This window comes from Paenibacillus sp. EC2-1, from assembly GCF_049311625.1.
Taxonomy (GTDB): domain Bacteria; phylum Bacillota; class Bacilli; order Paenibacillales; family Paenibacillaceae; genus Paenibacillus_AQ.
The window spans coordinates 1,425,001-1,482,671 of record NZ_CP186006.1; the positions used below are offsets into that span (position 1 = coordinate 1,425,001).

Genomic DNA, 57,671 nt, shown 5'->3' on the forward strand with positions numbered 1-57,671 from the left:
TTGTAGAATGAACCGGCGAGTTACGTTCCCATGCAAGGTTAAGGCGAGAAGCTGTAGCCGTAGCGAAAGCGAGTCTGAATAGGGCGAATTAGTATGTGGACGTAGACCCGAAACCGTGTGATCTACCCCTGTCCAGGATGAAGGTGCGGTAACACGCACTGGAGGTCCGAACCCACGTATGTTGAAAAATGCGGGGATGAGGTGGGGGTAGCGGAGAAATTCCAATCGAACTCGGAGATAGCTGGTTCTCCCCGAAATAGCTTTAGGGCTAGCCTCGGAATTAGAGTCGTGGAGGTAGAGCACTGATTGGGTGCGGGGCCCGCAAGGGTTACCAAGCTCAGTCAAACTCCGAATGCCATAGACTTATATCCGGGAGTCAGACAGTGAGTGCTAAGATCCATTGTCAAAAGGGAAACAGCCCAGACCATCAGCTAAGGTCCCCAAGTGTGTGTTAAGTGGGAAAGGATGTGGAGTTGCACAGACAACCAGGATGTTGGCTTAGAAGCAGCCACCATTTAAAGAGTGCGTAATAGCTCACTGGTCGAGTGACTCTGCGCCGAAAATGTAACGGGGCTAAACACACCACCGAAGCTATGGCTTGATACATTAGTATCAGGGGTAGGGGAGCGTTGTATGTAGGTTGAAGGTGTACCGTAAGGAGCGCTGGACAGCATACAAGTGAGAATGCCGGTATGAGTAACGAAAAGATCAGTGAGAATCTGATCCGCCGAAAGCCCAAGGTTTCCTGAGGAAGGTTCGTCCGCTCAGGGTAAGTCGGGACCTAAGGTGAGGCCGAAAGGCGTAATCGAAGGACAACAGGTTGAAATTCCTGTACCACCGTAAACCGTTATGAACGATGGGGTGACGCAGGAGGGTAGTGACGCGGACTGATGGATGTCCGTCCAAGCAGTGAGGCTGATGTGTAGGCAAATCCGCACATCGTTAAGGCTGGGCTGTGATGGGGAGTGAAAATTATAGTAGCGAAGGTCATGATCTCACACTGCCAAGAAAAGCCTCTAGTCAGGTGAAGGTGCCCGTACCGCAAACCGACACAGGTAGGCGAGAAGAGAATTCTAAGGCGCGCGGAAGAACTCTCGTTAAGGAACTCGGCAAAATGACCCCGTAACTTCGGGAGAAGGGGTGCCCCGGTAGTGTGAATAGCACGAGGGGGCCGCAGTGAAAAGGCCCAAGCGACTGTTTAACAAAAACACAGGTCTGTGCGAAGCCGTAAGGCGAAGTATACGGGCTGACGCCTGCCCGGTGCTGGAAGGTTAAGGGGAGTGGTTAGGAGCAATCCGAAGCTATGAACCGAAGCCCCAGTAAACGGCGGCCGTAACTATAACGGTCCTAAGGTAGCGAAATTCCTTGTCAGGTAAATTCTGACCCGCACGAATGGCGTAACGATTTGGGCGCTGTCTCAACGAGAGATCCGGTGAAATTTTAATACCTGTGAAGATGCAGGTTACCCGCGACAAGACGGAAAGACCCCATGGAGCTTTACTGCAGCTTGATATTGGATTTGGGTACGATCTGTACAGGATAGGTGGGAGCCTAAGAAACAGGAGCGCAAGCTTCTGTGGAGGCGCCGTTGGGATACCACCCTGATCGTATCTAGGTTCTAACCTAGTACCGTGAACCGGTGCGGGGACAGTGTCTGGTGGGCAGTTTGACTGGGGCGGTCGCCTCCTAAAGAGTAACGGAGGCGCCCCAAGGTTCCCTCAGAATGGTTGGAAATCATTCGAAGAGTGCAAAGGCATAAGGGAGCTTGACTGCGAGACCTACAAGTCGAGCAGGGACGAAAGTCGGGCTTAGTGATCCGGTGGTACCGCATGGAAGGGCCATCGCTCAACGGATAAAAGCTACCCTGGGGATAACAGGCTTATCTCCCCCAAGAGTCCACATCGACGGGGAGGTTTGGCACCTCGATGTCGGCTCATCGCATCCTGGGGCTGAAGTAGGTCCCAAGGGTTGGGCTGTTCGCCCATTAAAGCGGTACGCGAGCTGGGTTCAGAACGTCGTGAGACAGTTCGGTCCCTATCTGTCGTGGGCGTAGGAAATTTGAGAGGAGCTGTCCTTAGTACGAGAGGACCGGGATGGACATACCGCTGGTGCACCAGTTGTTCCGCCAGGAGCATGGCTGGGTAGCTACGTATGGACGGGATAAGCGCTGAAAGCATCTAAGCGTGAAGCCCCCCTCAAGATGAGATTTCCCAATTAGTAAGACCCCTTGAAGACGACGAGGTAGATAGGTTGGAGGTGGAAGTGCAGCAATGCATGGAGCTGACCAATACTAATCGGTCGAGGGCTTATCCTACAAGCTTTACGAATGTAATTCGTAAGCTATGATAATTCGCAAATTCAAGTTTCGTATCTAGTTTTCAAGTGATCAAACACTTGAACCGTTTGGTGGCGATAGCGGAAGGGTTCCACACGTACCCATCCCGAACACGACCGTTAAGCCTTCCAGCGCCGATGGTACTTGGACCGAAGGGTCCCGGGAGAGTAGGACGTCGCCAAGCGGTACATATTCCCTGATAGCTCAGTTGGTAGAGCACTCGACTGTTAATCGAGTTGTCACAGGTTCGAGTCCTGTTCGGGGAGCCATTATGGAGAGGTGTCCGAGCTGGCCGAAGGAGCACGATTGGAAATCGTGTAGGCGCCACAAGCGTCTCGAGGGTTCGAATCCCTCTCTCTCCGCCAGCTAGGATTTATATATAAGGCCCGTTGGTCAAGGGGTTAAGACACCTCCCTTTCACGGAGGTAACAGGGGTTCGAATCCCCTACGGGTCACCATTTATTTTATTGCTTCAAGGGGATGAGAATCCCACGGTTCGTCGAAGCATAGACATCGATAGGAATACTTCGCAGTCTCGAGCAGAGTGAGAGTATCCCCTACGGGTCACCATTATTTATTAATAACAAGATTTATGGAGGCTTAGCTCAGCTGGGAGAGCATCTGCCTTACAAGCAGAGGGTCGGGGGTTCGAACCCCTCAGCCTCCACCATAAACACCTTTTAATGACGCGGGGTGGAGCAGTTCGGTAGCTCGTCGGGCTCATAACCCGAAGGTCACAGGTTCAAATCCTGTCCCCGCAACCAATTATTATCTACATAGGTATGGAACTGTGGTGTAGAGGCCTAACATGCCTGCCTGTCACGCAGGAGATCGCGGGTTCGAATCCCGTCAGTTCCGCCATTATTTCTCTAATCTTTGATTGAGAGCCATTAGCTCAGTTGGTAGAGCACCTGACTTTTAATCAGGGTGTCGAAGGTTCGAGTCCTTCATGGCTCACCATCTTTGTTAAGTATGAATAACTGAATATATGTTTTGCGGACGTGGCTCAGCGGTAGAGCATCGCCTTGCCAAGGCGAGGGTCGCGGGTTCGATTCCCGTCGTCCGCTCCATATTTGCGCCCTTAGCTCAGCTGGATAGAGCGTTTGACTACGAATCAAAAGGCCGGGAGTTCGAATCTCTCAGGGCGCGCCATTTTATTTTTATAAGTGGATTTATCCTCTGTTAAAGAGGTTGTTTTTATTTTAAGCCGGTGTGGCGGAATTGGCAGACGCGCGCGACTCAAAATCGTGAGGGAAACCGTGGGGGTTCGAGTCCCTTCACCGGCATCGTATGAATACTGGAAAGCCTCTTAGGATATCGATCCTGAGGGCTTTTTTAGTGATATAGCATTGGTTTACATAGAATGGAGTAATCTTTCTTAGCTGTTAAAAAACTCTTTTAAATCTATTGAATTTATGCTATTATCTTATTACTGTTTTCTTTTTTCGGGACGTAGCTCAGCTTGGTAGAGCACCTGGTTTGGGACCAGGGGGTCGCATGTTCAAATCGTGTCGTCCCGATTGATAAAGAATCCATGAATCAGAGTATTTCTGGTTTATGGATTCTTTTTGTGTTTTTCACTTTTTTATAAAAAGTAATAGTAAATCACGGGTTGATATTTTGAATAAATAAATAGTGTATCGGTCAAACTATGAAAAACATGAGACAGAAGGGGATATACTTGAGTATTTTCCGAATGAAAAAACAATTAAGGAAAAGATGGAAACGGTGGAAACGGGCCATTTGGACCTTTACTCTCTTTTTGATCATTGGTTGTTTAGCCTGGGCAGGACAGACGTTGCCTGATCAAATGAAAAAACTGTTAACACAGATGACGGATGAATCACCTATTGCCATAGAAACGCTGAATTATTTACAAAACAGTGGAGATCTAGAGTCCGATGAGCAGCGTGTATTTATGCAGCACCTTAATAACGCTCAAGGAAAAATGAAGGTTCATCTCGTGACCTCGTTTGTGTGTGGTGAAGAGGAACAGGTTATCGGGGATCTTGATACCGATACTATCTATTCGCTTATGAACAATAACCCATCTTGGAAAGGAAAGATGGACGACAACGGTGAAGTATGGCTCGAAGAAACAGTGACAGATGACCTATCTCCCACTTGTAAGGAACAAGCTTACATGAGCATAGATGCAAACGGGAACCTTACATTGTTCGAGGGGCCACCACAAGAAGAAAAGGTACTGAGAACCTTTTTTCAGTTAGACATTGGATCGATGGAGTCATCTTTGCCAAAGGATGTACTGAAGCAACTTCAAGATGGCATACGTATTCAGGATATTGAAGAGTACAATAGTGTTCTGTCGACGTTTAGTGATTATGCAAGGGATTTGGCCGAAAATGTAATGAAAGCTCACTAAATGAAGCTAGAGCAGCTACTTACTAAGGATTGAATATGTCGAAAATATGACTTTAGCGAAGGAGGCACCTTGGGTGTCTCCTTTTTGGCATGGTCTAAAGTTTGGGAAATGAATGGTTTAAAGTTTTTCCTCAACTGATGCTAATCTTTTGTTATAATGAGTAGAACGATACATATGTTCGCTTTAAGAGGAGAGATTAGGTTTGCGGATTATGGGAATAGACCCCGGAATCGCTATTGTCGGTTTTGGGTTTGTCGATAAAGTGGGAAGTAAAGTAACACCAGTTCAATATGGAAGTATTCAGACAGAAGCTCACACGCCGGATGAGGAAAGACTGAAACATGTTTATGATGGTATGGTACAGTTAATCGATAAATATAAGCCGGAGGCTGTTGCCTTTGAGAAGTTGTTTTTCAATCGAAATGTGACAACAGCGATGTCCGTCTCACAAGCACGTGGAGTACTTATCCTGGCTGCTGTACAGCAAGGGTTACCCATTGCCGAATATACACCCATGCAAGTCAAACAGGCAATTGTAGGGTACGGTAAAGCAGAGAAGAAACAAGTACAGGAAATGGTTAGAATGTTCTTGAAGCTGCAAAGTGTTCCTAAGCCTGACGATGTGGCGGATGCACTGGCTGTTGCCATTTGTCATGCCCATTCGTATACTCTTAATTCTAAGTTAAATGAGGTACTTCGAAAATGATAGATTTTTTACGAGGACAGCTTGTCCATATGGAGAATGAATATATAGTTCTTGATGTGCAGGGGGTAGGATACCGGGTTTTTTGCCCGAATCCGTATGCTTTTGCAAAGGTTGAAGGACCAGTTACGATATTTACACATCATCATGTGCGTGAGGATGCCATGTTACTGTTTGGTTTTCAGACAAGAGAGGAACAGATGCTATTCCGAAAGCTTATCGAGGTTTCGGGTATTGGCCCTCGTGTCGCGCTTGGCATTTTGGGCGGTGGCTCACCGGATCATGTCGTTACAGCGATTTATCAAGAGAACATTTCGTTCCTTGTTAAACTTCCGGGAATTGGTAAAAAGACAGCGCAGCGCATGATTCTTGATCTGAAGGACAAACTCGAAGGTTTCAGCAGTGCTGCCTACGCTACTGGATTATTTGCGGTTAATGATATGGAGCAAGATGACAGCGCAGGATGGGCTGAAGCACGTGAGGGATTGAAGGCACTCGGTTATACAGATAGTGAGCTGGATAAGGTATGGCTCAAGATTAAGGATAAAACTGCAGGGGAATCCGTGGATGTTATTATGAAACGGGCACTACAGTTGCTATTTGCCGGCTAAGATTTGGTTATTGAAAGGAGTTATGGAATATGGATGACCGTATCATAACGGCTAACTTGATGATGGAGGATCAGGCAGCAGAGCTTAGTCTGCGTCCTCGTTATCTAGCAGAATATATAGGACAGAATCAGGTTAAAGAAAACCTTAAAATATATATTGAAGCTGCAAAAATGCGTAAAGAAGCACTAGACCATGTGCTCCTATATGGACCGCCAGGGCTTGGTAAAACGACCCTTGCAAACATTATAGCAAATGAGATGGGTGTGAACCTGCGAACGACCTCAGGGCCAGCTATAGAGCGTCCTGGTGACTTGGCAGCTCTTTTGACTAATCTTCAGGAGGGTGATGTGCTCTTCATTGACGAAATCCACCGTCTCCATCGTACAGTAGAGGAAGTATTGTACCCTGCAATGGAGGATTTTGCGCTGGATATTATGATTGGTAAGGGACCAAGTGCACGCTCCGTAAGGCTAGACCTGCCACCGTTTACGTTAATAGGTGCAACGACTAGGGCTGGGCTTCTATCTGCACCTTTACGGGATCGTTTTGGTGTAGTAAGTCGATTAGAATTTTATACGGTGGATGAACTTAGTTATATCGTATCCCGCGGAGCTGATATTTTTGGTATTCAGATATTAGGTGAGGCAGCAAATGAAATTGCACTACGATCAAGAGGGACACCGAGAATCGCCAACCGTCTTTTGAAACGGGTGCGTGACTATGCGCAGGTGCGTGGTGACGGAATGATTACCCCGGATATTGCTGCGGAATCTCTGAAAATGTTGCAGGTGGATCCGATGGGGCTAGATTTAGTGGATCATAAGATGCTTCATGCTATGATTCAGAGTTTCCGAGGTGGTCCTGTAGGCCTTGATACGATTGCTGCTACAATAGGAGAAGAAAGTCAGACAATTGAAGATGTGTACGAACCATATTTGCTTCAGATCGGTTTTCTTCAGCGGACACCAAGGGGCCGTATCGTAACTCCTGCCGCTTACAACCATCTAGGATTACCGTTTCCTGAAGATAGACGATAGTTTCATAGTTCATCATTGGTTGTGTAACAGGCTACATGAATTTTTCATCATTCTTACAACGCAGGAGGACATATCCGATGACAAAAGAATGGAAGCGAAGTATTGGCTCATGGTGTGCCAAAGGTCTGTTGGCGGTTGTTGTGGCTGGAAGTGTATGGCAAGCACCGGCTGCTAACGCGGCTGCCCCTTCATTAGATACCATAAGGGTTGCAATGTTTCTAGATTTGGGGAGCAGATATAGGTCTACCACGCCGGCTGTAACGCTTAAATCGGTAGATGTGCTAAACGGTTCACTAATTACTTCTGAGGGTTCACAAGGCGTTTTTACAACTCCTGCAGCTGAGCAGGTTCGCTTAAGTATAGATTCTTTTCGTGTAAAAGTACTCGAAACGAAGGACTGGAAAACTGCGTCTGAGGCAGCGAAGAAACTTCAAGCGACATCAGACAAGCCGCTACTCTTCTTATCTACTTCAAGTGAGGGTAGTGTGTACCAGTTATACTCAGGTATGTATGCTACCGAGAAAGCTGCCAAGGAAGCTGCAGTCAGAACAGCCAAGACGGTTGCTGCTCATCTGAACGGTCAGACTCCGATTGCAAAAGGTTCTATGTACCTGTCAGCAGGACAATTTGAATCTCAAGCTGCCGCTGAGAAAGTGCGGCAAACTTTTGCGAATGTGGGTGTAGATGCTGTTAATGTTCTTGTGCCTACTGTGGCAGGCTCTAAGTATGCTGTATGGGTCGGCGAAGCTGCAAATGCTGCGGACTTGGCTGCAGTGAAAGCGGCTGCTCAAGCTGTTGGTGGAGTCTCTTTAAATGAAGTAGGTAAAGACACCGCAGGACTGATCATTAAGCAGGATGTTGGACTTGATCTGACTCAGGCGCAGCCGACTACTCACTACATGCTAGCAGGTTCTACGTCCAAGCTATGGTTGGAAGGTTCCAGCGCAGGGATACAAGTGAAAGAGCGCTCAGATCGTACATATAGAGGGGCTATTGAGATCGGTTCAAAGAATGGCCAGCTTTATCTAGTCAATGAACTTCCATTTGAGCAGTATTTGTATTCGGTTGTAGGTGCGGAGGTACCCTCTTCATGGGGGACTGAGGCATTGAAGGCCCAGGCTGTTGCTGCACGGAGCTATGCTTTATTTCAAGGAAACAAATTCGAAGTGGCTCATGTGGTAGATACCGTATTAAGTCAGGCTTATAGCGGAACAGGTTCAGAGAAGGGGAGTATTACTCAAGCTGTGGATGCTACCAAAGGCGAAGTGCTAATGAGTAATAATAAGCTGGTCGAAGCGGTGTTCTCTTCCAATAGTGGAGGGATGACGGCCGATCCTTCTGAGGTGTGGAACAGTGCTAATGATTTATTCGCAGCCGTAGAGAGTCCTGGAGATCAATCATCGCAAGCTTCTCTTAAACAATGGTACTATGTGCTTCTACCTAATGGGGTGACGGGTTATGCCCGTGAAGATAATGTAAAAGATACCGGAAATACCACCGTAGCCGGCCTGCCAATGATGACGGTGACTGCGAAGGACACGAATATCAGACCGCTTCCGCTCATTCAGTCTGCTGTAAAGCCGGTAGCTCAGATGAACCCTGGGGATACAGCTGTGATCTTGGATAAGGTGAACGAGTCTAACAGCTATGAATGGGTACGGGGGCCTTTTACTTCTGCTCAGTTGCTCCAATCTTTGAAGGGAAAAACAAGCTCTAGTCTTCCGTCTTCCATTAATACACTGGAAGTTACGCAGAGGGGTCCATCAGGTAGAGCTATTCAAGTGAAGGCCAATGGACAAAGTTTGGATGTAAAATACCCTGATATGTTCCGTTCGGCCTTTAATGGATTACCGAGCACGATGTTTGATATTGAACCAACCGGAAGTTATACTGTATTGAGCGCTAACGGTGAAGTATCCACCCTTTCGGGTAGTCAAAATGTCTCTGTTATATCTGCAAGCGGAACACAGACCGCTTCAGGTGCAGGATCAGTTGTGATGAGTGCATCTGGTAAGGCTAAAGTGATCGACAAGACGGCCGGATTTAAATTTACCGGTAAGGGTAACGGTCATGGACTTGGTCTTTCGCAGTGGGGAGCCAAAGGAATGGCTGATGAAGGGTATGATTATAAAGCTATTTTGCAACACTATTATCGCAACTCAACTATATTTAAGGACTGACCACAATGAATGTAGACTTGTATGATTTTGAGCTTCCTGAACAATTGATTGCCCAAACACCTTTGCTTGACCGCAGTTCATCGCGACTGCTCACTGTCAATAAAGAGAATGGTGATATATCTCATCAAGTGTTTGGTGATATTGTAGACCATCTACGTCCCGGCGATACGCTGGTACTGAATGATACCAAAGTAATCCCAGCCCGTCTGTTTGGTGCTAAAGAAGACACGGGGGCCAAGGCGGAAGTACTTCTACTCAAGAATCTTGAGGGGGACCGTTGGGAAGCCCTCGTTAAACCGGGAAAAAGACTAAAAAAGGGCAGTGTTATAACATTTGGTGAAGGCAAGCTCCGTGCTGTCATTGAAGAAGAAGGGGAGTTGGGAGCACGAACCTTGAGATTGTCCTATGAAGGAATCTTTCAGGAGATTCTGGACTCCTTGGGACAGATGCCATTACCTCCTTATATTAAGGAGAAACTGGATGACCGCGACCGGTACCAGACCGTGTATGCGAAGCATGAAGGATCAGCCGCTGCACCGACTGCAGGATTGCATTTTACAGAAGAGCTACTTGATCAGATTCGTGAGCGTGGTGTGGATATCGCTTTTATAACACTTCATGTGGGGCTTGGGACGTTTCGTCCAATGTCCGTTGATCGGGTAGAGGATCATGTTATGCACGAAGAATACTATATGTTGTCTCAAGAAACGGCGGATCTGTTGAATGAGACGAAAAGTAGGGGTGGACGGGTTGTCGCGGTCGGTACCACCTCCTGTAGAACTTTAGAAACTGTAGGTAGTCAGTGTGAAGGCGGACTATTGAAAGAAAGTAGCGGTTGGACGAGTATTTTTATGTATCCGGGATATGAGTTCAAAGTGGTGGATGCGTTGATAACGAACTTCCATTTACCTAAATCAACCCTTGTTATGCTCGTAAGCGCCTTGGCAGGAAGAGATCACATACTTGCAGCTTATAAAGAAGCGGTGAAGCAGGAATATCGATTCTTTAGCTTCGGCGATGCAATGTTTATCTATTAATTCGGAGGTTAAATCAAAATGGCAGCAGCTATCACCTATGAACATATCAAAACATGTAAGCAATCGGGTGCAAGACTCGGTCGCGTGCATACACCACACGGTATTATCGAGACACCAACTTTTATGCCCGTTGGAACGTTGGCAACCGTCAAGACGATGAGTCCTGAGGAACTAAAGGCAATGGATGCACAAATTATTTTGAGCAACACCTACCATTTATTCCTTCGTCCTGGTCATGACATTATTAAAGAAGCAGGCGGACTTCATAAGTTTATGAACTGGGATCGTCCGATTTTGACAGATAGTGGCGGATTTCAGGTATTTAGTCTGGCAGAAATGAGAAAAATAACGGAAGAGGGCGTTAACTTCCGTTCCCATTTGAACGGAGATAAATTGTTTATCTCGCCAGAAGTTGCCATGGAAATTCAAAATGCGCTCGGTTCAGATATTATGATGGCATTTGATGAATGTCCACCATACCCAGCCGAGTATGATTATGTTAAAAAGTCTACTGAAAGAACTTCACGCTGGGCGGAACGCTGCTTAAAAAGCCATGCTCGTCCACATGATCAAGGCTTGTTTGCTATCGTTCAGGGAGGAATGTATGAAGATCTGCGCCGCCAGAGCGCGCGTGATTTGACTTCCATGGATTTCCCGGGTTATGCTATTGGTGGACTTAGTGTGGGAGAATCCAAGCAGCTTATGTACGAAGTGCTGGATTACACGGTACCCTTGCTTCCGGACAATAAACCGCGTTACCTGATGGGGGTCGGCTCGCCTGATGCACTCTTGGAGGGCTCTATCCGGGGTGTGGACATGTTCGATTGTGTGCTTCCGACGCGGATTGCTCGCAACGGAACGACAATGACCAGTCAAGGTCGTCTTGTCGTTCGCAATGCTCAGTACGCCAGGGATTTTGGACCGCTGGATCCAGAGTGTGATTGCTACACATGCCGTCACTACTCACGCGCTTACTTGCGTCATCTGATTAAGAGTGATGAAACGTTTGGTCTACGACTTACAACGAATCATAACTTGCATTTCCTTCTTAATCTCATGCGCAACGTGCGGAAGAGCATCATGGAAGATCGTCTGCTTGATTTCCGCGATGAGTTTTTTGAAAAATACGGCCTGCATGATAATGAAAAGGGTTTTTAATTGTAAAACCATCATGGGAAGTCCATGAAGGGGGGGAAAGATATGTTTGAAATTGCAGCAGCACAGCCAGCAGGTGGCGGTGGAATTCTAGGTTTAGTTCTGCCGTTCGTATTGATGTTTGTCATCTTCTATTTTCTGCTTATCCGTCCACAGCAGAAGAAGCAGAAGACTCGTAATGCTATGCTTAGCGCTTTGAAAAAAGGTGATAAGGTAGTAACGATTGGCGGTCTTCACGGTACGATTGTAGAGATCACTGATGACGTGGTAGTATTGAAAGTGAATGATGTCACGAAACTGACATTCGATCGCAGTTCAATTAGCCACAGCACCACGAATTAAGGTGTCTAAATAACTCTTGCTTGTATAAGAGTTGTAGTAGAGAGTAATGAAAAAGGAGCTATCCTACAAGTAGATTTTTTACTTGGGACAGCTCTTTTTTATATAGTAAGGTGTTTTTTGTGTCGATGTATATAGGTATGAGCATATGGCAAAAAGAAAGGGCATCCCATAAGATCTTAGATCTTGTGAGATGCCCTACTTGTCTTAATTAGTAAGCTTATTATAAAGAGATGTAGTTCTTGCCTTTTGATGGGTGAGTCTTCCTAGATAAATGCCCAGCGTTGAGGCAAATATGCCAAGAAGGGAGCCTGCGATCATATCAGACAACCAGTGAATCCCAAGGTAAAAGATGCTGAAAACAATAAGAGCAGCACTTACACCTGTAATGATTGCCCAACGTTTATTGCCGGATCGAAATGCAAGAATGGCCATCGTAACGGACAAGGAGGTATGAAGGCTTGGGAAACAGTTATTAAGTCCGGATAGAGGGCGATACACACTTTCAAAGTCAGGAAAAACCTCAAGCATATAGAAAGTTACTCCTGCTGGCTGATAGGACCATGCTTCATTTACTGGGAATAGTAAGAAGAAAGGAATAGCCATGGCGTAGTTGATAAGAATTGCATAACAAGTGGCATACACATGTGCTTTGTTATGCTGAATTAAATATACGCCTATTGATCCGATTATCAAAGCCTGAAACACGAGTAAGTAGAAATAAGCGAGAATCGGAGTAATCCACGGGCTGTAGAACAGCTCCTGCAGATGTTTTACAAAAGAGCCTTCCCACCCGAATATCATGGGTGTGAAATCCTTATGATAATTAAAGTACTCTTGCTCAAATTGCAATTCGTACTTGTTAAGCATAAGAATACCTGCCATCGCAGCAAATAGAATGAAGAAGCGCGGTGTGGTGACAAGCTCTTTGACAAGGGCGAATAGTGCCTTGAATGGGTTATGGAGTGTACCAACCCACAAGAGTACGATCACATTAAGTGTCGTAAATAGCGCAATGGTATTCATGGATTGATATAACAATGAAACAAAGGCCTCCTCTTCCTAATCATAAACAATGTTATCAGTGTAACACAGTTTAAGTGAAGAGAATTAACAATTTATTTACGTAAATTTACACCAAAAATCCCACCGATGGATCCAGCAACTAAAACGGCAGCAATTAGGGTAAGATCACTAAATGATAATGAGCTGTCTAAAGCAAGAAAACCGATGAGGATGAGCATGATGCCATATAAAAGACCTGTCATACACCCATAATACCATCCTTTGTTACCTGCCCGCTTACCGCTTACAATACCTCCAAATGCTGCAGACACTCCATGCACAAGGAATGTGTACATCGATAAATCATCCTCGGATAGACTGCTTGCCCACAGAAGTAAAGACAGCCCGAGAGCTCCGAGAAACATCCACATAAATGCATACAATAAACCTGAGAGAATAGGACTTGTGATTTTTAAGGAGAAAGCGCGCCTGATCGGTTCCAATATATCAAACCCCCTTTATTAAACTACAATTAATAACCATTGTATGGCCAAGCCCCTAAAATGATTACCATTAATTAATTATGAACTACCGAATGGAAAGACGAGTCAGGGGTCAGAATACCAGTACCTTGAATATGTCCAATCCACTAGGAGGGAAATTAATTGACAACGCATATTACACTCCTTATTCTCCGGACAATTTTAATGTACGGGATTACCTTTATAACTTTACGGATTATGGGGAAGAGAGAGATCGGAAAACTATCTATTTTTGACTTGGTAATCTCTATTATGATTGCAGAAATAGCTGTTTTTGTTCTCGAAGATACAAGTAAGCCTCTGTATGATGGGCTGATTCCAATAGCCGTGCTTGTTACGATTCAGGTAGGTCTTGCTTACTGGGGATTAAAGAACCGCAAAGTACGTCTACTCGCCGATGGCAGGCCCAGTATTCTCATCTCTAAGGGTAAGTTACATCGTAAAGAAATGAGTAAGCTGCGATATAATTTAGATGATCTGATGCAGCAGCTTAGGGGTAAAGATATTGCAAGCTTGGCAGATGTTGAATTTGCGATTCTTGAAACATCAGGTCAACTGACCGTCATTCCTAAAGATGCTTCAGATGCTACCAGTGATGAAAATCCTTCAAACAGTAGTTCACCTCCTTCGAAAAAGTCGTCTGGCAAACGCCCGAATGATAAATCAGGATCCGGACAGGATAGCAATCGGATTGAGATTCCGTACAGCAAAATTACCTATGAAGGTCTGCCAATTCCTTTGATTTTGGATGGAAAGGTGCAGGATGAGAACCTGGAGCTTATCAATAAAACGAGATTTTGGTTGAAAAATGAAATTCAAAATAAGGGTGCAAAAGATTTTAAAGAAGTATTCTTATGCTCCATAGATCATAAGGGAAGGTTGTATGTCGATCGCAACGACTCCTTGTAAGGGGCGTTTACTTTCTTAACGATTAAACCATTTCCCGATTATAGGTACCCTAATCAAGTCCCGAAGAGTAACAAGTTTTGCCATAAAAACAACAATGACATATAAAATTACGCCCGCACCAGCTGCTGAAAGAAACTGAAGCCAAGGGATTGTCATGAACGGAAAATGTTGATATCCAAATAACACCCCTGCCCCCATAATCAGCATTACTGCTGCAGTCTTGATAAAGTCCATCATTTTGAAACGGAATCCGATTAAACGGGAGACACTGTATCCGTGAAGAAGCGTTACTGCAATGCTATTTACAATGATTGCAATGACCGCACCTTTAATACCGAAAGCAGGATTCGAGGATAAATATAAGATAAGGCTCATTTTTATTAAGGCACCGATTAATGTATTAATGAGTGCTCTTCCAGGCCGATCTAATGCTTGAAGAGCAGCTTGTAGCGGTGCCTGTACATAAAGAAATAATGCAAAGGGAGCCATGATCTTAAGCATGCTGCCAATTTCGGTATTGTTATAAAGGAGAAGACATAGCGGTTCCGCTAAGATGTACATGATAACGGCAAAAGGTGCTCCAGTTACAAAAGCAAGACGTAGTGCTTGATTCATACGTTTATGGATCATAACAAGATCTTTTCTGGCAGCAGCTTCGGAGAGGGATGGGACTAGCGCTACAGCCAATGACATTGTAATCGCTCCTGGAAGGAGTAGTAGCGGGATAACCATGCCTTGCAAGGCTCCGTATTGTGCTGTTGCAACCGAAGTAGCAATCCCGGCGATAGCCAGGCTTCGGGCTGTAATTATAGATTCCATTAAGTATGAAATCGAACCGACCATTTTGCCTCCCGTAACGGGAACGGCAATACCCATCAGGCGCTTAAGAATACTTCTATGCATTGAAGGATTTGTTTCTTCAGGCCTAATCGTAAGCTGTTGGTTACTTGTTTCAGGTGTTTTCATTGTGCCTGGTTTGCTACGTTCGTTCCGTGAATACTGCCAGAGCAATACAAACATTCCGATTAACTCTCCTACTGCGGTTCCAAGCATCGCTCCAGCCGCTCCATATGCAAGGCCCTTGGGCATCAGAAGGTGTGCAAACCAGAGCATACACACAATGCGAACGATCGTTTCTATGATCGATGATGCTGCAGAAGGAACCATATTCTGTTTACCTTGAAAATAACCACGATAAACAGCAGACACAGCTATGATGATCATCATTGGTGTCATGCTGACAAAGGTCTGATAGACCCTCTGATCAGGAAGAATTACACTGGTAACCCATGGAGCAAGAAGGAGACTCAAAAGCATAAATATACTGCCGAGGGTTACCGTTAGGGTTAGGCTGGTACGTAATATGCGTTTGGCATAATCGCTATTGCCGGCACCTTCTGCTTCTGCAACCATTTTGGCAATGGCTAGAGGGATGCCCCCTGTAATGATGGTGACAAGAACAATAAAGAACGGATAGCCAAGCTGATAAATACCGACACCCTCCGGCCCAATAATCCGTGGTAACGCAATCCGTGGTATGAATCCGAGTAACCGGTTGATGATACCGGCGGCTAATAGAATAATGGTCCCTTTAATAAATGACTGCTTGTTCAATACTCATCCCACTCCCTGGTCAAAAGAATCCGTAACATGTGCAGGTTGATTGTTGTCCTACTTTATGGATATGCCCTACATGTCCCATATGATGCTTTACTTTTTTCTAGGGCCGTGGTACGAAAAGAAGGGAATGGTGTGTTTGTAGTCGAATGTATGCTTTTAAGGTAACAGGAGGAGGAGAGCGAACATGGAATTGGAATCGATGAGTGATGAAGATTTGATCGTCACAATTGAGATGATCTGCTCCAGTAAAGCTGAAGAATTTCGTATGGTAGGTTACGAATATGTGACAAGTGATGATGTATGGAGATGCGTAAGCAGTAAGTATGAGAAGCAGGGAATCCCTTCCCTTCATCAGTTAGTGAATGACGTATTATCGTTGAAAGCTACCAGTTTGATGAATTATATGACAATATCAGCATATAAGGGGTCTCCTTTCGATTGACGAAGGTTGATCCCTTTTCTTTCGGGAAATTGAGTTATTTTGATCAGAACGACAATTAATGATAAATTGACTGGATTTTGAGGCATGGCTATAATAGGAATATTGAGAAATAGAAGGGGGAACTAGGGACGGCATGAAGAGAATCATCAGTTTCATCGTTACCGTACTCGTGGTCACCGGAATCATGGTTGTGACGAGCCCGGGATTAGTAAAAGACGTTCGTTTAGGTTTGGATCTTAAGGGCGGCTTTGAAATCCTTTATGAGGCCGAGCCATTGGTAGAAGGCCAGCAGGTGACAAAAGAAGCCCTGCAGGAGACCGCAAAAAGTTTACAAAAACGTGCAGACGCAATGGGAACGACCGAACCGGAGGTAACACCGGAGGGGACGAACCGTATTCGTCTGAAGGTCGCCGGTGTAACCGACGAGGCTGAGGTCCGCAAGACGATGAAAGAACCAGCGAACCTTACGTTCCGAAGCAATGACGGCTGTAAAGAGGGAGAAGAGTTTTGTAAGATTGAACTTCGGGGAGACGATTTCGTAGAGAATGGAGCTTCTGTTGCTTATGATAGCTTGAATCAGCCAATGATTGATATCAAAGTAAGAGATAAAGCTCGTTTCGCTGAAATTACAGAGCGTCTTCTTGGACAAGAACTTGCGATCTTTATGGATGACGAACTATTATCTGCTCCGACGGTACGAGCTGTTCTGACGGATGGTAGTGCGCAGATTACTGGTAATTATTCGATTGACGAAGCGAAGCAAATTCGTGATACGATTAATCTAGGGGCACTACCACTGAAGCTGACAGAGAAATACTCTCAAAGCGTAGGCGCAACCTTAGGGATGGCATCTTTGACTAAGACGCTCCAGGCAGGATTAATTGCTTCTGTAGCCATTCTAATCTTTATGATCGGTATGTATCGTATTCCTGGCTTGCTTGCGAGCTTCGCACTTATCGTGCATACATGGTTGCTTATATTGATATTTGTATTGGCCGATTTCACACTGACATTGCCAGGTATTGCGGCATTTATCTTGGGGATCGGGATGGCGGTTGACGCCAACATTATTACTTATGAACGTATCAGGGAAGAGATGCGAAGTGGAAAGAGTATTGCGTCCTCCGTTAAAGCGGGTGGTAAAAACTCATTCCGCACAATCATGGATTCTAACGTAACAACGATTATCGTTGCCGCTGTTATGTTTGCGTTCGGTACAGGTGCTGTTAAAGGATTTGCACTTGTCCTTATCTTGGAGATTATCGTGAGTATTGCCACGAACGTGTACTTCTCCCGTTTCTTGCTCAATTTGCTTGTTAAGATGGGTTGGGCTAGCAAACCGAAGCATTTCGGGGTAAAGGAGAGTGACATTCGTGCGCTTTAAAAACTTTGATTATGTAGGTGCCAGCCGGTACTTTTATACGTTCTCGATTATTCTGACCATCGTCGGCGCAATATGTCTTGCTGCTCTCGGATTGAACTATGGTGTTGATTTCCGTTCAGGTTCCAACGTGGATATTACAACATCGAAGCAACTTACAGTAGAACAGCTTGAGCCGATTCTGAAGGAAGCAGGTATTGCAGAAGAGGCTAGTATTACGCCGGGTAATGATCGAGTGAATATTCGCTTTAGCCAGGTGCTAACGGAGCCTCAAGATCAAGCTTTAAAAGCAGGCATTCAGAAATTGGACAAGGACGCTTCCTTTGAAGTGAATACGGTCGATCCTGAAATGGCTAAAGAGCTTGGACAAAATGCGATTTATGCGGTATTACTGTCATGTGTCGGAATTATTATTTATGTCAGCATTCGATTCGAGTGGCGTTTTGCGATAGCGGCTATTATCGCACTATTGCATGATGCATTTGTGGTCATTAGTATTTTCTCTATCTTCCGTTTGGAAGTGAACTTGACGTTTATTATCGCTATTTTAACGATTATCGGTTATTCCATTAACGATACCATCGTTATCTTTGACCGTATCCGTGAAAATCTGCGGTTCTCAAAAATCAAAAAGTATTCTGATCTAGTGGAACTAGTTAATAAGAGTTTGTCTCAAACCATTGCTCGTTCATTGTATACCGCATTATCGGTATTCATTGCAGCATTCTTTATGTTAATTATGGGTGGAGAATCAATACGAATGTTCTCACTAGCTATCGTAATTGGTTTGCTGTTCGGGGCTTACTCTTCAATCTTTATTGCCAGCCCGCTGTGGCTATTGCTGAAAGGTAAAAATATTGCAAAGCCTAAAGCACCGAAGCCGTCTAAATCAGACATTTAGAATGAGCGTAAGGTAGTCTTTTAACTATTCATGTAGAAAGCCGCGTCGTAGGCGACGCGGCTTTCTAAGTTACCGGCGTATGTGTTATAGAGCATAGCTGAGGGGGGCCACATGTGAATAACGAACGATTGTCTCATACGGATACAGCCGTTTGGTCTGGTATCATAAGCGATTCTACTGTGGCTGTAGGCAAAGGAGTAGTGGGGTATTTTTTCGGAAGTATGGCTCTTATGAGCGATGCGCTACATTCCGCCTCGAATGCAGCTACATTGCTTGCAGACCGTCTGCCCTGGTTAGGGAGACCGAAGTTATCTGATCGTAAGCAAAAACTATCTGAAGAACATGCTGCGCCTTTTATGTCTATCTTATTTGCTGTAGTTATATTGGTGTGCGGACTACAAATCGCCGTCTCAGCTGTAAAGCATCTTTCAACAAGAACACCAGAAGCTCCTGGTTTGGAGGCAATTATAGCTGTACTGATTTCACTAGGCGTGAACGAAATTGTCTTCCAATATCAATATCGTGAGTCTAAGAAGAAAAGTGATCAGCGCTTAAAGGCACATTCTGAAAATCACCGTTTCGGACTGTACTCTTCATTGACTGTTCTGAGTGGTCTTTTCCTATCCAGAGTGGGTTCATATTATGAGATCCACACTCTGTTATATATGGATTCGATTGCAGCTCTTATAGTATCCTTGCTTGTGCTCCGAAAAGGTTATATTCTAGTCACAAGTTCCGTAAACAATACATTCACTGAGAAGCCTCTTCATGAGCATCATGCTGATTACATGGATACCATTCAGAGAGTCCATGGTGTAATTACTGTTGAGGATATAAAGGTGCAAGAGTATGGCCAAATACGTCAGGGTCAGGTGAATATTGACGTGAAGGTCAGCGTTAATCCACGTATTACCGTATGGGAAGCCCATGAGATTGCGGATCGAATCCGAAAGTTGCTACTACACCGGTTTGTACACGTAATTAATGCAAATGTTAGTGTAGTTCCATACGAACCGGGCTATCCATATAAATCAAATTATGATTTGGTGGATAACGATCTTCCAACACTACCACAGTGATTGTTTCATGAAGATCAGTTAGAACAGTATTGCGATGTAAAGAAAGGTGAAATTTCGTGCTATATTCCAAGTATGAATGGCAAATGCTATCTCCAGATGCCGAGGTGTCCGGCAAGCTTGCAAGTGAGCTTTCGATATCTCCTCTCATAGCATCTTTAATGGCTGCTAGAGGAATTACTTCATCACAGGATGGAGAAGTGTTCTTGAACGGAGCGTTTGAGCTGACGCATGATCCATTTTTAATGCTCGGTATGAACGAAGCGGTCCCTCGGATTCGGAAGGCATTAGAGGAGCAAGAGCATATTCTAATATATGGCGATTATGATGCTGATGGTGTATCCAGTACATCACTGATGATCAACCTGATGCGCTACCTTGGTGCCTCTTATGATATATATATTCCTCATCGTTCCAATGAAGGCTACGGACTTCACAACCATGCGTTAGATTGGGCTCACCAACAAGGTGTTAGCCTTGTCATTACTGTAGATACCGGAATTAGTGCAGTAGAACAGATAGCGTACGCCAATGAGTTAGGAATGGATGTTATTGTAACGGATCATCATGAGCCTCCAGAACAGCTTCCTGACGCGTATGCACTTATTAATCCGAAAATACCTGCTTGCCCATATCCTTTCAAGGGATTGGCAGGCGTAGGTGTAGCCTATAAGTTAGCACAGGCGCTTGTCGGGAACCCTCCGCTAGAGTGGCTTGAGATTGTAGCTATTGGGACGATCGCGGATCTAATGCCTTTGACTGGCGAGAATCGTGTTCTGGTGAAGAATGGTCTGCACTCCATGAGACGGACTAAGAATGCCGGAATTAGAGCTCTCTTAGAGGTTGGTGGAGTGAATGTAGAACAGGTTACAGCTCTCAATGTAGCGTTCGCTATGGCCCCACGAATTAATGCTAGCGGGCGTCTCGATCATGCAGGCAGAGCAGTGACACTTCTGACGACAGAAGTTCAAGATGAAGCAGAACGATTGGCTTGGGAACTTGATGCTCTGAACAAGAATCGACAGCAGGTCGTAGAGCAAATCGTTCAAGAATCGATGAACATGATTCAAAGTCGATGGGGGTATGATAGGCTTCCATCAGTCATTGTACTGGCTGGAGAGGGCTGGAATGTGGGTGTCGTCGGAATTGTAGCTTCCAAAATATTAGAGAGATTTTATAGACCTGTGGTTATACTCGGGATTAACGCCGAAACTGGAGAGTGTAAAGGATCTGCTCGCTCTATACCTGGTTTCGATATTTATGAAGCGCTGCATTCTTGTAAGGATCTTATGCACCATTTTGGAGGTCACCCTGCAGCGGCAGGAATGAGTCTTCATATTAGTCAATTGGAACAATTCGAGAATAGTTTATGTTCATTTGCGGATGGCGTGTTAAACGAAGAACATTTTATACCGGTGTACCAAGCAGATCTGGAATGCTGTATTGCGGATGTTCCACTGCCAGTCATTGATGAATTAGAGGTGCTGGGACCTTTTGGCATGTCCAATCCGATTCCAAAGGTAGTCTTTCGTGGTCTGGAAGTGAAAGATGTTCGTAAAATGGGCAAAGAGAATAAACATCTAAAGCTACGCTTTCAGCAGAGTGGACATCAACTGGAGGCTGTTGCCTTTGGATTAGGTCATCTTGCCGATGTCCTACCTGAGGGAACGAAGGTGGATGTGCTTGGTGAATTATCGGTAAATGAATGGAATGGAAATCGAAAACCACAGCTTATGATACAAGACATGAGTGTGCCCTATCAGCAGGTTTTCGATTTCCGTGGCTCGAAAGATCCGATTCAAGAGTTAAAGCGGCTTAGAGAAGTGCTGGAGCCTCATATTCATTGCTCCGCTGTTCACTCAGCAGTTGTATTCGCACAAAATTCAAAAGATGCTATAAAAAGTCATTTGAATGATTTATCCCTTTGGGTATATGATAGGAATGCTGGCATTTTGCCGATGAATTCAGTCGCAGAAGAGGGCGGCAGTGAGTCCATTTCAGTGTTGTTTGTGCTGGACGTACCGGAGAGCGCAGGACAGCTTGATACATTACTGTCAACGTTTCACTCCGTGCCAAATATATTTTTACTGCATCCGCTCCGTAATAAGCAGAACTCTCTGCAAATACCGACACGGGATCAGTTTAAAAAGCTCTATATTATGCTTGCCGGTTTAGGTTCAAAGCCAGTGTCCGAATCTGAAGTTATCGCGCAGATGAATAGACAATCTTCACTTTCACATCGAATGTTAATAAAAGTACTCGATGTATTCGAGGAATTGGTATTTATTGAGCGCTCTAATGGAATGATTACTTTTATAACGAAACCGGACAAAAAACCGTTGGATGCTTCCTGTCATTTCAGGGAGCTGAATGAGTTAGCAGAAATGGAGCAGCATTTGCTGCACGCAAACACCGCGCAACTAACCCATTGGATGATAAACCGATCAAAAGGTGCATCGTAATCGTCAGTCACCTGACCTAGGAGGAGATTTTATTGGATTTTAAAGATTATATTCGTGTGATCCCGGACTTTCCACAACCAGGGATTAGCTTCAAAGACATCACAACATTGCTTAAGAATGGTGAAGAGTATCGGAATGCAATTAATGAATTGAAAAAGATGGTTGAACATCTTAAAATCGACGTTATCGCTGGTCCTGAGGCACGTGGTTTTGTCGTAGGAGCTCCGTTAGCTTACGCATTAGGCGTTGGCTTCACACCAATTCGTAAGAGCGGTAAGCTGCCTTATGAAACGATTGAAGTTGGTTATGATCTTGAGTATGGTAAAGACAAACTGGCAATGCATATCGACGCGATTGAAAAAGGTCAAAATGTTCTGATCGCAGATGATCTGCTCGCAACAGGTGGAACCATCGCTACTTCTGTTGATCTCGTACGACAATTAGGAGGAAATGTTGTTGGAGCGGCATTTATGATTGAGCTGAATGAGCTTAATGGTCGTGAAAAATTAGAGGGAATTGATGTATTTACATTGATGCATTACGAGTAAGCAGCGTCATATATTATCGGATTTTCCCGGGAAATAATAACGAAAAGGCCCGGCACCTATGATTTAGGTGCCGGGCCTTTTCTGTTATTAGTCTGTAATTTTATCAACCGTAGGTTCTTCTGTCTTTTCATTAGAGAGACCTAAGATTTCGAAAAGTCTGAACAGTATAGCTAGGACCATACCAACGATCGTAGCCAGTGCCATTCCTTTCAGTTCAACGTCACCAATCTTGAGTGTAATTCCGCTGACTCCGACAACCAAGACAAGCGAAGCAAGAAGCATATTGCTTGCTTTCGAGAAGTCCACACGCTGTTCAACAAAAATCCGAAGACCAGAAGCGGCGATTACACCGAATAGAAGTAGTGAAACTCCACCCATAACAGGATCTGGGATGTTAGCAATGACAGCAGAGAATGTGCCTGAGAAGGACAGTAGGATGGCGATTACAGCTGCTCCGCCAATGACACGTACAGAGTATACCTTTGTCAGTGCCATAACGCCGATATTCTCGCCATAGGTTGTGTTGGGTGTTGAGCCTACAAATCCAGACAGGATTGTTGAGATTCCATTACCAAGGAGTGAGCGATGAAGACCAGGGTCTTTCGAAAGATCTTTACCCACGATGTTACTTGTTACGAGCAGATGACCGATATGCTCCACAATGACGACTAGAGCAACCGGAATAATAGTGAAGATAGCTGCCCAATCAAACACAGGTGTTGTTATATGAGGTGCGGATAGAAAACTTGCATTTTTTATGTTATCAACATTTACTACACCAAGTACGAAGGATAAAGTATAACCAGTAACGATACCGATCAGAATATGAATGATTTTAGGAAACCCACGGAACAAGATAGAACCCAGAACGGTTACACCCAGTGTTATCATCGATATCGAAATCGTAGTTGGATCAATGGACCAGTTAGCGGCTTCTTTGGGATCGCTTGGAGGAATGAAGCCCGCCATCTTGGCTGCGACCGGTACAATCTCTAGACCGATCATTGCGATAACTGCGCCCATGACAGCCGGAGGAAATGCAAAATCAATCCAACGGGTACCTGCATATTTAATGATCAGGGCAACGATACAGAAGATGATGCCTGTTACGATAAAGGCTCCCAGTGCTTTCCCGTAGTTCTCACCTGGATTCTTATTAATTACGATAAGTACAGGTGAGATAAAAGCGAAGCTTGAGCCAAGATAGGCTGGGATTTTCCCTTTACAGAGCAAAATATAAAGCAGTGTACCGATTCCGTTCATGAGCAGGATCATGCCAGGATCGACTCCAAATAAATTCGGCACGAGGACAGTGCTTCCGAACATGGCGAACAAATGCTGTAAGCTTAGCAAGAATCCGGGACCAAATGGAAGCTTTTCATTTACTTGAATTTCGCGTTGCAAAACAATTCACTCCTCTAGGACTTTTATACATAGCTACCGTTCTTTTACGATCTTTAATAGATTAAATACAATTGATTGATTTTTCAACAACATTTTTTATGGGGATTCGGCAAAAATACAGGCTTGTAAGAACTTGGAGAGTCTTGATGGGGAAATAAGGGTGGAATTATCGTTAAAGCTTGATGTTAAGCGTATTTACCAGGTCTACAGTGTTGACGTGAACGGTAGTAAGCGTCATAATAATAGGAAAACATTCGATGAGGGAACCTGCACGTTTTGACAAAGGGCGGGTTCTATTTTATATAGAAAGGGAAGAGAAGGACTAAGAATGGGCATAGAGCGATTACTCGAGAAGGCTAGCGCCTATATTAAAGAACCCGATCTTCTCCGTATTCAGGAAGCTTATGAATTTGCGGAGCAAGCCCACCATGGGCAGGTGCGGAAATCGGGAGAACCTTATATTCTTCATCCGCTCGCGGTAGCCGACATCGTAGTCAATATGCAGATGGACACGTTGTCTATTATTGCTGCGCTATTGCATGATGTCGTTGAGGATACAACGGTTTCTCTTGAGCAAATCCGCGAGAAGTTCGGTGATACTTGCGCTATGTTGGTGGATGGATTAACCAAGCTGGAACGTATTAAGTTTGGTTCTAAGGAAGAACAACAGAACGAGAATTACCGCAAAATGTTCATCGCGATGGCTCGGGATATCCGCGTGATCGTTATAAAGCTGGCAGATCGTCTTCATAATATGCGTACACTAAAGTACCAGTCTGAGGAAAGCCAGCGTCGTATTTCACATGAAACTCTGGAGATTTTCTGCCCTATTGCTCACCGTCTCGGTATTTCAGCAATTAAATGGGAGATGGAGGATATTGCGCTCAGGTATTTGAATCCTCAGCAATATTATCGTATTGCTAACCTGATGCATAAGAAACGTGCAGAGCGCGAGCAATTCATTGATAACGTTATTGAACGTATTCAAGAGAAGCTGGACGAAATGGGTATTCAAGCTGAATTGTCTGGTAGACCGAAGCATATTTATAGTGTATTTAACAAAATGTCCGTCAAAAACAAACAATTCAATGAAATCTATGACTTACTAGCGATTCGAATTATTGTCGATAATATCAAGGATTGTTACGCTACATTAGGTATCATTCATACCTTGTGGAAGCCTATGCCAGGAAGGTTCAAAGATTATATCGCAATGCCGAAAGCGAATATGTATCAGTCGCTTCATACAACGGTAGTTGGTCCGAACGGTGAGCCTACTGAGGTTCAAATTCGAACTGTTGATATGCATCGTACAGCCGAATTCGGTATTGCCGCTCACTGGGCATATAAAGAAGGCTCTGGAGCAGGAGACTTTGATAATAAAATGACCTTCTTCCGTGAAATTCTTGAACTTCAACATGAAGCGAAGGATGCATCGGAATTTGTAGAATCACTCAAAATGGACTTTTTCTCGGATCTGGTGTTTGTGTTTACACCAAAAGGTGAGGTTATTGAGCTACCGGCTGGATCGGTTCCGCTTGATTTTGCTTACCGTATTCATACTGAGGTTGGTAATCGGACAATAGGGGCTAAGGTGAACGGACGGATCGTTCCGCTGGATCACCAGCTCAAAACAGGGGATATCATTGAAATTTTGACTTCTAAGCATTCCTATGGGCCGAGCCAAGACTGGTTGAAAATTGCACAATCGTCACATGCGAGAAGCAAGATCAAACAGTGGTTCAAAAAAGAAAAGCGGGAAGAGAACGTTGAAAAAGGCCGAGATATGCTCGAGCGTGAATTGAAGCGACTTGGCCTGGAGCCATCCGACTGGATGAGTGACGATAAGTTGATTGAGGCTGCCAAGAAATTTGCCTTCAATGATATTGAGGATATGCTCTCCGCCATTGGGTTCGCAGGAATTACGGCAGCTCAGATTTGTACCAAATTGACTGAGAAGCTTCGCAAGGAGCAGGAAGAAGCGAACCTGCTTGAGTTGACATCCGAGATGAAGGAGATCAAGGCTCCTCCAGAGAAACGGAGTCGTCCAACGAATGGCGTCTGCGTGAAGGGCATAGACAATTTACTTGTCCGTTTTGCAAGATGTTGTAACCCGGTTCCGGGAGATGACATTGTAGGTTATGTCACAAGAGGACGCGGCGTTTCGGTGCACCGTTCTGATTGCGCCAACTTACCTGCTACGGGTGATGGTGAAGAAGCAGCACGCGTGATCGAGGTTGATTGGGAATCCTCCGTCGAAGCGAACTATAGTGTGGACATCGAAGTGACTGGTCATGACCGTAATGGACTTCTGAATGAAGTGCTTCAAGCTGTATCTGAGAGCAAAACGAACATTTCAGCGGTTACAGGCAGATCGGATAAGAATAAGATGGCCATGATTCATATGACCATACTCATTCGCAATACAGATCATCTGCAGTCGGTTGTAGAACGGATTAAACGTGTGAAGGATGTTTATACCGTTCACCGAATTATGCAGTGATAGATGTACGTGCTAGGCGGCTCATTCGCCGTGCAATGATTACTACGCGGTCTGGCTTCCTTATAAAGGAGGTTGGCCCGCTATTTTTATGATAAGGGGTCTGATTTCTATGAAGGTCGTCATTCAAAGATGTAAGAATGCACAAGTGACTGTTAACGAAGAGGTTGTAGGAACCATTGGGGAAGGGCTTATGGTCTTGGTAGGTGTAACCCATGAAGATGAGGAGAAAGACGCGAAATATTTAGCTGATAAAGTCGCGGGATTGCGGATTTTTGAAGATGATGATGAAAAAATGAACTTTAGTGTGCTAGATGTGGGTGGAGCGATTCTATCCGTATCCCAGTTCACACTATACGGTGATTGTCGTAAGGGGAAACGTCCTAACTTTATGGCGGCAGCTAGACCAGAGCAAGCTGAGAAGCTGTATGAATGTTTCAATACCGAGCTGGCTAGCAAAGGTTTGCAGGTGGAGACAGGAGTATTCGGGGCGATGATGGATGTTTCTTTAACCAATTCTGGCCCTGTGACAATTATTATCGATAGTCGTAATCCTTAGGGGATATAGATTAAAGTTCGCATAGGTTAATGATAACTGGACATGCTGTGAAACAGAGGTGAATGTTTGAATCACAGTGTAAAGGAGATTTATTAACTTATGAGACAATCCCCTAAATCGGCTCTGCATCGTGCAGTCTCTATTCTTGAATCGAGTGGAGTTAGAGAAACAGAGGGTCTGAACCAATCTGTAATCGTACCCGTTGATCCGTTTTGGAAAATGGAAGTCAGAGCAAGTGATCGGATTCTTCTGCCGAGAAGGTAGAACTGGGTTTTATTGTTATTCATCAAGCTGCCTACACGGCAGCTTTTTTTATTGCTATTAGGTTGAATCAGATTTATTTATATGAATTTCTGTTATAAAAAAATCACAACAGGGTAATAAGATGGCAAGGACGATAGCGAAAGGGGACTTAACATCATGAGTAGAGTAGCTTTTTTACTAGCTGATCAATTTGAAGATTCCGAAATGCAGGTTCCTTATGAAGAAGTGAAGAAAGCCGGACATCAGGCAGATATCATCGGACTGAAACAAGGCCAAGAGGTAAAAGGTAAACAAGGTAAAGTAACTTACACAACGGATAAAGCCATTGCTGATGTAAGTATTCAAGACTATGATGCGGTGGTCATTCCAGGTGGATCCTCTCCGGAGAATTTACGACTGGATTCCCATATTTTGAAGTTTGTACGTGAGGCTGATAAGGCAAGCAAACCGATTGCTTCGATCTGTCACGGTCCGCAAATTTTGGCGAGTGCCGATCTGTTGAAGGGGCGCACGATTACATCGTATCCACCACTTCAAGATGATATGGTCAATGCGGGTGCATCATTCAAAGATGAGGAAGTCATCGTTGACCGCAACTTTATCACTTCACGTACACCGAAGGATGAGCCTGCGTTCGTACGTGAATTACTGAAAGTACTGTGACGAATCACTGACCAGGCTATGATCTTGTTCATGCAATACCCGTTTTTCAACATGGTTTTGAAAAAAAGGAGGAATGGACATGTCTAAACAAATTCAAGCATACTTTAGGACAGAAAGTGAAGCGGAAGGAGCTAGAACAACGCTTCAGACGTATAAAGTCGATCAATTGGAAGTTGGACAGCTTCAAGATGCCATTGGCAAGTCTGCGAATATTATTGTGCCGCTTGTACCCTGGAATGTTTCAGGAGTAGGCGGTACGGCTCCTGGCTCGGGTCCAGTGGGTGGTGCACCTGTATCTCCAGGCGCGATTGTCGGGACAAATGCGCTACCGGGTACGGAGCGCTCTGAGGATCTTCCTGCTCCAGAGCACGATAATTGGGTGGATAATACAGAATTAACGGATTCGGATTATGACGATCTGAAGTATGTTTTGTCAGCTAAAGTAAATGATGCTGATTATGACGAAGTGGTTCAGGTTCTTCGGAAAAATCAGGCGTTTATTGAGCGATTTGAATAATTGCTGAACAACATAGACACTTTGAAAGCCTCTGGTTGCCTCTATTTGGGGTCTTGCCAGGGGCTTTTGGCTTCGCTAAAGATACCGCTTTCAGACTTGTAATATAACTGTAATATTAGTATCATGTTCTCTTAATATTAGCTGTTTATAATAACAGCATGACCCCCTTTTTTATATAATGTTTTGGACCTACAACATCGGTTTGTAGGTCTTTCTTTTTTTTCATAGTAAGAAATTGTGGAAGTTTCTTGACTTTAGTACGGCGGTTCATTACAATCTAAAAATATAATGTTTTGGGTAAAATATAAATATCGATACTGATTTGATGACGGGACTAAGTACTCCATCCCCACAAGATCCAGAGAGGAACCCCTTTGGCTGTAAGGATTCCCTTGATGAGTGGACGAATGACCTCCCCGAGAACAGACGGCGAAACATACCCGTATTACGGGTAGATATATGTAGTAGCCGATTCTGCGCTTACCGAGCGTTATCCGGTTTGAAGCGGCCTAATCCTTAGAATTTATGATCTTTGTTGATCAAATATGGATGAATCCGGAATGTGGGTGGCACCACGGGAGATTTCTGTTGATAACAATCTCTCGTCCCTGTTGTTGTTGAATGTACAACACAGGGACGAGAGATTTTTTAGTATTTCTAGATAGAAATATATAAGTCAGTTTTTAATTGAAGCTCATTGGTAGGATTAATGGAGGGAAGAACGAATGGCGAATATCAAGTTTGAGAAACCGACAGGCACACAGGATTTTTTGCCGGGTACAGTCGAGAAATGGCAATTTGTTGAAGAGAAGGCACGTGATTTATGTCGTCGCTACAACTACCGTGAAATCCGCACACCAATGTTCGAGCAGACTTCGTTGTTTGAGCGCGGTGTGGGTGAAACAACGGATATCGTTGAAAAGGAAATGTACACCTTTTTGGACAAGGGCGACCGCAGTATGACGCTTCGTCCTGAAGGAACAGCAGGCGTCGTTCGCGCCTATGTTCAAAATAAACTGTATGGTGAGCCTGACGTTACCAAGCTGTATTACATCGCTCCGATGTTCCGATATGAGCGTCCGCAGGCAGGTCGATATCGTCAATTTCACCAGTTTGGGGTTGAAGTGTTCGGAGCTGCTGATCCAGCAATTGATGCGGAGGTAATCGCACTTGGATATTCCTTTACGAAAGAACTGGGTCTTCAAGGCGTGAAGGTAGAAATCAATTCGGTAGGTACTCCTGAAGTTAGAGCAGCTTACCGAGATCGACTCTTATCTTTCCTGACACCGATGAGAGAGAATCTGTGCTCAGATTGTCAGTCCCGTATGGAGCGTAATCCACTTCGAGTACTGGATTGCAAGAAGGATCAGGACAAGTTCGATGGAGCACCATCGATTCTCGATAGTCTGGATGAAGAGTGCAGCACTCATTTTGAAAAGGTGAAGGGATACCTTGACGCCATGGGAGTGGACTATGAAATCAATCCGCGTTTAGTTCGTGGACTTGACTATTACACCCACACCGCTTTTGAATTTAAAGCTCAAGGCATTGGGGCGATTGACACCGTAGGTGGTGGCGGCCGCTTTAACGGTTTGGTTGGACAATTCGGTGGACCAGATCAACCGGGCATTGGTTTTGGTATTGGACTCGAGCGGATCATGTTGATTCTGGAGCACCAGAATATTGAGCTGAACGCTATCAAACCACTCGATGTGTATCTTGTGGCTCTCGGTGAAGCCGCGGAAGAAGAAGTCACGAAGCTGACGTACAGCTTACGTAATGCTGGTCTCTCAGCAGAGCGTGACTATCTCGGACGTAAGATGAAAGCCCAAATGAAATCTGCTGACCGTCTTCAAGCTCGATATACAGCGATTCTTGGCGACGATGAGCTTGCCCGTGGAGAAATTGCGCTAAAATCGATGGAAACTGGAGAGCAGCGCACGGTTAAGTTGGAAGAATTGCATAAGGAAATTGGTTAGCCTGCCGTATCGGCTTAATTATAAATAAAGGGGTATGATGGAATCATGAAAAGGACGCATCATTGCGGTCAATTAACGACCGCCAACATTGGAGAAACCGTAACGTTAAACGGCTGGGTACAGACTCGTCGTGACTTGGGAGGCGTACTCTTCATCGATCTTCGTGACCGTAGTGGAATTATGCAAGTCGTATTCAACCCGGATTTTTCTGGCGACGCATTGAATACAGCTGATAAAGTACGTACGGAGTATGTAATTGCTGTATCTGGTAAAGTGGTCAAGCGTGCGGCTGAAACGGTAAACCCTAACCTTCCTACAGGCGAAATCGAAGTTCAAGTGACTGAAATCGAAGTATTGAATGCGGCTAAAACACCTCCATTCTTCATTGAAGATGGGGTAGAAGTGGACGAGCAGCTTCGTTTGAAGTACCGTTACCTCGACTTGCGCCGTCCAGAAATGCAGAAGACACTAATGCTTCGTTCTAAAGCATCTAAAGTGTTCCGTGACTTCCTTGATGGAGAAGGTTTTGTGGATGTTGAAACACCAATTCTGACGAAGAGCTCTCCAGAAGGTGCACGTGATTATCTGGTACCAAGCCGGGTTCATGCAGGTGAATTCTTCGCACTGCCACAATCGCCACAGCTGTATAAACAGCTATTGATGGTAAGCGGAATTGAACGTTATTACCAAATTGCTCGTTGTTTCCGTGACGAAGACCTTCGTGCTGACCGTCAGCCGGAATTCACACAGGTCGACATTGAGACATCCTTCATGGATCGCGATGATCTTCTGGACATGATGGAGAAGCTGATGGTTCGACTGTTCAAAGAAACCATTGGTGTTGAATTGGCAACACCATTCCAGCGTATTAGTTATGCTGACGCTATGGGTAAATACGGTTCCGATAAGCCAGACCTTCGTTTTGGTCTTGAATTGATCGAAATGAATGACATCGTTGCTACAAGTGGTGTAAAAGTATTTGCTTCCGTTATCGAAAAAGGTGGCGAAGTGAAGTGTCTTAACGCTAAAGGCTGCGGTACATGGACACGTAAAGAGATTGACGATCTCGGACCATATGCTGCTCGTTATGGAGCGAAAGGTCTTGCTTGGATTCAAGTAAAAGAAGGAGAATTCAAAGGACCTATCGTTAAATTCTTTACGGAGCAGGAGATTGAAGCGATTAAAGAGCGTACAGGAGCAGAAGAGGGAGACTTGCTGTTATTCTCTGCAGATAACAAAAAAGTTGTTGCTGATGTGCTTGGTGCACTCCGTCTTAAAATCGGTCGTCAGCTCGGTCTGATTGATGATAATGAATTCAAATTCGCTTGGGTACTAGACTTCCCACTCTTAAGTTATGATGAAGAGCAGAAGCGCTATGTGGCAGAGCACCATCCGTTCACTCGTCCAAATGACGAAGATCTGGAATTGCTCGATACAGATCCACTTGCGGTGCGTGCACAAGCTTATGATATTGTATTGAATGGTTATGAAGTGGGCGGCGGCTCCATGCGTATTTATAAGCGTGACATTCAAGAAAAAATGTTCGCAGCACTCGGCCTATCCCCTGAGACAGCTAACGAGAAATTCGGTTACTTGCTGGACGCATTTGAATACGGTACACCACCACATGGTGGTATTGCATTCGGACTTGACCGTCTCATTATGCTTCTTGCAGGACGCACAAACTTACGTGAGACGATTGCATTCCCGAAAACGGCAAGTGCTACAGACCTTCTGATGGATTCTCCTTCTATGGTAGACGGAGGACAGCTCGAACAGCTTCATATCAAGGTAGCGAAAAAACCAGTTGAAGAAAAGAAGTCATAAATATCAGATCAATACTTGGGGGAAACGGCTGTAATTCAGCCGTTTCTTGCCTGTTAGGAGGTATTTAAAATGCTGCATCAATTTTCTCGTACGGAACTAGCGATCGGGCCTGAGGGGCTCGAGGTTATGAAGAACAGCACGGTGGCCGTACTTGGCATTGGCGGAGTTGGATCGATGGCGGTGGAGGCTCTTGCCCGTACTGGGGTTGGCCGCATTATCCTAATCGACAAAGATGTTGTAGATATTACGAACATTAATCGCCAGATTCATGCATTGACAACAACAGTGGGTCAGAAAAAGGCAGATCTGATGGTTGAGCGTGTGAAGCTGATCAATCCGGAGTGTGAGGCAATCGCCCTTAACATGTTCTATACGGATGAGACGTATGAAGAATTGTTCAAATACGATCTGGATTACGTACTTGATGCTTCAGACACCATCATCTATAAGGTGCATCTCATTAAGGAATGTCTGAAACGTGGTATTCCGATGATCTCAAGCATGGGTGCTGCGAATAAGATGGACCCTACCAAGTTCCAAGTCGCAGATATATCGAAGACCTCGATGGATCCTATTGCACGAGTTGTCCGTACGAAACTTCGTAAGGAAGGCATCAAGAAAGGGGTTAAGGTTGTATTCTCAACAGAAGAACCGATGAAACCCCGTCAGGATGTTACCGACAAGATCGTTCCTGAGAATGCACCTGAAATTCGAAAGGCTAAACAACCGCCAGCAAGTAATGCGTTTGTGCCGCCGGTAGCAGGATTGATTATGGTTAGTGTTACAGTGAAAGAATTACTCGAAAGAGCGGGGCTTTCATCTTAGCAGATGGTCTATAATATAAACGATTTAAGAAATTAGAGCAGAAGATGTACAACGCCATTGCTCTGAGTTCTGAGGTTTCCATGTAAAGACGCAGCGTTCGTGGTAGACGGACCTGCGTCTTTCTGTCCCCCAAGGGGGATACACTAGAAACAGATGACGCTGGTTCAGGAATGATCCCGATTAGGAGTGTCAGTAGTATATTGCGGCGAGGTGTGTTACAATTGGTATCCTTTTTTGTGTCAATCCACAAAATAGAAAAAATAATTCTTAGGAGGTAACTGAATTTGACGGACTCTTTTCAAAGTGCCTATCAAGAAGAGAAACAGAGATTAGAAGAAGCGATTACAGAGATTAATAAGCAGCTTAAGCGACTGCAGGATATCCCAGTCTATACAGGGCATGACTTTTCAGAGCAATTGCTCGAAGCAGGTCGTGAAGAAAGACGTCAAGCTTTGAGAAAGGGTCATTCAGAGCCTTATTTTGGACGATTGGATTTTCAAGAGAACGGTAAGCCAGAGCAAACTCCACTCTATATCGGTAAGGTTGGGTTTGATCGGGAAGAACATAGTGAGTATCCGATGATAATCGATTGGCGTGCACCCGTGGCCAGTCTGTTCTATTCTTTTACCGGAGGCGATGATCCTGCCTCTTATGAGTCCCCGGATGGAATAATAGAAGGTTTAGTGTATTTAAAACGAAATGTGGTCATCCGTAAGCAGATCTTAGAGCGCGTATCCGACACATATAACCGTGAAGGTGGAGGACTTGCTGTATCGGATGAGTTTCTGGTATACCGACTTGGGGAGAACAAGGATAATAGGCTTCGGGATATCGTATCAACGATTCAAGCAGAGCAGGATAAGATAATCCGTGCGGCTAAGAATACAGCCTTGATCATCCAGGGGGTTGCGGGAAGCGGAAAGACAACTGTAGCACTGCATCGACTCGCTTATCTATTGTATCAATACAAAGAGCAGGTATCTGCGGAAAAAATGATCATTTTCGCGCCGAACCATATGTTCCTGGATTACATATCGGATGTGCTTCCTGAACTTGGTGTTGGAGATATTCAGCAGCGCACGTTTGGTGATTGGGCATCTGAGTTGCTGGATATTAGTATGACGAACAGTGACACGTCTGAAACCTTGTCTTACTGGTTCGAGACACCCACTGGACAGGGAACTCCGGATATCAATGATGATGTACGTGGACGTTACAAGGGATCATTAAGATTGATGACATTGATTCAGCGCTGTGTTGAATCGATTGAATCAAATGCTTTACCCGAAGGAGATTTCTCCCCATGGGATGGCGCTGTTCTCAAGCGTGAAACGATTGAAGAATGGTTCAACGAAGAATATAAACCATATCCGCTAGCCAAACGGAAAGAGCGTGTGCTCGCCAGACTGCATCGGTGGGTGGAAATGGAACTGAAGAAAACACCTTCACATCTGCTTAAAGAGCGAAAGAAAAAAGCTTCTCAGCGTGAGAAATCTTATGCAGGAAAATGGCCGAAATTTGAGCCATTGGTGTTATATAAGCAGCTGTTTGGTGCTTCGAAAACGACTGGACTATGGCCTCAGGAGCTTGAATCCGAGATTCCTACAGAAGTGTTGAAGCTGACACGTAAAGATCTGAAGAATAACATTGTCAGGGAAGAGGATCTTACACCCCTGCTGTATTTTCACTGCTTAATGAATGAAATTACAGGTGAGCAGCGGTTTGACCATATCGTTATTGATGAGGCGCAGGATTTCTCTCCATTCCAGGTGGCGCTCCTTGATAAGTTCGTAAGAGGACATTCTTTTACGATTTTAGGAGACTTATCTCAAGGGATTCATGCGTACCGAGGGGTTCATGCTTGGGAAGAGATGAGCTCACTGTTTGATGAAGAGCACAGAGCATATTTCGCACTGACACGAAGTTACCGTTCAACAATGGAAATTATCGAGTTTGCAAATGGAATACTTGAAAGAGGAGTTGGCAGTGACCTCCTCGCTGTACCTGTATTTCGTAGTGGAGACGCAGTCCGTCTAATCCCTTATACAGGGGTAGATAGTCGGGTACAGGATCTTAGGCTGGCATTGCGTCATCTGATTGCGAAGGGTAATTATCGGACGATTTCAATCTTGACTCGTACACTTCGTGAAGCGGAGGAGCTGCATCGTATATTGTCTGAGGAGTGGCCAGACCTTCATCTGATTGATGGAAGCAAGCAGACATATCAGGGCGGCCTGTCTGTGCTACCCGTATATCTGTCCAAAGGACTTGAGTTTGATGCTGTAATTGTAGCGGATGCAGACCGTGAGCACTATGCAGAAAAGGCTTGGGATGCCAAGATTATGTATGTTGGATGTACGCGTGCACTTCATGAACTGTGGTTACTGCATGGAGAACAGCTTCCATCTTATATTGTCCCTGAACAGCCAGAAATTGCAGCACAGGGATGGCCAGAAGGCATTTAAGTTGAAAAAATCAATTGAGTGAGCAGCTAAAGAACTAGAACTTGATTATAGCTGCTTTATGAGGGCCGGTGGTTTAGACAACCACCGGTTCTTTGTATTGAGCTAGACCCAATTGTTGATAAGACTGGCCTAAATCATCTATAAATCGGTAAAGTGTAACAGCAATGAGTATGATTAGTGCAATGAGGACGATGATCCTCAGTGATCGTCTTTTCATTTCTCTATTCCCTCTTTTGTCATATATTTGGGTACATTATAGGCTAGATTTGTGCAGGTAAGTTTGTTCCTAAACGAGTGATCATCCAGAAAAGTTTGGGATTTATTAGAATTTAGGCTTTGCTTACAGTGGCGATGTGATTACCAGATTGTGATATGATAAGTAACAGAATCAAGATCATAGTTTTCAATGATGATTATAGGCAAGGATGTGTAATGATGGATTTATTCTCTCTCGGTCGTGAAGAGGATCGCGATTCCCGGCTGCTGGCTGATCGGATGCGTCCCTCAAACCTCGATGAATATATTGGACAAGAACATATAGTAGGACCAGGTAAACTGCTTCGGCGCGCAATAGAAGCGGATCAGGTATCATCCATTTTACTTTATGGTCCGCCGGGCTGTGGTAAGACAACGCTAGCTCACATCATTTCGAAGCATACGCAAGGCGAGTTTGTTCGACTTAATGCGGTAGAGGCAACAGTGAAAGAGGTACGTGAGGTCATTGAACAAGCTCAGAGCAACAAGTCCTTGTATGGTACCAAAACCATTCTGTTTCTAGATGAGGTACATCGGTTCAACAGTTCCCGCCAAGATGCGTTGCTACCTGCAGTTGAGAAAGGGACTATCATTTTTATCGGTGCCACAACCGAGAATCCGTTTCATTATGTGAACGGGGCTCTCATGAGCCGCTCAACTTTGTTCCAGCTGGAGCCGCTAACAAGAGAACACTCCCTTATTGCTATGAGGCGTGCGCTTCAGGACAAGGATAAAGGGCTTGGTTTTATGCAGCTACAGGTTGACGAGAATGCACTTGAGCACATTGCTTCGATGGCGAATGGTGATATCAGGAGATCTTTAAATGCACTCGAATTGGCAGCAATGACAACACCTCCTACTAAGGAAGGAACGGTCCATATTACGCTCGAAGTTGCCGAGGAATCCATTCGGCGTCCAACAGTTCGAGCCGATGAGTCAACGCAGTATGACGTATTATCTGCTTTTCATAAAAGTATACGTGGTTCTAGTGATGCCGCACTTTTCTGGTTTTTGTATGCAGTAGAGAAGCTGGGCATGGACCCGATGGTGTTTATTCGCCGTTTGATTGCTGCCAGTAGTGAGGATATCGGTCTAGCCAATCCACAGGCGATGGTACAAGCTGTCAGTGCATTAGATGCTTACCGTCATAACGGCTGGCCTGAAGCGAAGTTGAACATTGCACAGGCGATTCTTTTTGCAGTAGAGAGCCCGAAATCAAATGCGGTATATACGGCTATCTCGCGCGCCACATCTGCTATTGAAGATCTTAAATCAGCAGAGGTACCGCTTCACTTGCGGGATACCCATTATCAAGGAGCCGCAAAGCTCGGACATGCAGGATACAAGTATCCTCATGATTTCCCTGGGCATTATGTGAAGCAGGATTATTTGCCTAAGGAGCTGACACGTCGTGTATTTTACCAAGCGACCGAGCAGGGCAACGAGGCTAAGATTTCGCACAATCAGCGTTTGCGTAAGGATGATTAACAGAGGATTCATGTAATCGTATTGGAAGGGATTTTCGTATGAACAAAAACTTACTTTTCGTAGGTGCGGGAGGATTTGCCGGGACATTATGCCGTTATGGTCTGAGTGAAATAGTTCCACTGCCAGCCAGCGGATTTCCGGCTGCTATCCTACTTATTAATCTGATGGGGTGTTTGTTTCTGGGTTGGTTCTTAACCTATGGCTTACGTTCCACCCGGATTTCTGCTGAGATTCGGTTGCTAATAGGCACGGGATTTACAGGAGCTTTCACAACGTTTTCTACCTTTACGGTGGATACTGTAAGGTTGTCTAGTCAGGGCCATATGCTCGTAGCAGTGCTCTATGTGATGCTTAGTGTCATCGGTGGACTACTCATGTCTTTGATTGGTGTTTGGTTGGGACGAACGATGGGATCAGCACGAGAAGGTGAGACGACATGATCTTATGGATCGGGTTAGGCGGTGTTTTTGGGGCAATTGCTCGTTATAGCGTTGGCAGCTGGATTGGAAAAAGAGCGGGAGGTTCTTTTCCATGGGCCACCCTGTTTGTAAACGTGGTAGGTTCTTTCATTCTTGGGATACTCGCCGGCTCTGCTGAGCGGATTCCTGAAGTGATGTATAGCATTTTAGGAATAGGGTTCTGCGGTGCCTTCACTACCTTTTCAACATTTGGGTATGAGGCAGTCTCCTTGGCAGGAAACAAACGTTACACAGAAGCCCTATTATATGTTTCTATATCGTTAATTCTTGGACTTGCAGGAGCATGGGCGGGACTTGCGATAACAACATAAAGCATGAGAGTATTCTACGAAATTATTTGTTTTATTATTTCATTTGGGGGAGGATGAAGAACTTGCGTAAACAAAAGTTTGGGATTCTGATGCTATCTGCTGGTCTACTTCTGAGTGGATGTGGTGCTGGTAAAACGGAAAGTAAAGGCGAGGCAAATTCCAAAACAGGGACAGAAGCTACTCATGAGCATGGGGGACAGACGACTCTTGCCAATGGAGATATTCAGGAGATGACGGCATCTGCTAAAGATCTGCCAACTTTTTTGAATGGAAAAAGTGACGAACTCCGGACAATTTATGCGCTCGCTGCTCAGGTGAAAGATGTGCTCCCATGGATTCCATGTTATTGCGGATGTGGAGAAAGCGCTGGGCATGATAGCAACTTGAATTGCTTTATTGATGAGGTTAAAGAAGATGGCAGCATTGTGTGGGATGATCATGGTACTCGTTGCGGCGTATGTCTTGAGATCGCTGTTGAATCTGCCAAAATGAAGAGTGAAGGAAAAAGCCTAACTGAAATCCGGAATGCTATTGATGAGAAGTACAAGACAGGCTATGCAAAGCCTACGCCAACGCCTATGCCGACAGAAGTTAACTAGGCACTGTGATTATTGTTACAGTTAATCACCTATATATTGTTATATCTTTTGATATGACAACTACATATAGTGATTAATGGTGATCGGATACGTTCCGATCTTAAAAGGGAATCCGGTGAGAATCCGGAGCGGTCCCGCCACTGTAACAGGTACTCGCGAAAGAATAGTACGAGCCTGAACATCTCTTTCCAAATGTACTGAAGCCAGATACCTGCCATTATGACAACACTGTATTGCCTACGGTTGATAGGAGGGTGTATCAGGTAGGAATAGGTATCTTGGTCTGTCTTGATTTATATACCGGATTCTTGGATGAAGCATGTCTACCGTAAACCTAAGCGGCAGCATGCTTCTTTTTATTTGTGCTTTAGTAGTAGGAGGAGAGAATAATCATGAAAGTTATTAAAAGAGATGGAACACAGGTTGACTTTGATGTTAAACGAATTATGAGAGCGGTAGACAAAGCATTTGAGGCCGCAGAAGGAATAACTAAAGAGGATGCCTCATCTCGGATTGGTAAGATGGTTGAAGACGAGATAAGCAGCATGAATCAAATATCGGTTGAAGACATACAAGATCTTGTTATTCAGTACTTGAAGAAGATCGGACACGAAAGTACAGCTAAAACGTATAAGGAATACCGTGAAGCACGCGATCTGGAACGTATGAAGCGTGGAGAGCTGTACAAGATTAGTAATGATGTTATCGGTGTGAAGGACATGGATTTGCTCCGGGAAAATGCGAATCTGAACGGGGAATCTTTTAGTGGGAAAATGAGTCGGATCGGTTCGGAATATGCTAAGTGGATGGCAAGTTCGTTCATGTTACCACCCGAGCTAAACGAAGCGTTAAAAAACGGATATGTGTACGTCCATGACCTGGATCAATATGCTTTAGGAACAACGAACTGTATCTTTATTCCGTTTGATCGATTGCTCGCAAATGGATTTAATACTGGAAATGGATCAGTGCGTTCACCACAAAGTATTATGACCGCTATGGCTCTTGTTGCAATCATATTTCAGTCCCAGCAGAACAGCCAATTTGGCGGAGTGTCGGGCAATAAGATCGATTGGGATTTGGCGCCGTATGTAGGGAAGTCCTTTCGTAAGCATTTTCGGAAAGGGCTGAACTATCTCGGTGAAGGAGAGTTGAATTCAGGGTCTGATCTCTTGGATGAAGAACTCATTATGGATAATATTTCACTGCAAAAACAATTCCCGCGTACTTATTCATTCGCCTACGAGGAGACTGTGAACGAAACGAAGCAAGCGGCGGAATCTCTCATTCATAATCTGAATACGATGAGCAGCCGGGCTGGTGGCCAGATTCCTTTCACTTCATTAAATTATGGAATGTGCACTTCTACGGAAGGACGGCTGGTGTCGCATGCGCTCCTTGAAGCGACGATGAAGGGACTTGGTCGCGGGGAAACTCCGATTTTTCCACAACATATATTCCAGTGCAAGCAAGGCATTAACCAGTCAGAAGGGGACCCCAATTATGATCTGTTTTTAAAAGCAATAGAATGCTCCAGTCGTCGTTTATACCCGAACTTTGTCAATGTGGATGCGACTTTCAATCTGCCATATTACCGTCCGGAGGACCCGGATACCATCATTGCAACGATGGGCTGCCGGACACGTACAATCTCTGATCGGTTTGGTAGGAATCGTCTCAGTGGAAAAGGGAATCTATCCTTTAATACGATTAACTTGGTACGTCTAGGAATTGATCATGGCATAGCCTTAGGTAAACGTGAGGAAGCGGATCTGGATGGATTTTTTCACAGCCTAGAGCACTATATGGGAATTGCTGTTGAAGGATTAATTCACCGCTATAAGATTCAAGCCAAGCAGCCTGCAAAAGCTTCTGACTTTATGATGCGTGAAGGGGTGTGGGAAGGTGGCGAGAAATTGGCTCCCGATGATAAGGTGGAGGATCTCTTGAAACATGGTTCACTTGCACTCGGCTTTATCGGACTTGCTGAAAGCTTGAAAGCTTTGACAGGACATCATCACGGAGAAGATGAGAAGGTAAGAGAGCTCGGGCTTGATGTGATCAAGTGTATGCGTGCTTATTGTGATGAAATGAGTGAGAAATACAATCTGAACATCACGCTGTTCGCTACCCCGGCAGAGGGCTTATCCGGAAAATTCACAAAGATGGACCGAAGCACTTATGGCAAGATTCCTGGTGTAACCGACCGGGAATATTATACAAATTCATTCCATATCCCGGTATATTATCCTGTAGCGGCTTTTCAAAAGATCGAGTGGGAAGCACCATTTCACAAGCTATGTAATGCAGGTGCTATATCATATGTGGAACTGGATGGAAATGCCCGGCAAAATACAGCGGCTTTCAAAAGCATTGTACAGTTCGCACTTAAGCAAGATATCGGTTACTTCTCGGTCAATCACCCACTGGACCGTTGTCCTGTCTGTGATTATGAGGGGATTATCGGATCCACATGTCCGGAATGTGGTGTGGGGGAGGATAAGGTGCTGTTCCACCGTCTACGCAGGGTAACGGGATACTTAACGGGCAACTATACGGAACGTTTCAATTCAGCTAAGCAAGCTGAGGTTGAAGATCGGGTTAAGCACCAATGAACATCTGTGGCTATATTCCGGAAAGTATAAATGAAGGCAAGGGCGTGCGTGCTGTTCTATTTATTAGTGGCTGTCGTCATGCATGCCCTGGGTGCTTCAATCAAGAATCTTGGGATTTTGAAGCGGGTGAGCCTTTTACTGCAGAGTTGAAGTCACGGATTTTGAAGGAGATTGCCGCTAATCCCCTACTTGACGGAATTACACTATGTGGCGGTGATCCTTTCTTCTCTGCAGAAGAATGTGTGGACTTTTTATCGGAATTTAAGGAATGTTGTCCGGATAAAGATATATGGGCTTATACTGGCTTTACATTTGAAGCTGTAATGAAGCAGCCGAAGCTTAAAAACTTAGCTTTAATGTGTGATGTCATCGTTGACGGCAAGTTTAATGAACGAGAGAAAGATACGTCCCTACCTTTCCGAGGAAGTCGGAATCAGCGATTAGTCGATGTCTCGCGAAGTGTAGATAAAGGGCAAGTAGTCGAAATGAATTTATCTTAGATCGATAACCAAAAAAGGCATGTCCCTCAGGTTCACATGAATCTTACAGGGACATGCCTTTTTGGTTCTTCGGTAAACCGTAATTTTTGCTTAATACGGTACTTTCTCAGCGTATTCTATGGTCCCGCCGCCTAGACACTCTTCGCCTTGGTAGAACACAACGGCTTGTCCAGGTGTAATGGCTTTTTGAGGCTTGTCAAACGCAACATGAACAGTACCGTCTTCTCTTGGCGTTATCGTCACTTGTTGATCTGGCTGACGATAGCGGAATTTTGCGGAGCAGGTAAAGGAATCTTTGGGCATAGCTTCCTCACCTGCAATCCAATTGATGCCGGAGGCGATCAAGCCAGTGGAATACAAGCTAGGATGATCTCCTTGGACTACATAGAGCACATTCTTATCCAAATCCTTGTCAGCGACAAACCAAGGCTCACCAGATCCTGATCCACCGATGCCGAGTCCTTGGCGTTGTCCCAGGGTATAATACATTAAACCATCGTGACGACCTTTAACTTCGCCTGTAACAACATCAACCATCTCTCCTCCTTGAGCGGGAAGATAATGGCCGAGGAATTCTTTAAAGTTTCGTTCACCGATGAAGCATACACCAGTGCTGTCTTTTTTCTTGGCTGTATAAAGACCTGCTTCTTCAGCTAGACGGCGAACTTCTGGCTTAGGAAGATGTCCGATGGGAAACATAGCCTTAGACAACTGATCTTGATTCAGAGCGTTCAGGAAATAGGTCTGATCCTTATTGTTGTCCACGCCACGAAGAAGCTGTAGTTTTCCATCTTTTTCGACAACGCGAGCATAGTGTCCTGTTGCAACATAATCTGCTCCAAGATCCAGCGCTTTGTTTAAGAATTCACCGAATTTAATTTCCCGGTTGCACATAACATCTGGATTTGGTGTTCTTCCGGCCTTATATTCATCAAGAAAATAGGAAAATACTTTATCAAAGTATTCCTTTTCAAAATTGACGGTATAGTAGGGAATATCGAGCTGCTCACATACACGACGGACATCTTCAGCGTCCGCTTCGGCCGTGCAGTAACCAAGTTCATCGGTGTCGTCCCAGTTCTTCATAAAGATCCCGATCACTTCATATCCTTGCTGCTTAAGCAGCAGTGCTGTTACGGAGGAATCGACTCCTCCCGACATGCCGACAACGATACGGGTGTTTTGTTTATCTTTTGACATCGTCATCACCATTTTCGTATTGATTTATGCCCATGGACGTATTTTATCACAACCTGACCTACTTCACACGTTCTTCGTGTGTCCACTCCAGGTGAACATTTTTCAAAAATAGGTGTGTATTATTACCCATAGGGGCTTTGGTTATGGTACCATATACAGAGGGGAATGATCGGAATAGGGAGATTATGCTACTTTTCCCTGATGTACCGGACATATAACCCTTATTTCCGCCTCAAACCAACAAAACAGATGAGAAATATTATATATAAAATTTCGAGAGAGGTGTCACCCTTTGAAGATATCAACTAAAGGAAGATATGGATTGACTATTATGATGGAGCTTGCCTCCCGTTTTGGTGAAGGGCCAACTTCACTGAAGAGTATTGCTGAGAAGAATCAGTTGTCTGAGCACTACCTAGAGCAATTGATTGCTCCTCTTCGAAATGCAGGTCTTGTGAAGAGTATTCGTGGCGCATATGGTGGTTACATTCTATCCCGAGAGCCAGTGAGTATTACTGCAGGAGATGTGATTCGAGTGCTGGAAGGCCCGATCTCTCCTGTTGACTTCACAGAAGAGGACGACCCTGCTAAACGCGATTTATGGCTCCGTATCCGTGATAGTATCGCTGAGGTACTGGATTCGACTACGCTCGACAATCTGATTAATTTCCATGAACAGTCCGCAGTGGACAATTATATGTTCTATATATAGGTGATTGATGATGAGATCTGTATATTTAGACCACGCCGCTTCAACACCGGTACATCCGGAAGTAGCGGAAGAGATGATGCGAGTGATGACAAGTCAGTATGGCAATGCTTCAAGTGTGCATGCTTACGGAAGAGAAGCTAAGAGATTGGTTAGTGGGTCGCGGGATAAGATGGCGACCCTTTTGGGTTGTATGCCCGACGAGCTAGTGTTCACCGCTGGAGGAACAGAAAGTGATAATCTGGCTATTCTAGGCACGATGGAAGCTGTGGGTCTGCAGGGTAAACATGTTATAACTTCTGCAATCGAACATCATGCGGTGCTTCACACTTGTGAGGAGCTTGAGAAGCGAGGCTGTGAAGTCACTTTTCTACCCGTTGATGATGAAGGTCGTGTCTCTGTGGAAGAGATTGCGAATGCGATTAAAGAGAATACGGTTCTGATCACAATTATGTTCGGTAATAACGAAGTAGGTACCGTTCAAGATATCCGAACAATTGGTGAGCTGGCACACAGCAAAAATATAGTGTTTCACACGGATGCGGTACAGGCGTTAGGCACTGAGCACATCGTCTGCAGGGACTTTCCGGTGGATCTATGGAGCTTCTCGGCTCATAAGATCAATGGGCCACAAGGCATTGGTGCGCTCGTGGTGAAACGAGGACATGTATTGTCTCCTAGATTGTTCGGAGGGTTACAGGAGAAGAAACGACGCGCTGGAACTGAAAATATAGCGGGTATCGTAGGCTTCGCCAAAGCATTAGAGTTGGCCGTTCAAGGTCTGGATCATCGAAGAGCGCATTATATGATGCTTAGAGAATCATTTATTGAAAGTCTGACTCATGAAATTGGAGACGAGGCTTTTGTCGTGAATGGACACCCCGAGTTTTACATGCCCCATATTATTAATATTAGCTTTCCGGGTGTAAGTACGGAAACCATGTTAATGAACCTCGATATGGAAGGAATTGCTGCAGCGAGCGGCTCTGCTTGTACCTCAGGATCACTCGAAATTTCCCATGTACTTCAGGCAATGAGCCTTTCCGAAAAACTTTTACGGTCTGCGATTCGTTTTAGTTTTGGTTTGGGTAATACTAGACAGGAAATGGAGTATACTGCCCGAAAAATTGGAACCATCCTAAATCGCTTGCGTAAATAAAAGTTAAGGGATTTCTCTTGATATGGATTAGGGGGTATGATTTCTTCCATTTCATCCTTGTGAAGACGATAAACGGACATTAAGCACGTAGTGCTTGTACCGAGTCGGGCTTCCAAATCATTAAGGATGGGGAGGTGTCCATGCAACATGAAACTTCAAGAAATGATTGGACTGGCTGTATTCGACGTGGAGAATGGCAAAGAAGTTGGCAAGATCCACGATTTTATACTAGATAATTGGTCAATTACCGGACTTGAAATCGAAGGGAAGGCTCTTTTTTCCTCTCATGTGAAAACCGTCGCATGGGAGGATATAGCCGCCTATGGTGAAGATGCGGTAATGATCCGAAGTTTAGAGGTTGTTCAGAAGACGGACCCTGATGATATACCACTTACGTACCTTTTGGGTCGACGGAAATTGAAAGAAATGCAAGTACTTACGGAAGACGGTATTTTGCTCGGACGCATTTCCGATGTTTATTTTGAACAAGAACAGGGCAATACAATACTAGGATTAGAAATTTCCGACGGTTTTGTTTCTGATTTAATAGAAGGTCGCAAATGGCTACCTTGTACAACGGAAATGGTGATCGGAGAAAATGCTGTTATGGTACCTCCGATGAGCGAACAGCGTCTAGAAAAAGCCATTAATTCTGTGAACGGATAGGGTGAAAATAGAATATGAAATGTCCAAATTGTAGTTCCAAAGATATTGGAAAGATCGGTTCCCATCAATTTTACTGCTGGGGATGCTTTATTGAACTAACGGTCAATGGTGAGAAGATGTCTGTCTACCAGGTTGAGGAAGACGGTACACTTAGCTCGCTTGATGATTTGTTCTTCGGTGAAGAATTTCAGCAAGACTTTCCACATTTACACGCATCAACTTAATTTTTGCATACATAGATATGCATTATGAAGAGGCCCTCACTTGATTCTAATTAGACTCAAGCGAGGGTCTTTTTACACGGAGGGATTATGTAAAAATGACGCTATGTTGAAATGTAAGATTAATTTAGTGGGCTCGTACATATACTTATAGGGTAAGCCAGTCCGAAAGGAGAGATTACCCTGTGGAACAGATGACTGCGAATAAGTGGTTCCGCTTCCTGATCTGGCTGCTGCTCGGACTTATTGCCCTCTATTTTGTGTGGCTTTTGCGGCCTTTATTTCTTGATGTTTATCGCTTCTTAAAGGCGGTTTTGGCCCCATTCCTAGTAGCCATGATCATATCTTATGTGCTCAACCCCATCGTATGCATGCTCTCAGACCGCAAGGTTCCAAGAAGCATTGCAGTACTGCTTATATACGCTGTCTTCTTAACTTGTCTTGCGGTAATACTGATTAATATGATTCCAATGCTGATTCGGCAGCTTGAGGAACTTAATGAACATCTTCCTGAATTTACGATGCATGCTCAAAGTCTAATGACGAACCTAGATAGTAAATTACTGCCGCCTGGTGTGCGGACGGGGATGAATAGCTGGCTCTTTCACCTGGAAACTCGACTGGCTAACGGAATATCTGGGTTCATGGACAATATCGGAACGACAATTAATATGCTATTTAATGTGTTTATTGTTCCTTTTCTGATCTTCTACATATTAAAAGATTTTGAGGTGTTTCAGCGGACAGCAGTGTCATATCTGCCTCGTAGTCGACGAAAATCAATCGTCACTTTGCTTAAGGAGATTGATACTGCGCTTGGCAATTATGTGCGGGGACAATTTCTCGTGTGCCTCATCATCGGCGTGTTCGCTTATATCGGATATATACTCATTGGCATGCCTTATGCGCTTCTGTTTGCGAGTGTTGTTGCTGTGTTTAATATTGTGCCTTATCTCGGTCCGTTTCTAGGAGCTGCGCCTGCGCTTCTGATGGCTTCAACAATCTCTTGGAAAATGGTGCTCTTCGTAGGTCTGGTTAATTTAATCTGCCAGCTGCTGGAGAGCAACGTCATTTCCCCTCAAGTGGTGGGAAGGAAGCTGCACCTGCATCCATTACTGATCATATTTGCCTTGCTAGTGGGAGGACAGCTGGCGGGTACAGTTGGACTGATCTTGGCGGTTCCTGTTTTTGCCGTAATCAAAGTTCTTTTGCAGCATTTTTTCGCTTATTATGTGAGAAGAAAAAGCGGCTGATTTATAGGATGCTGACATGCATTGACAGATAGTTTAGGCATCGATATACTTGAAAATATTAAAGTCCATAAGAATTGAAATCGATGAGGAAATAAAGTAGGCTAGTGCACCTTTCTCAGAGAACAGGTTCCTTCCGGTAAAGTCTCCTGGATGGCTGTGAGAACCTGAAAGCGTCACGTGCTGAAAATGCTGATTTCCGAGTGTGAGCCAAACTCACCGGGTGGTACCCGTTATATAACCGTTACAAGGCGATCGCCAGATGAGTCAATGTTTCTGACCACATTATGGGCGATAACCAGGGTGGTACCGCGAGAGATTCGTCCCTGATATATTCAGGGGCTTTTTTGTGTTCGGACTTCATTTTAATAAGACCGAACGATACTGAATTGGAGGTTATAATCATGAAAGCTAGTGAAATCCGCTCTAAATGGTTGGAGTTTTTTGCAGAGAAAGGTCACAAGATTGAACCTAGTGCTTCGCTTGTCCCTCATAATGACCCGTCACTCTTGTGGATCAATGCAGGTATGGCACCACTGAAAGCTTATTTTGATGGTCGTGTAATGCCTGACAATCCGCGTATCGCGAATTCACAGAAGTGCATTCGTACGAATGATATCGAAAATGTCGGTAAGACACGTCGTCACCATACATTTTTCGAGATGCTCGGTAATTTCTCAATTGGAGATTACTTCAAAGAAGAGGTTATTACATGGGCATGGGAGTTCCTGACAGACAAGAAATGGATCGGATTTGATCCAGAACGTCTCTCCGTAACGGTATATCCTGAAGATGAAGAAGCATTTAAGCTTTGGAATGAGAAAATTGGGTTGCCAGAAAGCCGCATTATTAAGCTCGAAGATAACTTTTGGGATATTGGTGAAGGCCCTTGCGGACCTTGTACGGAAATCTTCTATGACCGTGGCGAAGCATATGGTAACGATCCATCTGACCCAGAACTGTATCCAGGTGGCGAGAATGAGCGTTATCTCGAAGTGTGGAATCTTGTATTCTCGCAATTTAACCACAATAAAGATGGCAGTTATACACCGCTTCCTAATAAGAACATTGATACAGGAGCAGGGCTTGAGCGTTTTGCATCGATTTTGCAGAATGTGGATTCCAACTTCGACACAGACTTGTTCCAGCCTCTTATTCAGGAAACAGCTGCCCTTGCTAATGTGAAATACAATGAGAAGCCTGAGTACGACGTAGCATTGAAAGTTATCGCTGACCATATTCGTACCGTTGCTTTTGCTGTTGGAGATGGAGTACTTCCTTCCAATGAAGGCCGTGGTTATGTTATTCGTCGTCTGCTTCGCCGTGCTGTTCGTTATGGTAAAGTGCTTGGGCTTGATAAGCCGTTTATGTATACTCTAACCAAAACCGTTGGCGATATCATGGGCGTGTACTATCCGGAAGTATTAGAGAAACGCGAATTTATTGAGAAAGTCATCGCTACTGAGGAAGAGCAGTTCCATAAGACGCTTTCCGATGGTCTGAATATTCTTGCAGATATTAGCGCTCAGGCTAAAGAACAAGGTAACACCGAAATTAGCGGTAGTGACGCATTTAAATTGTATGATACTTACGGGTTCCCATTCGATTTAACTGAGGATTATGCTTCAGAACATGGTCTTTCGGTTGACCGTGAAGGTTTTGATGCAGCGATGAAAGAACAGCGTGAACGCGCTCGTGCAGCTCGCCAAGATACTGAAAGTATGAAGGTTCAGGGTGGTGTACTGTCCGATTACACGGTTAAAAGTGAATTTGTTGGATATAATGACATCGTTCAACAATCCAAAATTCTCTCGATTGTTGTGGATGGAGAATTCGTTGACCATGCTGGCGAGGGACAAACTTGTCAGGTTATTTTGGACACCACACCTTTCTATGCAGAGAGTGGTGGACAGGTAAGTGATCAGGGTGTTCTTGAGAGTGACGCTCTGCGTGCTAGAGTTGAAGGATTGTTCAAAGCACCACATGGACAACATGTTCATCTTGTAACGGTGGAGTCTGGCGAACTGAAAGTGAATGATATTGTAAGAGCAGAAGTTGACCGTGAGAAGCGTCTAGATATTATTAAGAACCATACGGCTACACACCTTCTTCATAAAGCATTGAAAGAAGTGCTTGGAGATCATGTTAACCAGGCGGGATCCCTTGTTGAACCACAACGTTTACGTTTTGACTTTTCTCATTTCGGAAGTATCTCACCAGAGGAACTATCTCAGATTGAGCAGCGTGTAAACGAGCAGATTTGGAAAGGGACATCTGTTGTGATCGAGAACAAATCGATCGATGAAGCGAAAGCGATGGGTGCAATGGCTTTGTTTGGTGAGAAATACGGAGACGTTGTACGCGTTGTTCAAGTTGGCGATTACAGCCTTGAGCTCTGCGGTGGCTGCCACGTGGATAATACCTCACAGATCGGTATTTTCAAGCTACTTGGCGAGAGTGGAATTGGTTCCGGTGTTCGTCGTATTGAAGCGGTAACGGGTCGTTTTGCCTATGAATTTATGGAAGGTCAGCTGGATCTGTTAAGACAATCTGCAGGACTGCTTAAGAGCAATCTGAATGACGTTCCTAAGCGCATTGAGGCGCTGGCTCAACAGGTTAAGGATCTGGGCCGTGTTAATGAATCTCTACAAGGCAAATTGAGTGCAATTGAAGCTGGTCAACTAACAGATCAGGTCGTTATGGCTGGTAATACGAAGCTCTTGGCTGCAGAAGTGCAGGCTGGAAGTATGGATGCTCTCCGTACGGTTGCAGATGAGTTGAAAGGAAAGCTTCCTGAGGCTGTCATCGTACTTGGTGCCGTGTCTGGAGACAAAGTAAACTTTGTTGTTGCTGTGCCACAAGAACTTGTGAAACAAGGCGTTCATGCAGGTAAATTGGTTAAAGAAGTTGCGGCTGTATGTGGTGGTGGCGGTGGTGGCCGTCCAGATATGGCTCAGGCTGGTGGTAAGGATGCTTCCAAAATCAAGGAGGCTCTAAAACGTGCTGAGGAGCTCGTTTCACAAAACGTATAAGTTTAGGGTATTTACTTATAAATATTTCACATCAAATTTCCTTACAGGTTAAGGATTATGTTATGATAGAGATAGATCAAGCTGGTAAATATTTATTCGACGAAGCATGCTATTAAACATGTTCTTCGAAGAAGCGAGGTGTCACACATGGACTCCATGGATAAGACTGTAAAGTTCAATGTAAAAGGTGATGAGAAGGAGGCTTCCGCCCGGGACATAATGCTATCGGTATACGACTCATTGGTTGAGAAAGAGTATAATCCAATCAATCAAATTGTCGGTTATCTGTTGTCCGGGGATCCGGCTTATATACCTCGGCACGACAATGCCAGAAGTTTGATCAGGAAGAAAGAACGAGATGAATTGATTGAAGAACTGGTCCGGTTCTACCTAGCCAGTCACCGTTAGGAGTGCAAGGATGAAGATCATGGGATTAGATTACGGGGATCGTAGAATTGGTGTCGCTCTTAGCGATGTATTCGGATGGACAGCTCAAGGGCTGGAAGTCATTGAACGTCGCCGGGAGGGCATTGAATTCGAGCGGATCGCTGCTCTAGTGAAAGAGCATGAGGTCAGTGAAATAGTGGTCGGTCTGCCCAAAAACATGAACGGCACGATCGGTCCCCGGGGGGAAATCTGCATGGAATTCGCAGGAATACTGCGAGAGTCCCTGTGCTTACCCGTTCACCTTTGGGATGAACGGCTTTCAACCGTATCCGCTGAACGGACGCTGGTGGAGGCCGATGTCAGCCGAAAGAAGCGCAAGCAGGTCGTAGATAAAATGGCTGCAAGCTTGATTTTGCAAAACTACTTGGATTCTAAAAGGTAAAGGTGAGGGTGATAACAGATGGCAAATGAACATATTGGTATGGAAGAAGAACCGGAAATTATTTATATTCCCGACGATGAAGGCAACGAAGAGGAATTTGAAGTCATCATGAAATTCGAGGTTGACGGCTCTGATGCTAAATACATGATGGTCGTGCCTGCGGATTCTGCAGATGAAGAAACAGATGAGGTCTACGCATTCCGTTTTGAAGAAGATGGAGATGACCTGAAGCTATACATGATTGAGGATGACGAAGAATGGAGTATTGTTGAAGAAACTTTCAACACACTCGTAGAGGAGCTTGACGGGAGTAATGGCAATGACTGATTTTTCTGCTGAGCAAGTGGTATGGACCCAGGTGCTGAAAGAAGCTTTCGGCGAGAGTGTTGAACTTCAGGATGAGAAGGGAACCACAATGGTGTACGATATCGCTGCAGAATTCGAAGTGAATGGTCAAGGCTATGCGATCTTAGTACAGCCCGATCGTCAGAATGAGGAGTATGAAGTACTTCGTATTGTGACAGCAGATGACGGCAGTCTGGAGCTAGCGACCATTGACGACGATGAGGAATGGGAGAATGTATCCGAGTTATACGACGAGCTTACATTTCCTGAGGAAGACGAATATTAAGTTCTTTTGTAAGAGATTGAAATTTCAAATGAATGCTGAAAGGGCGGAGCAGTCCGTCCTTTTTGGTTGTGAGGAGATGAATGCGTGAAGAAACTGGCCATAGCGGTGTTGGTATTGATCCTCATTGCTGGCGGAGTAATGTTTTACGCTTGGAATGGCATGAAACCAGTCGCAAGCTCCGATACGCCTGTCGAGTTTACGATTGAATCTGGTATGAGAACTGTCGAAATTGCCGATCTTCTTGAAGAGAAGGGGCTTATCAAGAATGCCTTGTTGTTTAAAGGATATTTGAAGGTCAAGGGTGAGGGCAGTCGATTTATGGCTGGTACCTACGAGGCAAAACCAGGTGCTACCTACGATCAATTAATTGCGAAGCTAAACAATGGGGATGTTAAACCAGAGGAAATGATGCGTTTTACCATTCCGGAAGGATACACGGTCCTGCAGATATCAGAGGTTATTGCCAAGGAAAGTGGTCTAGATGCGAAAGAATTTGTGAAGCTAGCTGATCAAACGACAGGCTGGAATGTCTCCATTGTCAATGAGATTCCGAAAGATAAGCCACTGAGACATCAACTAGAGGGTTATTTATTCCCTGCAACGTACGAACTGCCTAAAGACAGTACAGAAGAGGATATTATTCAGTTGATGCTAGGTCAAATGGAGAAGAGGCTGAGTGAAATACCAGACTGGGAAAACCTCCTTAAAGAGCGTGGACTGACACTTCATGAGTTGCTTACTGTGGCTTCATTGGTAGAGCGTGAGGTTGTTGCTGAGAAAGAACGAGCACTGGTGGCGGGAGTTATATACAACCGTCTTGAACAGGACATGAAGCTTGAAATTGATGCAACGGTGCAGTATCTCTTAGATAAGCCAAAGGAACGTCTGCTGTATAAGGATTTGGAAGTAGATAGTCCTTATAACACTTATCGTAATAAGGGACTGCCTCCGGGACCGATCTCAAGTCCAAGTTTAGCTTCGATAGAAGCTGCACTAAAGCCAGAAGAATCGGACTATTTGTTCTATGTGACCAAGAAGGATGGTTCTCAGGAGCACCTGTTTGCTAAAACATATAAAGAGCACTTACAGAACATCGAGAAAAGTAAGAAAATGGCGAAATAGTATTAGGGGGAAATTGTAATGTGTAATAAACCTGAGCTTCTGGTAGCCGCGGGAACTCTGGATGATGTACAAGCTTATCTGGATGCTGGTGCAGATGCGGTATTGGTTGGCGATGACCGATTTGGGATGAGATTGCCTGGTAGCATGACGCTGGAGGATATCCGTAAATCGACTGACCTAGTACATGCTGCTGGTGGTAAAATCTATGTAAGCTTGAACAATCTAATGACCAACGATCTTCTAGAACAATTAACTGAATATGTTAAGGTGCTTGGAGAGATCGGAGTGGATGCCGTTGAATTTAATGATCCATCGGTCTTATCTGCTGTAAAGTCATTCGCGCCAGAGGTTAAACTTCATTGGAATGCTGAAATGACATCAACGAACTATTCAACATCGAATTACTGGGGACGCAAGGGTGCAACTCGTGTCATCTTGGCCCGTGAATTAAATATGGATGAGATTACGGAAATGAAGCCGAACCTAGAGATCGAAGCACAGGTCCAGATTCATGGCATGACGAATATATATCATTCCAAGCGCCAATTGGTTCATAGCTATATGAAGCATCAAGGGCGGCCTGTAACGGAAGGCAGCTTAGGTAAGGAACGAGGTTTATTTCTGATCGAGGCAGAACGTGCGGATGAAAAATATCCTATATATGAAGATGTGAATGGTACACATATTATGAGTTCAGATGATATTTGTATCCTAGAAGACCTTCATCTATTAATGCAAGCAGGTATCGACAGTTTTAAAGTGGAGACGTTACTTAAGCCACGTCACTACAACGTCGCTGTCATTCGTGCTTATCGTAAAGCGATTGATCTATACGCAGCTGATCCTGAATCTTATGCGTTTAGTGAAGATTGGCTCGATGATATTCGTAAGCTTCAGGATCCCGAAAGAGAGCTTTCATTCGGATTCTTCTATAAAGAGCAAGTTTATTAATGGATTGAAGTTTAATAAGAATGAACTTCTTTAGTTCAGTCGGTAAAAACAAGGAGTGAACAAAGATGGCAGCTATGGTTCAGCCAACTTATAAAGGCAAGCGTTATCGCTTGGACAAGCCGGAGCTACTCGCACCGGCAGGCAATTTGGAGAAATTGAAATTTGCTGTCCACTATGGAGCAGATGCCGTTTATATCGGTGGACAAAAATATGGTTTACGTTCGAATGCCGACAACTTCAGCTTTGAAGAAATGAAGGAAGGCGTTGAATTCGCCAAAAGGTATGGTGCTAAGGTATTTGTGGCTACAAATATCTATGTTCATAATGAGGATATTGAGGGTATTGAAAATTATCTACGTAGCCTGCATGAGGCGGGCATCGCTGCTATAATTGCAGCTGATCCTGCAATTATAGAGGTGGCTCAGCGTACAGTACCTGAACTAGAGGTTCATTTGAGCACACAACAATCTACACTGAACTGGCAGGCTGTTAAGTTCTGGAAAGAAGAAGGTCTGCCGCGTGTTGTTCTTGGTCGAGAGACCAGCTTAGAGGAGATAGCTCAGATTAAGAATAACGTGGATATAGAGATTGAGGCTTTTATCCACGGTGCGATGTGCTCTTCCTTTTCCGGACGCTGCGTTCTCTCCAATCACTTTACAGATCGTGACTCCAACCGAGGTGGTTGCTGTCAATCCTGTCGTTGGAAATATGATCTGTTCGAAGATGCAAGGGAAGAAAATTGGGTATCTGAAGAGCAGGTGAAACTTGATTCATCATCGGCAGTACCTAGTCCATTCAAGCCTGGAGTGACACAGATTCCATTGTTCCAGCCTCAGGATAATGCATTTACAATGGGGTCCAAGGATCTATGCATGCTTGAGCATATTCCAGACTTAATTGAAGTGGGTATCGATAGTTTTAAGATCGAAGGACGAATGAAATCTATTCATTATGTTGCAACTGTGGTGAATGTTTATCGTCAAGCGATCGATTCATATATGGCAGATCCCGACAACTATGTCTTGAAACCAGAATGGATCGAGGAGCTTAACAAGGCGGCAAATCGCCCATTGAACACAGGTTTCTTCTATGACACTCCGGATCACGAGGATCATATCTATGAGCCTGAAGATAAAGCAGTTCCTTATGATTTTGCAGGTCTTGTCATGGACTACGATGCTACAAAGGGTATGGCTCTAATTCAGCAGCGTAATCACTTCGTACCAGACACGGAGATTGAATTCTTCGGACCGAACGGAACTTTCTTTAAGCAGAAGGTGGGTACAATTACAGACAAAGAAGGTCATGTTCTGGATGCTGCTCGCCATCCTTTGCAGTTAGTCTGGATAAAGGTAGATCAGCCCGTTAAGCATTTTGATATGATGCGTAAACGCAAATAATAATTTCCTGCTTGTGGATTAGGTCGAAAAGCCTAACATCACATGTTTAAACCTTTCATCAAAAGGAATCCAAACCCCGTTCGGGATTGGATTCCTTTTTTTTGTGACAATGAAACTAGGTCGTTTGAATTATTTTTTTAAAAAAACCCAAAGGAAATCATACCCATATGTCGAAATAAGAAGTAATGGATTTAAAAAATGATTTGTGGTGGGTGAACAGCAAATGAGTGAGGTTGAAGAGAAAGAGAAAAAGTCTAAGAAAGATAAGAAAGCGAAAGTAGATAGTAATAGATCAAAAGGGTTTACATTCGGTTCGAAAGGGGCGCCTAACGGGTCATCCAAATGGGCTGAAAGGGTTCAAGCAGCAAAGTCAATGAAGATTAATCCTGCTAACTCGGTCGGTATACGATTGTTTTTAATCTTCTTTGTAGCTATTGTTACATTTGTTGTTGTTCTAGGATTGATGTCTTACAGCAAAGCCAAGGATACAATTAAGAAGAATGCTGCTAACGCTAATCAGCAGACTATCATCCAGACATCCGAGAAGATCAATATTATTTTAGATAAGTATGAGAATCTAGGAAGACAAATTTTCTATGAAAAAGAGCTTCAGAGGCTTCTAACGAATTATACAAGTAATAAGTTGAGCGATTATGATCGATTTGCAACAGACAAGGAAATCCGAGACAAATTAGCAGGTCATATTACGACGGATGCAAACATTAAGGCTATTTACATCATTCCGCCTAAGAAAGATACAATGATTGTAACGGGAAATACATCTAAAGATTTAGAGGAAGTACTCTCTAAACCGTGGATGGTTAACGTTAAAAAGGGTGCAAAATCCTACTGGGTTCCAACTGAAGTGGACCAATCGGCTACTTATTTCTCGATTGCGCGTTCACTTAGTTCGATGAATAACTTGAATGATACATATACATTTATTATTGAACTTAATGCTTCGGTAATTAATACCCATCTACGTGGCATTAATCTTGGATCGGAAGGTCAACTTCAGCTAATTTCGAAGGAAGGCTCGATTATAGCTGCTAATGACTCCAAATTGGACGGAACAGAGTCCAGTATGACATTCATGAAGAATGAGCCAGCAGAGAACAAAACGGGAAGTTTGACTCCTAAAGATGCCAGCGGAAAAGATATACTTGCCGTATACAACACTCTCTCACTGAATGATTGGAGATTGGTCGGTACAATTCAGACAGAGGAACTAACGAAGGATGCAGATGGTATCCTAACGATTACACTGTGGGCAGCGATTGCTGACGCTGTGATTGCTGTCTTGATTGGTATATGGATGGTTCGCATGATTGCTCGTCCAATCGGCAAGCTGAATTTGCTTATGAAAGAAGGGGCAAAGGGGAACCTCAATGTACGTACATCACATCATTCCAAGGATGAAATTGGCCAGTTATCGGCCAGCTTCAATGAAATGATGGAACAAATTACAGGGCTTGTTCAACAGACAAACAATACTGCTCAGGAAGTATTAAACACCGCGTCAGAGCTGAGTGATGCTTCTAAGAAAACGGCATTATCAGCGAAGGAAATTGCTGTTGCTACAGAGGAAATTGCGAATGGTGCTAGCAGCTTGGCTGTTGAAGCCGAGCGTGGTAGCGATCTTACAGGGAATATATCGAAGCAGATGCAAATTGTTGTGACAGCTAATGATGAGATGGGTGTATCCGCTCGTCATGTTGAAAGTTCAAGTGAACGAGGTACAAAACATCTGAACAATCTATTGGACAAGACACATCAGACTGAGGATATGACTCGTGCGATGATGCGTAAGGTTGATGGATTGAAGGAAACGACTTCTTCTGTAGTAAAGGTACTGGATGTATTGCAGAATATTACGAAACAGACGAATATTCTATCACTGAATGCTACAATTGAAGCTGCCAGAGCAGGTGCTGCTGGACGCGGGTTCATGGTAGTTGCTGATGAGATACGTCAATTGGCTGACCAATCTCGTCAATCCATTGATATGGTAAGCCAGATAACAGATCGCATTATGAACGAAATGAATGAAACAGTACAGGTGCTGGTCGATGCGAATCCATTGTTTAAAGCTCAAATGGATTCCGTTAAGGAAACAAATGATATTTTTGATTCTGTTCAGCAGCAGATGGGCGAGTTTATAGAAAAGCTTGATTTCGTAACACAGTCCATTGAAGGGTTGAATCAATCGCAGAATGTACTTTCGGAGGCAATGGGTAACGTTAGCGCTGTTGCAGAAGAATCGTCAGCCACATCTGAAGAGGTTGCGTCGTTAAGTAATGAACAGCAGAGTGTGAGCAATCAGCTCGTTAACCTGTCTAGTAAGCTTGAGAATGTTTCGAATGAATTGAAAGCAACACTTTCTCGATTCACATTATAGTCCTAATCTAAGAACTTGTTTCTCCCGAGGGAGAAGCAAGTTTTTTTATGATGTCTCAGAAGCACACGATTGTGATCATGTTCGAGGGGGAATGATAATAGTTAAAGATTGAAAAGGAGGCATCAACATGCAGGTTAACCAGCAGAGAAAATGGCATAAACGAATATTTATTGGATGGATAATCCTA

General features: G+C 44.4%; 51 protein-coding genes, 11 tRNA genes, 2 rRNA genes and 1 riboswitch (2 of these 65 only partly in view). Of the genes, 58 read left to right on the forward strand and 6 right to left on the reverse strand.

All coding sequences use genetic code 11. The annotated features are described in order from the left end of the window. The 21 genes from ACK8P5_RS06635 to yajC all read left to right on the forward strand — a co-directional run. Positions 1 to 2,314, forward strand: a 23S ribosomal RNA gene (locus ACK8P5_RS06635) (it extends 613 nt beyond the left edge of the window). An 88-nt stretch (positions 2,315 to 2,402) separates the two neighbouring features. Then, a 5S ribosomal RNA gene (rrf, locus tag ACK8P5_RS06640) occupies positions 2,403 to 2,519 on the forward strand. A gap of 9 nt (positions 2,520 to 2,528) precedes the next feature. Then, positions 2,529 to 2,604 (forward strand) — tRNA-Asn (locus ACK8P5_RS06645). A gap of 4 nt (positions 2,605 to 2,608) precedes the next feature. Then, positions 2,609 to 2,700 (forward strand) — tRNA-Ser (locus ACK8P5_RS06650). Positions 2,701 to 2,718: 18 nt separating this feature from the next. Then, positions 2,719 to 2,793: transfer RNA gene (locus ACK8P5_RS06655), tRNA-Glu, on the forward strand. Between the two features lie 136 nt (positions 2,794 to 2,929). After that, positions 2,930 to 3,005, forward strand: a tRNA-Val gene (locus ACK8P5_RS06660). 17 nt (positions 3,006 to 3,022) lie between these two features. Next, positions 3,023 to 3,099, forward strand: a tRNA-Met gene (locus ACK8P5_RS06665). Positions 3,100 to 3,119: 20 nt separating this feature from the next. Further along, positions 3,120 to 3,196, forward strand: a tRNA-Asp gene (locus ACK8P5_RS06670). 23 nt (positions 3,197 to 3,219) lie between these two features. Further along, positions 3,220 to 3,295, forward strand: a tRNA-Lys gene (locus ACK8P5_RS06675). A gap of 35 nt (positions 3,296 to 3,330) precedes the next feature. Further along, positions 3,331 to 3,405: transfer RNA gene (locus ACK8P5_RS06680), tRNA-Gly, on the forward strand. A gap of 5 nt (positions 3,406 to 3,410) precedes the next feature. Next, positions 3,411 to 3,487 (forward strand) — tRNA-Arg (locus tag ACK8P5_RS06685). 54 nt (positions 3,488 to 3,541) lie between these two features. Further along, positions 3,542 to 3,621, forward strand: a tRNA-Leu gene (locus ACK8P5_RS06690). Between the two features lie 160 nt (positions 3,622 to 3,781). Then, positions 3,782 to 3,855: transfer RNA gene (locus tag ACK8P5_RS06695), tRNA-Pro, on the forward strand. Positions 3,856 to 4,031: 176 nt separating this feature from the next. Continuing rightward, positions 4,032 to 4,718: a BofC C-terminal domain-containing protein gene (locus ACK8P5_RS06700; protein ID WP_422660182.1), complete on the forward strand. Its 687-nt coding sequence runs from the start codon at positions 4,032 to 4,034 to the stop codon at positions 4,716 to 4,718. 202 nt (positions 4,719 to 4,920) lie between these two features. Next, the gene (gene ruvC, locus ACK8P5_RS06705) at positions 4,921 to 5,424 is read left to right on the forward strand and encodes a crossover junction endodeoxyribonuclease RuvC (RefSeq protein WP_422660183.1); all 504 of its coding nucleotides are present in this window, start codon (positions 4,921 to 4,923) and stop codon (positions 5,422 to 5,424) included. Further along, on the forward strand, positions 5,421 to 6,032 hold the full coding sequence (gene ruvA / locus ACK8P5_RS06710; RefSeq protein WP_422660184.1) for a Holliday junction branch migration protein RuvA: 612 nt from the start codon (positions 5,421 to 5,423) through the stop codon (positions 6,030 to 6,032). The genes ruvC and ruvA overlap by 4 nt, the downstream gene beginning before the upstream one ends. A 29-nt stretch (positions 6,033 to 6,061) precedes the next feature. Then, positions 6,062 to 7,069, forward strand: coding sequence for a Holliday junction branch migration DNA helicase RuvB (gene ruvB, locus ACK8P5_RS06715; RefSeq protein ID WP_422660185.1), 1,008 nt, complete (start codon positions 6,062 to 6,064; stop codon positions 7,067 to 7,069). A 77-nt stretch (positions 7,070 to 7,146) separates the two neighbouring features. Then, the gene (locus ACK8P5_RS06720) at positions 7,147 to 9,249 is read left to right on the forward strand and encodes a SpoIID/LytB domain-containing protein (RefSeq protein ID WP_422660186.1); all 2,103 of its coding nucleotides are present in this window, start codon (positions 7,147 to 7,149) and stop codon (positions 9,247 to 9,249) included. Between the two features lie 5 nt (positions 9,250 to 9,254). Next, positions 9,255 to 10,286, forward strand: coding sequence for a tRNA preQ1(34) S-adenosylmethionine ribosyltransferase-isomerase QueA (gene queA / locus ACK8P5_RS06725; RefSeq protein ID WP_422660187.1), 1,032 nt, complete (start codon positions 9,255 to 9,257; stop codon positions 10,284 to 10,286). Positions 10,287 to 10,304: 18 nt separating this feature from the next. Further along, entirely contained in the window at positions 10,305 to 11,444 is a 1,140-nt protein-coding gene (gene tgt, locus ACK8P5_RS06730) for a tRNA guanosine(34) transglycosylase Tgt (protein WP_422660188.1), read from the forward strand. 42 nt (positions 11,445 to 11,486) lie between these two features. Beyond that, positions 11,487 to 11,783: a preprotein translocase subunit YajC gene (gene yajC, locus ACK8P5_RS06735; protein WP_422660189.1), complete on the forward strand. Its 297-nt coding sequence runs from the start codon at positions 11,487 to 11,489 to the stop codon at positions 11,781 to 11,783. A gap of 204 nt (positions 11,784 to 11,987) precedes the next feature. On the opposite strand, the gene ACK8P5_RS06740 is transcribed toward yajC, so the two are convergent. Both ACK8P5_RS06740 and ACK8P5_RS06745 read right to left on the reverse strand, forming a co-directional pair. Beyond that, positions 11,988 to 12,821, reverse strand: a complete 834-nt coding sequence (locus ACK8P5_RS06740) for a phosphatase PAP2 family protein (protein ID WP_422660190.1) — start codon at positions 12,819 to 12,821, stop codon at positions 11,988 to 11,990. A gap of 77 nt (positions 12,822 to 12,898) precedes the next feature. Beyond that, entirely contained in the window at positions 12,899 to 13,288 is a 390-nt protein-coding gene (locus tag ACK8P5_RS06745) for a TIGR04086 family membrane protein (RefSeq protein ID WP_422660191.1), read from the reverse strand. Between the two features lie 204 nt (positions 13,289 to 13,492). On the opposite strand from ACK8P5_RS06745, the gene ACK8P5_RS06750 reads away from it, so the two are divergent. Further along, on the forward strand, positions 13,493 to 14,236 hold the full coding sequence (locus tag ACK8P5_RS06750) for a YetF domain-containing protein (protein WP_422661396.1): 744 nt from the start codon (positions 13,493 to 13,495) through the stop codon (positions 14,234 to 14,236). A 15-nt stretch (positions 14,237 to 14,251) separates the two neighbouring features. Here ACK8P5_RS06750 and spoVB read toward each other — a convergent pair whose 3' ends face one another. Further along, positions 14,252 to 15,850, reverse strand: coding sequence for a stage V sporulation protein B (gene spoVB, locus ACK8P5_RS06755; protein WP_422660192.1), 1,599 nt, complete (start codon positions 15,848 to 15,850; stop codon positions 14,252 to 14,254). A 190-nt stretch (positions 15,851 to 16,040) separates the two neighbouring features. Here spoVB and ACK8P5_RS06760 point away from each other — a divergent pair, with 190 nt between their 5' ends. The 6 genes from ACK8P5_RS06760 (at position 16,041) to ACK8P5_RS06785 (ending at position 22,666) form a co-directional block, all read left to right on the forward strand. Beyond that, positions 16,041 to 16,298: a post-transcriptional regulator gene (locus ACK8P5_RS06760; RefSeq protein WP_422660193.1), complete on the forward strand. Its 258-nt coding sequence runs from the start codon at positions 16,041 to 16,043 to the stop codon at positions 16,296 to 16,298. Positions 16,299 to 16,431: 133 nt separating this feature from the next. After that, the gene (gene secD, locus ACK8P5_RS06765; RefSeq protein ID WP_422660194.1) at positions 16,432 to 17,682 is read left to right on the forward strand and encodes a protein translocase subunit SecD; all 1,251 of its coding nucleotides are present in this window, start codon (positions 16,432 to 16,434) and stop codon (positions 17,680 to 17,682) included. Then, positions 17,672 to 18,580: a protein translocase subunit SecF gene (gene secF, locus ACK8P5_RS06770; protein WP_422660195.1), complete on the forward strand. Its 909-nt coding sequence runs from the start codon at positions 17,672 to 17,674 to the stop codon at positions 18,578 to 18,580. Before secD ends, secF begins: the two co-directional genes overlap by 11 nt. A 113-nt stretch (positions 18,581 to 18,693) precedes the next feature. Further along, complete coding sequence (locus tag ACK8P5_RS06775; RefSeq protein ID WP_422660196.1) at positions 18,694 to 19,659, forward strand: cation diffusion facilitator family transporter; 966 nt, start codon at positions 18,694 to 18,696, stop codon at positions 19,657 to 19,659. A 56-nt stretch (positions 19,660 to 19,715) separates the two neighbouring features. Then, a complete protein-coding gene (recJ, locus tag ACK8P5_RS06780) occupies positions 19,716 to 22,118 on the forward strand; it encodes a single-stranded-DNA-specific exonuclease RecJ (RefSeq protein WP_422660197.1) in 2,403 nt (800 codons plus the stop codon). A 32-nt stretch (positions 22,119 to 22,150) separates the two neighbouring features. After that, positions 22,151 to 22,666, forward strand: a complete 516-nt coding sequence (locus ACK8P5_RS06785) for an adenine phosphoribosyltransferase (protein ID WP_422660198.1) — start codon at positions 22,151 to 22,153, stop codon at positions 22,664 to 22,666. An 87-nt stretch (positions 22,667 to 22,753) separates the two neighbouring features. Here the strand turns inward: ACK8P5_RS06785 and uraA are convergent, their stop codons facing one another. Next, entirely contained in the window at positions 22,754 to 24,070 is a 1,317-nt protein-coding gene (gene uraA / locus ACK8P5_RS06790; RefSeq protein WP_422660199.1) for a uracil permease, read from the reverse strand. Positions 24,071 to 24,398: 328 nt separating this feature from the next. On the opposite strand from uraA, the gene ACK8P5_RS06795 reads away from it, so the two are divergent. From ACK8P5_RS06795 to ACK8P5_RS06835, 9 genes are all read left to right on the forward strand, one after another. Continuing rightward, entirely contained in the window at positions 24,399 to 26,573 is a 2,175-nt protein-coding gene (locus ACK8P5_RS06795) for a RelA/SpoT family protein (protein ID WP_422660200.1), read from the forward strand. A 109-nt stretch (positions 26,574 to 26,682) separates the two neighbouring features. Continuing rightward, positions 26,683 to 27,129, forward strand: coding sequence for a D-aminoacyl-tRNA deacylase (gene dtd, locus ACK8P5_RS06800; protein ID WP_422660201.1), 447 nt, complete (start codon positions 26,683 to 26,685; stop codon positions 27,127 to 27,129). 99 nt (positions 27,130 to 27,228) lie between these two features. Further along, positions 27,229 to 27,393 carry a hypothetical protein gene (locus ACK8P5_RS06805; protein ID WP_422660202.1) on the forward strand — a complete coding sequence of 55 codons (165 nt, stop codon included), beginning with the start codon at positions 27,229 to 27,231 and terminating at the stop codon, positions 27,391 to 27,393. A 156-nt stretch (positions 27,394 to 27,549) separates the two neighbouring features. Next, the gene (locus ACK8P5_RS06810) at positions 27,550 to 28,056 is read left to right on the forward strand and encodes a type 1 glutamine amidotransferase domain-containing protein (protein WP_422660203.1); all 507 of its coding nucleotides are present in this window, start codon (positions 27,550 to 27,552) and stop codon (positions 28,054 to 28,056) included. Positions 28,057 to 28,135: 79 nt separating this feature from the next. Beyond that, complete coding sequence (locus ACK8P5_RS06815; RefSeq protein ID WP_422660204.1) at positions 28,136 to 28,573, forward strand: hypothetical protein; 438 nt, start codon at positions 28,136 to 28,138, stop codon at positions 28,571 to 28,573. A 734-nt stretch (positions 28,574 to 29,307) separates the two neighbouring features. Further along, positions 29,308 to 30,552 (forward strand): histidine--tRNA ligase, encoded by a 1,245-nt coding sequence (hisS, locus tag ACK8P5_RS06820; RefSeq protein WP_422661397.1) that lies wholly within the window; start codon positions 29,308 to 29,310, stop codon positions 30,550 to 30,552. A 45-nt stretch (positions 30,553 to 30,597) separates the two neighbouring features. Then, the gene (aspS, locus tag ACK8P5_RS06825; protein WP_422660205.1) at positions 30,598 to 32,379 is read left to right on the forward strand and encodes an aspartate--tRNA ligase; all 1,782 of its coding nucleotides are present in this window, start codon (positions 30,598 to 30,600) and stop codon (positions 32,377 to 32,379) included. 69 nt (positions 32,380 to 32,448) lie between these two features. After that, the gene (locus tag ACK8P5_RS06830) at positions 32,449 to 33,204 is read left to right on the forward strand and encodes a tRNA threonylcarbamoyladenosine dehydratase (protein WP_422660206.1); all 756 of its coding nucleotides are present in this window, start codon (positions 32,449 to 32,451) and stop codon (positions 33,202 to 33,204) included. Between the two features lie 284 nt (positions 33,205 to 33,488). After that, complete coding sequence (locus ACK8P5_RS06835; RefSeq protein WP_422660207.1) at positions 33,489 to 35,669, forward strand: HelD family protein; 2,181 nt, start codon at positions 33,489 to 33,491, stop codon at positions 35,667 to 35,669. Positions 35,670 to 35,742: 73 nt separating this feature from the next. Here the strand turns inward: ACK8P5_RS06835 and ACK8P5_RS06840 are convergent, their stop codons facing one another. Further along, the gene (locus tag ACK8P5_RS06840; RefSeq protein WP_422660208.1) at positions 35,743 to 35,886 is read right to left on the reverse strand and encodes a hypothetical protein; all 144 of its coding nucleotides are present in this window, start codon (positions 35,884 to 35,886) and stop codon (positions 35,743 to 35,745) included. Positions 35,887 to 36,104: 218 nt separating this feature from the next. On the opposite strand from ACK8P5_RS06840, the gene ACK8P5_RS06845 reads away from it, so the two are divergent. From ACK8P5_RS06845 to nrdG, 6 genes are all read left to right on the forward strand, one after another. Beyond that, complete coding sequence (locus ACK8P5_RS06845) at positions 36,105 to 37,412, forward strand: replication-associated recombination protein A (RefSeq protein WP_422660209.1); 1,308 nt, start codon at positions 36,105 to 36,107, stop codon at positions 37,410 to 37,412. A gap of 38 nt (positions 37,413 to 37,450) precedes the next feature. After that, a complete protein-coding gene (gene crcB, locus ACK8P5_RS06850; RefSeq protein WP_422660210.1) occupies positions 37,451 to 37,852 on the forward strand; it encodes a fluoride efflux transporter CrcB in 402 nt (133 codons plus the stop codon). Continuing rightward, on the forward strand, positions 37,849 to 38,202 hold the full coding sequence (gene crcB, locus ACK8P5_RS06855; protein WP_422660211.1) for a fluoride efflux transporter CrcB: 354 nt from the start codon (positions 37,849 to 37,851) through the stop codon (positions 38,200 to 38,202). The genes crcB (ACK8P5_RS06850) and crcB (ACK8P5_RS06855) overlap by 4 nt, the downstream gene beginning before the upstream one ends. 53 nt (positions 38,203 to 38,255) lie before the next feature. Beyond that, complete coding sequence (locus tag ACK8P5_RS06860) at positions 38,256 to 38,801, forward strand: PCYCGC motif-containing (lipo)protein (RefSeq protein ID WP_422660212.1); 546 nt, start codon at positions 38,256 to 38,258, stop codon at positions 38,799 to 38,801. Positions 38,802 to 38,860: 59 nt separating this feature from the next. Further along, positions 38,861 to 39,034: riboswitch (cobalamin riboswitch) on the forward strand. A 159-nt stretch (positions 39,035 to 39,193) separates the two neighbouring features. Beyond that, the gene (locus ACK8P5_RS06865) at positions 39,194 to 41,416 is read left to right on the forward strand and encodes an anaerobic ribonucleoside triphosphate reductase (protein ID WP_422660213.1); all 2,223 of its coding nucleotides are present in this window, start codon (positions 39,194 to 39,196) and stop codon (positions 41,414 to 41,416) included. Beyond that, positions 41,413 to 41,916 carry an anaerobic ribonucleoside-triphosphate reductase activating protein gene (gene nrdG / locus ACK8P5_RS06870; RefSeq protein ID WP_422660214.1) on the forward strand — a complete coding sequence of 168 codons (504 nt, stop codon included), beginning with the start codon at positions 41,413 to 41,415 and terminating at the stop codon, positions 41,914 to 41,916. The genes ACK8P5_RS06865 and nrdG overlap by 4 nt, the downstream gene beginning before the upstream one ends. 90 nt (positions 41,917 to 42,006) lie before the next feature. Here the strand turns inward: nrdG and mnmA are convergent, their stop codons facing one another. After that, complete coding sequence (gene mnmA, locus ACK8P5_RS06875; protein ID WP_422661398.1) at positions 42,007 to 43,116, reverse strand: tRNA 2-thiouridine(34) synthase MnmA; 1,110 nt, start codon at positions 43,114 to 43,116, stop codon at positions 42,007 to 42,009. Positions 43,117 to 43,408: 292 nt separating this feature from the next. On the opposite strand from mnmA, the gene cymR reads away from it, so the two are divergent. The 15 genes from cymR to ACK8P5_RS06950 form a co-directional block, all read left to right on the forward strand. Beyond that, the gene (gene cymR / locus ACK8P5_RS06880) at positions 43,409 to 43,828 is read left to right on the forward strand and encodes a cysteine metabolism transcriptional regulator CymR (RefSeq protein WP_422660215.1); all 420 of its coding nucleotides are present in this window, start codon (positions 43,409 to 43,411) and stop codon (positions 43,826 to 43,828) included. Positions 43,829 to 43,838: 10 nt separating this feature from the next. Further along, positions 43,839 to 44,984 carry a cysteine desulfurase family protein gene (locus tag ACK8P5_RS06885; protein ID WP_422660216.1) on the forward strand — a complete coding sequence of 382 codons (1,146 nt, stop codon included), beginning with the start codon at positions 43,839 to 43,841 and terminating at the stop codon, positions 44,982 to 44,984. Between the two features lie 147 nt (positions 44,985 to 45,131). Further along, on the forward strand, positions 45,132 to 45,650 hold the full coding sequence (locus tag ACK8P5_RS06890; protein ID WP_422660217.1) for a PRC-barrel domain-containing protein: 519 nt from the start codon (positions 45,132 to 45,134) through the stop codon (positions 45,648 to 45,650). Positions 45,651 to 45,664: 14 nt separating this feature from the next. Beyond that, positions 45,665 to 45,874, forward strand: coding sequence for a hypothetical protein (locus tag ACK8P5_RS06895; RefSeq protein WP_422660218.1), 210 nt, complete (start codon positions 45,665 to 45,667; stop codon positions 45,872 to 45,874). A 191-nt stretch (positions 45,875 to 46,065) separates the two neighbouring features. Continuing rightward, positions 46,066 to 47,124, forward strand: coding sequence for an AI-2E family transporter (locus ACK8P5_RS06900; RefSeq protein ID WP_422661399.1), 1,059 nt, complete (start codon positions 46,066 to 46,068; stop codon positions 47,122 to 47,124). Positions 47,125 to 47,525: 401 nt separating this feature from the next. After that, positions 47,526 to 50,153 (forward strand): alanine--tRNA ligase, encoded by a 2,628-nt coding sequence (gene alaS, locus ACK8P5_RS06905; RefSeq protein ID WP_422660219.1) that lies wholly within the window; start codon positions 47,526 to 47,528, stop codon positions 50,151 to 50,153. Between the two features lie 147 nt (positions 50,154 to 50,300). After that, positions 50,301 to 50,561 carry an IreB family regulatory phosphoprotein gene (locus ACK8P5_RS06910; protein ID WP_422660220.1) on the forward strand — a complete coding sequence of 87 codons (261 nt, stop codon included), beginning with the start codon at positions 50,301 to 50,303 and terminating at the stop codon, positions 50,559 to 50,561. 10 nt (positions 50,562 to 50,571) lie between these two features. Continuing rightward, positions 50,572 to 50,982, forward strand: a complete 411-nt coding sequence (gene ruvX / locus ACK8P5_RS06915) for a Holliday junction resolvase RuvX (RefSeq protein ID WP_422660221.1) — start codon at positions 50,572 to 50,574, stop codon at positions 50,980 to 50,982. Positions 50,983 to 51,000: 18 nt separating this feature from the next. Then, on the forward strand, positions 51,001 to 51,309 hold the full coding sequence (locus tag ACK8P5_RS06920) for a DUF1292 domain-containing protein (protein ID WP_422660222.1): 309 nt from the start codon (positions 51,001 to 51,003) through the stop codon (positions 51,307 to 51,309). Further along, on the forward strand, positions 51,302 to 51,613 hold the full coding sequence (locus tag ACK8P5_RS06925) for a DUF1292 domain-containing protein (protein ID WP_422660223.1): 312 nt from the start codon (positions 51,302 to 51,304) through the stop codon (positions 51,611 to 51,613). The genes ACK8P5_RS06920 and ACK8P5_RS06925 overlap by 8 nt, the downstream gene beginning before the upstream one ends. 84 nt (positions 51,614 to 51,697) lie before the next feature. Next, on the forward strand, positions 51,698 to 52,735 hold the full coding sequence (mltG, locus tag ACK8P5_RS06930) for an endolytic transglycosylase MltG (protein WP_422660224.1): 1,038 nt from the start codon (positions 51,698 to 51,700) through the stop codon (positions 52,733 to 52,735). 18 nt (positions 52,736 to 52,753) lie between these two features. Then, positions 52,754 to 53,686: a peptidase U32 family protein gene (locus ACK8P5_RS06935; protein WP_422660225.1), complete on the forward strand. Its 933-nt coding sequence runs from the start codon at positions 52,754 to 52,756 to the stop codon at positions 53,684 to 53,686. Between the two features lie 65 nt (positions 53,687 to 53,751). After that, entirely contained in the window at positions 53,752 to 55,086 is a 1,335-nt protein-coding gene (locus ACK8P5_RS06940; RefSeq protein WP_422660226.1) for a peptidase U32 family protein, read from the forward strand. A gap of 223 nt (positions 55,087 to 55,309) precedes the next feature. Further along, positions 55,310 to 57,484: a methyl-accepting chemotaxis protein gene (locus ACK8P5_RS06945; RefSeq protein WP_422660227.1), complete on the forward strand. Its 2,175-nt coding sequence runs from the start codon at positions 55,310 to 55,312 to the stop codon at positions 57,482 to 57,484. Between the two features lie 127 nt (positions 57,485 to 57,611). After that, a protein-coding gene (locus ACK8P5_RS06950; RefSeq protein WP_422660228.1) for a peptidoglycan D,D-transpeptidase FtsI family protein crosses the window boundary here: on the forward strand, positions 57,612 to 57,671 show its start. It continues 1,737 nt past the right edge of the window; 60 of the gene's 1,797 nt are visible here — the first part of the coding sequence; it begins with the start codon at positions 57,612 to 57,614; its stop codon lies off the right edge, out of view.

Coding starts and splice junctions, on each gene's coding strand:
- ACK8P5_RS06810 (WP_422660203.1), top strand. CDS start 27,550: ATGAGTAGAGTAGCTTTTTTACTAGCTGATCAATTTGAAGATTCCGAA.
- crcB (WP_422660211.1), top strand. CDS start 37,849: ATGATCTTATGGATCGGGTTAGGCGGTGTTTTTGGGGCAATTGCTCGT.
- dtd (WP_422660201.1), top strand. CDS start 26,683: ATGAAGGTCGTCATTCAAAGATGTAAGAATGCACAAGTGACTGTTAAC.
- crcB (WP_422660210.1), top strand. CDS start 37,451: ATGAACAAAAACTTACTTTTCGTAGGTGCGGGAGGATTTGCCGGGACA.
- ACK8P5_RS06885 (WP_422660216.1), top strand. CDS start 43,839: ATGAGATCTGTATATTTAGACCACGCCGCTTCAACACCGGTACATCCG.
- queA (WP_422660187.1), top strand. CDS start 9,255: ATGAATGTAGACTTGTATGATTTTGAGCTTCCTGAACAATTGATTGCC.
- ACK8P5_RS06840 (WP_422660208.1), bottom strand. CDS start 35,886: ATGAAAAGACGATCACTGAGGATCATCGTCCTCATTGCACTAATCATA.
- ACK8P5_RS06900 (WP_422661399.1), top strand. CDS start 46,066: ATGACTGCGAATAAGTGGTTCCGCTTCCTGATCTGGCTGCTGCTCGGA.
- ACK8P5_RS06805 (WP_422660202.1), top strand. CDS start 27,229: ATGAGACAATCCCCTAAATCGGCTCTGCATCGTGCAGTCTCTATTCTT.
- aspS (WP_422660205.1), top strand. CDS start 30,598: ATGAAAAGGACGCATCATTGCGGTCAATTAACGACCGCCAACATTGGA.
- mnmA (WP_422661398.1), bottom strand. CDS start 43,116: ATGTCAAAAGATAAACAAAACACCCGTATCGTTGTCGGCATGTCGGGA.
- ACK8P5_RS06920 (WP_422660222.1), top strand. CDS start 51,001: ATGGCAAATGAACATATTGGTATGGAAGAAGAACCGGAAATTATTTAT.
- ACK8P5_RS06795 (WP_422660200.1), top strand. CDS start 24,399: ATGGGCATAGAGCGATTACTCGAGAAGGCTAGCGCCTATATTAAAGAA.
- ACK8P5_RS06865 (WP_422660213.1), top strand. CDS start 39,194: ATGAAAGTTATTAAAAGAGATGGAACACAGGTTGACTTTGATGTTAAA.
- ACK8P5_RS06720 (WP_422660186.1), top strand. CDS start 7,147: ATGACAAAAGAATGGAAGCGAAGTATTGGCTCATGGTGTGCCAAAGGT.
- ACK8P5_RS06750 (WP_422661396.1), top strand. CDS start 13,493: ATGTACGGGATTACCTTTATAACTTTACGGATTATGGGGAAGAGAGAG.
- secD (WP_422660194.1), top strand. CDS start 16,432: ATGAAGAGAATCATCAGTTTCATCGTTACCGTACTCGTGGTCACCGGA.
- ACK8P5_RS06895 (WP_422660218.1), top strand. CDS start 45,665: ATGAAATGTCCAAATTGTAGTTCCAAAGATATTGGAAAGATCGGTTCC.
- yajC (WP_422660189.1), top strand. CDS start 11,487: ATGTTTGAAATTGCAGCAGCACAGCCAGCAGGTGGCGGTGGAATTCTA.
- ruvB (WP_422660185.1), top strand. CDS start 6,062: ATGGATGACCGTATCATAACGGCTAACTTGATGATGGAGGATCAGGCA.
- tgt (WP_422660188.1), top strand. CDS start 10,305: ATGGCAGCAGCTATCACCTATGAACATATCAAAACATGTAAGCAATCG.
- ACK8P5_RS06860 (WP_422660212.1), top strand. CDS start 38,256: ATGAAGAACTTGCGTAAACAAAAGTTTGGGATTCTGATGCTATCTGCT.
- ACK8P5_RS06845 (WP_422660209.1), top strand. CDS start 36,105: ATGGATTTATTCTCTCTCGGTCGTGAAGAGGATCGCGATTCCCGGCTG.
- ACK8P5_RS06700 (WP_422660182.1), top strand. CDS start 4,032: ATGAAAAAACAATTAAGGAAAAGATGGAAACGGTGGAAACGGGCCATT.
- alaS (WP_422660219.1), top strand. CDS start 47,526: ATGAAAGCTAGTGAAATCCGCTCTAAATGGTTGGAGTTTTTTGCAGAG.
- ACK8P5_RS06935 (WP_422660225.1), top strand. CDS start 52,754: ATGTGTAATAAACCTGAGCTTCTGGTAGCCGCGGGAACTCTGGATGAT.
- ACK8P5_RS06940 (WP_422660226.1), top strand. CDS start 53,752: ATGGCAGCTATGGTTCAGCCAACTTATAAAGGCAAGCGTTATCGCTTG.
- ACK8P5_RS06830 (WP_422660206.1), top strand. CDS start 32,449: ATGCTGCATCAATTTTCTCGTACGGAACTAGCGATCGGGCCTGAGGGG.
- ACK8P5_RS06925 (WP_422660223.1), top strand. CDS start 51,302: ATGACTGATTTTTCTGCTGAGCAAGTGGTATGGACCCAGGTGCTGAAA.
- ACK8P5_RS06815 (WP_422660204.1), top strand. CDS start 28,136: ATGTCTAAACAAATTCAAGCATACTTTAGGACAGAAAGTGAAGCGGAA.
- ACK8P5_RS06910 (WP_422660220.1), top strand. CDS start 50,301: ATGGACTCCATGGATAAGACTGTAAAGTTCAATGTAAAAGGTGATGAG.
- nrdG (WP_422660214.1), top strand. CDS start 41,413: ATGAACATCTGTGGCTATATTCCGGAAAGTATAAATGAAGGCAAGGGC.
- ruvA (WP_422660184.1), top strand. CDS start 5,421: ATGATAGATTTTTTACGAGGACAGCTTGTCCATATGGAGAATGAATAT.
- ruvX (WP_422660221.1), top strand. CDS start 50,572: ATGAAGATCATGGGATTAGATTACGGGGATCGTAGAATTGGTGTCGCT.
- ACK8P5_RS06760 (WP_422660193.1), top strand. CDS start 16,041: ATGGAATTGGAATCGATGAGTGATGAAGATTTGATCGTCACAATTGAG.
- ACK8P5_RS06890 (WP_422660217.1), top strand. CDS start 45,132: ATGAAACTTCAAGAAATGATTGGACTGGCTGTATTCGACGTGGAGAAT.
- ACK8P5_RS06945 (WP_422660227.1), top strand. CDS start 55,310: ATGAGTGAGGTTGAAGAGAAAGAGAAAAAGTCTAAGAAAGATAAGAAA.